Origin of the sequence: Pseudomonas sp. NPDC090208 (assembly GCF_044746785.1) — a bacterium.
Taxonomy (GTDB): Bacteria; Pseudomonadota; Gammaproteobacteria; order Pseudomonadales; family Pseudomonadaceae; genus Aquipseudomonas.
In genome coordinates this window covers 230,687-285,687 of the sequence record NZ_JBIVCU010000009.1, presented here as the reverse complement: position 1 = coordinate 285,687, position 55,001 = coordinate 230,687, and the positions used below count along the sequence as shown (strand labels likewise).

The following is a 55,001-nucleotide window of genomic DNA, read 5'->3' as shown; positions in this document are numbered from 1 at the left end:
TCCCGTCGCGAGAAGCATCGTCCGGGTCGTGGTATCGGTAGTGGTTTGGGCAAGACCGGTGGCCGTGGCCACAAAGGTCAAACCTCCCGCTCCGGTGGCACCATTGCTCCGGGCTTCGAAGGCGGTCAACAGCCGCTGCATCGTCGTCTGCCGAAGTTCGGCTTCGTCTCTCTGAAAGCTATGGATCGTGCAGAAGTTCGCACTTCCGAGCTGGCTAAAGTCGAAGGCGTCGTAACCGTGCAGTCCCTGAAGGATGCCAACGTGATCAACCAAAACGTACAGCGCGTGAAAATCATGCTGTCCGGTGAGGTTACTCGCGCGGTCACCCTCAAAGGTATCGCAGCCACCAAAGGTGCGCGTGCGGCTATCGAAGCAGCTGGCGGCAAGTTCGAGGAATAAATGGCTAAGCAAGGTGCTCTCTCAGCGCTCAGCAAAAGCGGCGGGTTGTCCGAGCTCTGGGCTCGACTGCGTTTCCTGTTCCTGGCGATTATCGTCTACCGGATCGGTGCGCATATCCCAGTTCCAGGTATCAACCCTGACCGGCTGGCGGACCTGTTTCGACAGAATGAGGGGACCATTCTTAGCTTGTTCAACATGTTTTCCGGTGGTGCGCTGGAGCGCATGAGCATTTTTGCACTGGGGATCATGCCGTACATCTCGGCATCGATCATCATGCAGCTCATGACCGCTGTCAGCCCACAGCTGGAGCAGTTGAAGAAGGAAGGTGAGGCTGGTCGTCGCAAGATCAGCCAATACACCCGCTATGGCACCGTCGTCCTGGCTCTGGTTCAAGCTATTGGCATGTCCATTGGCTTGGCCGGTCAGGGCGTTGCTTTCTCTGCAGGCCTGGGCTTCCACTTCGTTGCAGTCACCACCTTCGTGGCCGGTGCGCTGTTCATGATGTGGCTGGGTGAGCAGATCACGGAGCGCGGTGTCGGCAACGGTATCTCGATGTTGATTTTTTCGGGTATCGTCGCCGGTCTTCCGAGAGCGATCGGGCAGTCTTTCGAGTCTGCACGTCAGGGTGATATCAACATTTTCGCTTTGGTCGCCATCGGTTTGCTGGCAGTAGCGATCATCGGTTTCGTGGTGTTCATTGAGCGTGGTCAGCGTCGTATCGCTGTTCACTACGCCAAGCGTCAGCAGGGCCGTAAGGTTTTTGCTGCGCAGACCAGCCACCTGCCGTTGAAAGTGAACATGGCTGGCGTCATTCCAGCCATTTTCGCAAGCAGCATTCTGCTGTTTCCGGCTTCGCTGGGTGCCTGGTTCGGTCAGTCTGAAGGTATGGGCTGGTTGCAGGACATCTCGCAGTCGATCGCTCCTGGTCAGCCGTTGAATATTCTGCTGTTTAGTGCAGGGATTATTTTCTTCTGCTTCTTCTATACGGCGTTGATGTTCAATCCGAAAGACGTAGCGGAAAACCTGAAGAAGTCCGGTGCCTTTATTCCGGGCATTCGTCCTGGTGAGCAGTCTGCGCGCTACATTGACGGCGTTCTGACCCGGCTGACCATGTTCGGTGCTCTTTATATGATGGCCGTGTGCCTGCTGCCCCAGTTCCTGGTGGTTGCTGCAAACGTGCCGTTCTACCTTGGCGGGACTTCGCTGCTGATCGTGGTTGTGGTTGTGATGGACTTCATGTCCCAAGTGCAATCTCACCTCGTGTCGCACCAGTACGAATCCCTGATGAAGAAAGCCAACCTGAAGGGCTACGGCAGCGGAATGCTGCGCTGAAGCACCCATAAGGTTCGAGGAGTTGGTGATGAAAGTTCGTGCATCGGTGAAAAAGCTGTGCCGTAACTGCAAAATTATTCGCCGCGAAGGTGTTGTTCGAGTAATTTGCAGCGCGGAACCACGTCACAAGCAGCGCCAAGGCTGAGTGTGATCTGTGCTACAAAGCCCAGCAGCTAGTGCGCTGCTGGGTTGATTATTTGTTATTACAGCGATATTATCTCGCGCCCTATTTCTTGGCTTCCGGGGCGTAGGTAGCTGTCAATTGGAGTCCCACTGAATGGCCCGTATTGCAGGCGTTAACATTCCAGATAACAAGCATACTGTTATCTCGCTGACCTACATCTATGGTGTTGGTCGCACGACTGCACAGAAAATCTGTGCAACCACCGGGGTGAACCCGGCTGCGAAGATCAAAGATCTGAGCGACGAGCAGATTGAACAGCTGCGTGGCGAAGTCGCGAAGTTCACCACTGAAGGTGACCTGCGTCGCGAAATCAACATGAAAATCAAGCGCTTGATGGATTTGGGCTGCTACCGTGGCCTGCGCCATCGTCGTGGTCTGCCAGTACGCGGTCAGCGTACCAAGACTAACGCGCGTACCCGTAAAGGTCCGCGTAAGCCGATCCGCAAGTAATCGCACCAGCGAATCGACAGGAATTTAGACATGGCAAAACCTGCTGCTCGTCCTCGTAAAAAAGTCAAAAAGACAGTGGTTGATGGCATCGCCCACATCCACGCGTCTTTTAACAACACCATCGTAACCATTACCGATCGTCAAGGTAACGCTCTGTCCTGGGCAACCTCCGGCGGTTCGGGTTTCCGTGGTTCGCGTAAGTCCACCCCGTTCGCGGCTCAGGTAGCTGCAGAGCGTGCTGGTCAAGCTGCGCTGGAATACGGTCTGAAGAACCTCGACGTTAACGTCAAGGGTCCAGGCCCAGGTCGTGAATCCGCTGTCCGTGCTTTGAACGGCTGTGGCTATAAGATCGCCAGCATCACCGACGTGACGCCAATCCCGCACAACGGGTGCCGTCCGCCGAAGAAGCGCCGCGTGTAATCCAGGAGACTGTAGAAAATGGCTCGTTACATTGGTCCCAAGTGCAAACTGTCTCGTCGTGAAGGCACCGATCTCTTCCTGAAGAGTGGCGTCCGCGCTATCGAATCGAAGTGCAACATCGAAGCAGCCCCAGGTATCCACGGTCAGCGCCGTGGCCGTCAGTCCGACTACGGCACCCAGCTGCGTGAGAAACAAAAAGTCCGTCGTATCTACGGCGTTCTCGAGCGTCAATTCAGCGGTTACTACAAGCAAGCTGCCAGCAAGAAAGGCGCTACTGGTGAGAACCTGCTGCAACTGCTCGAATGCCGTCTGGACAACGTTGTATACCGCATGGGCTTCGGCTCTACTCGTGCCGAATCCCGTCAGCTGGTATCGCACAAGTCGGTTAGCGTAAACGGCAAAACCGTTAACGTTCCGTCCTACCAGGTTCGTGCTGGTGACGTCGTTGCTATTCGCGAAAAAGCGAAAAACCAACTGCGTATCGTCCAGGCTCTGGATCTGTGCGCCCAACGTGGCCGCGTAGAATGGGTAGAAGTAGACACTGAGAAGAAATCTGGCGTTTTCAAAAGCGTTCCAGCTCGCAGTGATCTGTCCGCCGACATCAACGAAAGCCTGATTGTCGAGCTCTACTCCAAGTAAGGGCTAGAAAATAGGTGCATCCATGCAGATTTCGGTAAATGAGTTTCTGACACCACGTCACATCGACGTTCAGGTTGTCAGTCCAACCCGCGCCAAAATCACTCTCGAGCCTCTCGAGCGTGGTTTCGGCCATACCCTGGGCAACGCGCTGCGCCGCATCCTGTTGTCCTCCATGCCCGGCTGTGCAGTAGTCGAGGCCGAGATTGACGGTGTGCTCCATGAGTACAGCGCAATCGAAGGTGTACAGGAAGACGTTATTGAAATCCTGTTGAACCTCAAAGGCCTGGCTATCAAGCTGCACGGTCGAGACGAAGTTACGCTGACCTTGTCGAAGAAGGGTTCGGGGGTGGTTACCGCTCACGATATTCAGCTGGATCATGATGTCGAGATCGTTAACCCCGATCACGTAATCGCTAACCTGGCGTCTAACGGCGCCCTGAACATGAAGCTCGTTGTAGCTCGTGGTCGCGGTTATGAACCAGCCGACTCGCGTCAAAGCGATGAAGATGAAAGCCGCAGCATTGGTCGCTTGCAGCTGGACTCTTCGTTCAGCCCGGTTCGCCGTATCGCATACGTGGTGGAAAACGCCCGTGTCGAACAGCGTACCAACCTGGACAAACTGGTTATCGATCTGGAAACCAACGGTACTCTGGATCCTGAAGAGGCTATCCGTCGTGCTGCAACCATCCTGCAACAGCAGTTGGCTGCGTTCGTCGACCTCAAAGGTGACAGTGAGCCGGTTGTAGTCGAACAGGAAGACGAGATCGATCCGATCCTGCTTCGTCCGGTTGACGATTTGGAACTGACCGTACGTTCGGCCAACTGCCTTAAGGCGGAGAACATTTACTACATCGGTGACCTGATTCAGCGCACCGAAGTAGAACTGTTGAAGACTCCGAACCTGGGCAAGAAGTCCCTGACGGAGATCAAGGACGTCCTGGCTTCTCGTGGTCTCTCCCTCGGCATGCGCCTGGATAACTGGCCGCCGGCAAGTCTTAAGAAGGACGACAAGGCTACAGCCTGATCGTCGTAATCACCGAACGTGAGTTTGGTAAGGAATGAACCATGCGTCATCGTAAAAGTGGTCGTCACCTGAGCCGCACCAGCGCGCACCGCAAGGCCATGTTTCAAAACATGGCGGTGTCGCTGTTCGAGCACGAGCTGATCAAAACTACCCTGCCGAAAGCCAAAGAACTGCGCCGCGTTGCCGAGCCGCTGATCACTCTGGCCAAGGAAGACAGTGTTGCTAACCGCCGTCTGGCCTTCGACCGTACTCGTTCGAAAGCCATCGTTGGTAAGCTGTTCAACGATCTGGGCAAACGCTACGCAACCCGTCAGGGTGGCTACCTGCGTATCCTGAAGTGCGGTTTCCGCGCTGGCGACAACGCGCCTATGGCGTACGTCGAGTTGGTTGATCGTCCTGTCGGTGGTTCTGTAGAAGCCGCTGAATAAGACATCAGTCTTTACAAGAAACCGGGCCCTGTGCCCGGTTTTTTGTTTTCAGCGTTCGCGACAGTTCTCGTCACGAACCCCACTTTTTGCGCAATTATTGCGCTGACTCTAAGTGATAAACGGAAACTTCCTCATTTAGCCGTGTTTTCGGCACCAAATATCAGGTTTTCGCCGTTTTTCTTCACTTTTTTACCCCTGCCCAAGTGACCTTCCAGTGATGTTGGTTCAAACTATTACCTTTCACGAGGAGAATCACGGCGATGCAAGGCCACCCGGATGTAATCGACTACCTCAACACGCTGCTGACTGGTGAGCTGGCTGCACGTGACCAATATTTCATCCACTCGCGGATGTATGAGGACTGGGGTTTCAGCAAGCTGTACGAGCGAATCAACCACGAGATGGAAGAAGAGGCTCAGCACGCTGATGCGTTGATGCGCCGGATTCTGATGCTCGAAGGCACGCCGCGTATGCGCCCTGATGACCTGGACGTCGGTACGACCGTACCGGAGATGCTCGCCAGCGATCTACGTCTGGAATACAAGGTCCGCGCTGCGCTGTGCAAAGGCATCGCCCTGTGTGAGCAGCACAAGGACTACATCAGCCGCGACATCCTCCGCCTGCAACTGGCAGATACCGAAGAAGATCACACCTACTGGCTGGAAAAGCAGATGGGTCTGATCAAGTCGATCGGTCTGGAAAACTACCTGCAATCGCAGTTCTGATTTTCCCGTATTCAATAAAAAGCCCCTGTCGTGACGCTCACGACAGGGGCTTTTTCGTTCTCGGCCCGCAGAATCAGGCGCGATCGCGTTCCAGCAGGGGTTTCAGGTAATGGCCGGTATACGACTGCTTCATCTCGGCCACTTGTTCCGGCGTGCCGGTCGCGATGATCTGGCCGCCTTTGGAACCACCTTCCGGCCCCAGGTCGACCAGCCAGTCGGCTGTCTTGATTACGTCCAGGTTGTGTTCGATCACCACCACGGTGTTGCCGTGGTCGCGCAGGCGGTGCAACACGTCCAGTAGTTGCTGAATGTCGGCAAAATGCAGGCCCGTAGTCGGCTCATCAAGGATGTACAGGGTTTTGCCGGTATCACGCTTGGACAGTTCCCGCGACAGCTTGACCCGTTGCGCCTCGCCGCCGGACAACGTTGTCGCCGACTGCCCCAGTTTGATGTAGGAAAGCCCGACATCCATCAGGGTCTGTAGCTTGCGTGCCAGAGCCGGAACGGCATCGAAGAACGCGCGGGCTTCTTCGATGGTCATCTCCAGCACTTCGTGAATGCTCTTGCCCTTGTACTTGATCTCCAGCGTCTCGCGGTTGTAGCGCTTGCTCTTGCAGACGTCGCACGGGACATAGATGTCCGGCAGGAAGTGCATCTCGACCTTGATCAGACCGTCGCCCTGACAGGCTTCGCAGCGCCCACCCTTGACGTTGAACGAGAAACGCCCTGGGCCGTAGCCGCGGGAGCGCGATTCCGGAACGCCGGCGAACAGCTCGCGGATAGGGGTGAACAGACCGGTGTAGGTCGCCGGGTTGGAGCGTGGCGTGCGGCCAATCGGGCTCTGGTCGATGTCCACGACCTTGTCCAGATGCTGCAACCCGTCGATGCTGTCGTGGGTCGCCGCTTCCAGAGTCGTCGCGCCATTCAGTGCAGTGGCGCTGAGGGGGAACAGCGTGTTGTTGATCAGTGTCGACTTGCCAGAGCCAGAAACGCCGGTCACGCACGTGAGCAGGCCAATCGGGATTTCCAGATCGACGTTGCGCAGGTTGTTGCCCCGCGCACCCTTGAGCTTGAGCGATAGCTTCTTGTTGCGTGGGGTGCGTTTGGCCGGCACTTCGATCTTCACCCGACCCGACAGGTACTTGCCGGTGAGCGAGTCAGGGTGGGCCATGACGTCCTGTGGAGTACCCTCGGCGACGATGGCTCCGCCGTGTACGCCAGCACCCGGCCCGATGTCGACGACGTAGTCGGCCAGGCGAATGGCGTCTTCGTCGTGCTCGACCACAATCACAGTGTTGCCGATGTCACGCAGATGCCGGAGCGTGTCCAGCAGGCGGTCGTTGTCCCGCTGGTGGAGGCCGATCGACGGCTCGTCGAGGATGTACATCACCCCGACCAGGCCGGCGCCGATCTGGCTGGCCAGGCGAATACGCTGGGCCTCGCCGCCGGACAGGGTGTCCGCGCTGCGGTCCAGTGTCAGGTAATCGAGGCCGACGTTGACCAGGAACTGCAGACGCTCACGGATCTCCTTGAGGATCTTGTCGGCGATCTCGCCGCGCCGACCGGTCATCTTCAGTTCGCCGAAGTAATCGGTGGCGTCGCCAATAGGCAGGCTGGTCACCGCCGGCAGGGTTTTCTCGCCGACCCATACATGGCGCGCTTCGCGACGCAGGCGGGTGCCACGGCAGTCCGGGCACGGCTGGGTGCTGAGGAACTTGGCCAGCTCTTCGCGTACGGTCGCCGACTCGGTTTCGCGGTAGCGACGCTCAAGGTTCGGCACGATACCCTCGAACGGGTGTGCGCGTTTGACGATATCGCCACGGTCATTCAGGTAACGGAAATCGACGTCCTGCGTGCCGCTGCCGCTGAGCAGGATCTTCTGATGTTCGGCGGACAGGTCCTTGAACGGCACTTCCAGACTGAAATCGTAGTGCTTGGACAGTGAGCCAAGCATCTGGAAGTAGTAGACGTTGCGCCGGTCCCAGCCGCGAATCGCGCCTTCGGCCAGTGTCAGCTCGCCATTGACCAGTCGCTTGGTGTCGAAGAACTGCTTCACGCCCAGGCCGTCGCATGTCGGACAGGCGCCGGCAGGGTTGTTGAAGGAGAACAGCTTGGGTTCCAGCTCGCTGATCGCGTGACCACAGATCGGACAGGCGAAACGGGCAGAGAAGATCATCTCTTCACCGGGTTCGTCGTCCATTGGCGCGACGAGAGCGATGCCATCGGCCAGCTTCAGTGCGGTCTCGAAGGATTCGGCCAGACGCTGCTGCAAGTCGTTGCGGACTTTGAAACGGTCGACCACCACATCAATGGAGTGCTTCTTCTGCTTGTCCAGCTTCGGCAACTCGTCCAGCTCACAGAGCTTGCCGTTGACCCGTGCGCGGACAAACCCTTGCGCTCGCAGCTCTTCGAAGATCGCCAGATGCTCGCCCTTGCGCTCGCGGACAACGGGGGCCAGCAGCATCAGCTTGCGACCTTCCGGCTCGGCCAGCACCAGATCGACCATCTGACTGACGGTCTGCGCTTCCAGCGGGATGTCGTGATCCGGGCAGCGCGGCGTGCCGACGCGAGCATAGAGCAGGCGCAGGTAGTCGTAGATTTCGGTGATGGTGCCCACGGTCGAGCGCGGGTTGTGCGACGTGGATTTCTGCTCGATGGAGATTGCCGGCGACAGGCCTTCGATGGTGTCGACGTCGGGTTTTTCCATCATCGACAGGAACTGCCGCGCGTAGGCCGACAGCGATTCGACATAGCGGCGCTGACCCTCGGCGTACAGGGTGTCGAACGCCAGTGACGACTTGCCCGAGCCGGAAAGTCCGGTGATGACGATCAGCTTGTCGCGTGGCAGGGTCAGGTCGATGTTCTTCAGGTTGTGGGTACGTGCCCCACGAATCAGGATCTTGTCCAAAATGGCCTCGCACGGCGGGCGTCGAAAACACAGGAGTATACGGTCAAATACTGGATGGATGCACACTATTGCGAACGACATCATTGCGTCACAAAAAAGAGCATTCCTGCGATGCGCGGCAAAGCGTCGTATGTGCTGTACATCGATGGGACTGGTAGAATCGCCGCCGGTTCATACGAGGTTCCTCCATGCACGATTCTCACAGCGAGCGCATGAGCGGCAGCGAAACCCGCGCGGCGGGCGGTCTGGCGCTGGTGTTCGCGTTCCGTATGCTTGGCATGTTCATGGTCTTGCCGGTCCTGGCCACCTACGGCATGGACCTGGCCGGCGCGAGCCCGGCACTCATCGGTCTGGCCATCGGCGCCTACGGCCTGACCCAGGCAGTATTGCAGATTCCATTCGGTATCATTTCCGACCGCATCGGCCGCCGGCCGGTGATCTATCTGGGCCTGATAGTGTTTGCCCTGGGCAGCGTGCTGGCTGCTCAGTCCACATCGATCTGGGGCGTGATCGCCGGCCGTGTCCTGCAGGGCGCCGGGGCGATTTCTGCGGCGGTCATGGCATTGCTGTCCGACCTGACCCGCGAACAGCATCGCACCAAGGCCATGGCGATGATCGGCATGACCATCGGCGTGTCGTTTGCCATCGCCATGGTGGTCGGTCCGATCCTCACCAGTGCATTCGGCCTGTCCGGTCTGTTTCTCGCTACAGGCGCCATGGCGCTGGTGGGTATCGTGATCATCGCCTTCGTGGTGCCAAAGTCCACTGTGACGCTGCAGCACCGTGAGTCAGGTCTGGCCCGTCAGGCGTTGGGCCCGACGCTGCGCCATCCGGATCTGTTGCGTCTGGACCTGGGCATCTTCGCGCTGCACGCCATGCTGATGTCCAGCTTCGTCGCCTTGCCATTGGCGCTGGTCGAGAAGGCGGGTCTGCCGAAAGAGCAGCACTGGTGGGTTTACCTGACTGCGCTGCTGATTTCCTTCTTCGCCATGATCCCGTTCATCATCTATGGCGAAAAGAAACGCCAGATGAAGCGCGTGTTGCTGGGCGCCGTTCTGGTGCTGCTGGTCACTGAGCTATTCTTCTGGGAGTTCGGCGATACGCTGCGGGCGCTGGTCATCGGCACCGTGGTGTTCTTCACCGCGTTCAACCTGTTGGAAGCGTCGTTGCCGTCGCTGATCAGCAAGGTGTCCCCGGCGGGCGGCAAGGGTACGGCGATGGGGATCTACTCCACCAGCCAGTTCCTCGGCTCGGCCGCTGGCGGCATTCTCGGCGGCTGGCTGTTTCAGCATGGTGGCCTTGATGTTGTGTTCCTGGGTGGTGCGGGTCTCGCCGCCATCTGGCTCGCTTTTGCTGTTACCATGCGCGAACCTCCCTACGTGACCAGCCTTCGCCTGCCGTTGTCGTCCGAGGCTCAACGCGACACCGGGCTGGCTGCACGCGTGCTGGCAGTACGTGGGGTAACAGATGCAGTAGTCGTGGCCGACGAGGCCGCGATCTATATCAAATTTGACAAAGAACAGTTGGATCGGGCGTCTTTCGACGAAGTGGTCAATCCAGCGTCGGAAACGTGTGAAGCCTAGGAGAACGTTATGGCCCGTGGGGTTAACAAAGTCATATTGGTCGGTACATGCGGCCAGGATCCCGAAGTTCGCTACCTGCCTAACGGTAACGCCGTGACCAACCTGAGTCTGGCAACCAGCGAACAGTGGACCGACAAGCAGACCGGTCAGAAAGTCGAAAAAACCGAATGGCACCGTGTGTCGATGTTCGGCAAGGTCGCCGAGATTGCCGGCGAATACCTGCGTAAAGGCTCGCAGGTCTACATCGAAGGCAAGCTGCAGACTCGCGAGTGGGAAAAAGACGGCATCAAGCGTTACACCACTGAAATCATCGTCGACATGCAGGGCACCATGCAGCTGCTGGGCGGCCGTCCACAGGGCGACGCTCAACAGGGTCAAGGTGGTGGCGGTTATCAGAACTCCGCTCCGCGCCCACAGCAGTCGCGTCCGCAGGCCGCTCCGCAGCCACAGCGCGAATCGCGTCCGGCTCCGCAGCAAGCGCCGCAACCGGCTCCTGATTTCGACAGCTTCGATGACGATATTCCGTTCTGATCCCCGCGGATCAAACGCAATAGCGCTTTGAACAAAAGCCCCCGGACAGTCTCACTGCCGGGGGCTTTTTGTTGCCGGTCATTGCAGCTGATCGATGCCGTCCACCAGTCGTCTCGCCAGATACGGCTGTTTGAGTTTCTCCAGCCACCATTTCAACGCGCGGCCCTCGTCCTCACCGCGCCAGCCGACGTAGAGAATGTTCGGTTCTCGCGGATCGGCCATGGCCTTTTCCAGCAGGGCGCCGCTTTCCAGCAGCGAAGTGATGCGTCGGCGTGGCAGCCAGCCGACGCCAAGACCGTCGCGCTGGGCGAGAATCTTGGCCTGCATGGTGGGCACGGCCAGTACCGGCTGGCCACCGGAGACGCCGTAGGTGCGCCCGGCGCTGATGCGTGATGAGTCGGCGACCACCACGGCGCGGTGTTGCAGGATGGTCGCGCGGTCGATGGGTTCTCTGGCTTTGGCCAGCGGGTGTTTCGGTGACACCGCAAAAATCCAGTCCATCTGCCCCAGTTGCATCCAGCGCAGCGAGGCGATGGCCGGCGGTTCGTTGGTGGCACCGATGACCAGATCGGCGCGACCATCCTGCAATGCTTCCCAGACGCCCTTGAGTACTTCGTGGGTAAAGCGCAGTGGTACGCCGGAATTGAGCCCATCGAATTCCTGGATGACCGGCAGCAGGGTTTCGAACTCCAGCAGTTCGTCGGTGACGATGTGCAGACGGCTCTCCCAGCCGTTGGCGACTTGCTGCACCCGTTGGGTGAGGCGGCTGAGGTCATGCATCAGGCGGGAGGCTTCCTGCACTAGCAATTCGCCGGCTGGCGTCAGTTGCAGGCGGTAGCGGCGACGGTCGAAGAGCAGGGCGTCGAAGCGTTCTTCCAGTTGCCGTGCGGCGTAGGACACGCTGGAGGGCGCCTTGCCCAGACGAGCAGCGGCGCGAGAAAGGCTGCCCGTTTCGCGGATCGCGTCGAGCAGGGCGAAATCATCGGTGGACAACATGTTCCAGACCTTCGAACGAGTGGCTGGCTGAGCATAGGCCAGCCAGCACGTTTTGCGCGATTACAGCGCTTCGTTCTGTGGGAACAGGGCGCGGCGGGTTTCCTCGTCGAATTCGGCCTTGAGCACCAGTTTTTCCTTGAGGCCCTGAGCACGTTGGGCAGCAGGACGGGCACTGATTTCGTCGACCAGGCGTTTGACGTTCGGGTAGCCGCTCAGACCGGCTTCACCGAGGATGTAGCCGGCGTAGTTGGCCCAGCCCCACAGCGCCATGTCGGCGATGCTGTATTCGTCACCGGCCAGATAGCGCGAGGTGGCGAGCTTGTTGTCGAGCACTTTGTAGTGGCGCTCGACTTCCTTGAGGTAGCGGTTGCGCGCATACGGCAGCGCTTCCGGCGCGTGGTGCAGGAAGTGCACGGCCTGACCGGAGAACGGCGACAGGCCGGTGGCGATGAACATCAGCCAGGACAGCAGCTCGGCATTGCCTGCGGCGGATTTTGCCAGGAAGCGCTCTTGTTTCTGCGCCAGGTACAACAGGATCGCGTGGGAATCGAACACGGTGGCGTCGCCGTCCTGCAGGGCTGGCACCTTGGCGTTCGGGTTGATCTTGAGGAAGGCAGGCTGATGTTGCTCGCCCTTGAAGGTGTCGACGCCAATCAGTTCGTAAGGCACTTGCAGCTCTTCGAGCAATAGGGCGACTTTCATCGGGTTGGGCGAAGGGTGGAAAAAGAATTTCATGGGATGGCCTCGGGCAATGGGCGTAAGGGTCAGCAGCAGGGTTGCGGCTGGATCTGGCGCCAATGTTGGGCGTTTCCCGTTCGAATGACTTACCAGTTATTGGCTGTAAACATTCGGAAATGTTGAATGTGTTTGAGCTGTCTTCGGCGAAAAAAGGCTTTGTAGGAGTGAGCTTGCTCGCGATGGGACCAGTCCAGTCAGTGTGATGCCGACTGATCCACCGCCATCGCGAGCAAGCTCACTCCTACAGGATTTGTGGGCTGTTACAGCCCCAGCTCGGACAGCCCCGGATGGTCATCCGGACGGCGGCCCAGCGGCCAGCGGAATTTGCGCTCGGATTCCTTGATCGGCATGTCGTTGATGCAGGCGAAACGATGAGCCATCAGGCCGTCTTCGTTGAATTCCCAGTTTTCGTTGCCGTAGGAGCGGAACCAGTTGCCCGAGTCGTCATGCCATTCGTAGGCGTAACGCACGGCGATGCGGTTATCGGTGAACGCCCACAGCTCCTTGATCAGGCGGTAGTCCAGTTCCTTTTTCCACTTGCGGGTCAGGAACGCCTTGGCTTCTTCGCGATTGGTGGCGAACTCGGCGCGGTTACGCCATTTGGTGTCGAGGGTGTAGGCCAGCGACACCTTTTCCGGATCGCGGCTGTTCCAGCCATCTTCGGCCAGGCGAATCTTTTCGATGGCCGATTCGCGGGTGAAAGGAGGAAGTGGCGGGCGAGTCTGGGCATTGGACGACATGATGAAGCCTCCAGGCGGATTGAGTTCAGCAGTGAGTGGAGCGTTATCTACGCGCAGGCCCCTGTTTCCCAGGGTTAGGGCGAGACCTGTTTCAGCAACAACTGCGCGACATTCCTTGCGCTGTCGGCGGCACGGAGGTCGCCCATGACCCGGGCGAGCGTGATGGCGCCATCCATCAGGATCAGCAACTGTTTGGCCAGCGCTGACGGTTGCTCGATATTCAACTGCTCGCACACTTCCAGCGTGTAATCGAACAGCTTCTGTTTGTGCAGCCTGGCGATCTGTCGTACCGGATCGTCCGGGTCGCCGACTTCCCCTGCGGTGTTGATGAACGCACAACCGCGAAACTCGTCGGACTCGAACCAGCCGGTGAGCACGTCAAACATATTGAGGATGCGTGCCTCTGGCGTATCGGCCTTGTCGGACTCGGTGCGAAACCAGTGCATCCAGCGCACATCGCGGGCGTTGAGCGCAGCCGCAGCCACTTCGTCCTTGGTTGCGAAGTAACGGTAGATGCTTTTTCTCGCCACGCCCGAAGTCTTCACCAGAAGGTCCATACCGGTGGCGTGGATACCGTTCTGGTAGATCAGCTGTTCGGCGGTGGCGAGGATTTTCTCGCGTGTTTCACTGGTCGGCGTATTCATGAGATTTAAGGTAGAACGATCGTTCTCCTTGGTCAAGCGGCGGATGAAAAATCGATGCGTCCGTTGGTCGGTTGCGATTCCGCGCAAATGAAGGTTCAACAACCGAGCGAACTTGCCGGACGAAATCCGATCAGTTTCTGTGGACCTTGCGTTCACCGTCCTTCATGGCTGAAAGGAGTGACCAGCGTTTGTCGAATCTCAAATCCGTTTTTATGTTGCTGGCGCTGTTGTGTGTCGGCAGCTTCAACGTTCAGGCCGCCGATGCGCCGGCAGCCAGTACGGCGCAGTCGGAAAAGGCCGCCGATCCTGAACCCGCCGCCGAGCCGGCCAAACCGGAAATCCTGGTCGAGGGCGGATTGCTCGGGGCGATCACCAGCAGCATCGACAGCGTGCAGGACAAGCTGGATCTGGACGGGCGCCTGCTCGACTCCTGGCGGCTGCGCGCCGACCGCGCGGCCGATGAACTCGATGCGCTGGTCAACAAACCGCTGGCGCGCTCGCCATGGAGCATCACCGCCGACTTCCTGATCCTTTCGGCGGTGTGGATCGGTGCGTTTGTCGTGCTCAACCGCATCGGCAGGTTCATCGTCGGGCGGGTGTCCCGGCATCGGCTGCTGAGCACACGTGAGCGGATTCAGGGCGTGCTCGGCTATGTACTGCCGTTCATGATCCCGGCGCTGGTCTGCCTGCCGCTGACGCTGTATGTCAGCCACTTCATGCAGACCTCCATCGGGCGGGCGCTGGCGTTGTGCCTGGCGTACTCCACCAGTAGCGGCATCTTTTCCACCTCGGTGCTGATGTCGGTGATCGTACTGTTCAACATCGGCCACAAGCGCATGGCGGTTCGCATCATTCGCGATTACGCGCCGCATCCGCTGTTCATCATCGGCTTCCTGGCCGCCTTGAGCGATGCCCTGACCAGCCCGCAGATCGCCCGCCAGTTTGGGGGTAACGTGACCACCAGCGTTGCCGCTTTTACCGGGCTGATGGCGTCGGTGATGTTCTGCATCGTGGTGATCCGCATGCGCCGGCCTGTGGCGCACCTGATCCGCAACCGGCCGTTGAGTGCGCGGCTGGCGCGGCCGGCGCTGCAACAGACCCTGAAGATTTTCTCCAGCCTCTGGCACCTGCCGATTCTGCTGATGATTCTGGTGTCGGCGGTCAACCTGATCGGTGCCGGCGAGGACAGTCAGCAAGCCTTGCGTTGCGCGCTGCTGACCACGGTGCTGCTGATTGCCACGGTGTTTCTCAGCACCTTGTTCCAGCATCTGTTCAAGCCGGCCGAGGCGCGCACCGAGCGGGTTTACAAGGAGCGCTTGCTGAGCCTGCTGCATGCCGTGTTGCGTATTGCCCTGGCCGTTGCGTTCATCGAGCTGCTGGGGCGCATCTGGGGTTTTTCGTTGTTCGAATTCGCCCAGCGCAATGCTTTGGGCAAGGTGATCAGCGACTCCCTGAGCAGCATTGGCCTGATTTTCCTCGTGACCTGGCTGCTGTGGGTGGTGATGGACACCGCCATTCAGGAAGCGCTCAAGCCGCCGACCAGTGCGCGTTCGAGTCGCCAGCCGAGTACGCGGGTCAAGACCATCCTGCCGCTGCTGCGCAACGCGATCAAAATCATCCTGGTGGTGATCTGCACCATCACCACCATGGCCAACCTGGGCATCAACGTCGCGCCGCTGCTGGCCGGTGCCGGAGTGGTCGGTCTGGCTATCGGCTTCGGTTCACAGCAACTGGTGCAGGACGTGATCACCGGTCTGTTCATCATCATCGAGGACACCATTTCCATCGGCGACTGGGTGGTGCTCGATTCCGGCCACGCCGGTACGGTGGAAAGTCTGACCATCCGCACCCTGCGTCTGCGCGACGGCAAGGGTTTCGTGCATTCGGTGCCGTTCGGCCAGATCAAGGCCGTGACCAACCAGTCCCGGCAGTTCGCCTATGCGTTCTTCTCGTTCCAGTTCACCTACGATTCCGACGTCGATGCGGCCACTTCACTGATCCGCGAAGCCGGGCAGGCGGTCAGTGAGGATTTTCTGCTGGCGAGCAAGCTGCAAGGGCCGCTGGAGGTGTTTGGGCTGGACCGCATGGACATGAACGGGATTGTCATCACCGCGCAGTTCCGCACCTCGTCGGGCGGGCAGTACGCGATCAGCCGCGCGTTCAACGACCGGCTCAAGCGCCTTGTGGATAAGTCGCCTGACGTACGCTTCGCGCAAACTTATCCACAACTGGTGATGAGCCCGCACAACGGACAGATGCCGCTGGATGAGGGCGACGAGCAACAGCCGTTGCCGGGCAAGACCACGGTGGTGAACAAGGATGGGTCGGAGAGTCCGGCGTGATGCAGATTCAAAGTGGTACGCCTTCAATTTGTAGGAGTGAGCTTGCTCGCGATAGCAATCTGTCTGAGGTCACGGGTTGCCTGATGCACCGCGATCGCGAGCAAGCTCACTCCTACAAGGGGTATATCTAACGAAACAACCGCTCCCGCACCTGCAACATCACCGCCGCCTCCAGCTCGCCCCAATATTGCGGTTTGCCGGCAATGACCGCCGCGATGGGCACGCCGTCGCGATAAACCAGCCGATTGCCCACCACGGCCGGGACTTTCGCGCCGGGCAGCAGGGTGCCGGCCAGGTTCAGCGGGTCGACTCCACTGACGCCAATCAAACTGCCATCCAGCGGCCGTTTGCGCACTTCGCGCAGCAGCGGAATGGCCTCGGGCAGGGCGAACTGCTCGCCGGCAAGCCCCGCGATAAAGCGCCCGCCGCGAATCTCGCCACGGGCTTCCAGGCGGTGAAAGGTGCGCAGCAGTTCCCGCCAGCTCGGCAGCCATTCGGCCTCGCGCTCCAGCAGGCGCCAGAACACCACGCCGTAGCGGCGCAACAGGGTCAAGGCGATGTGTTCCAGGGTGTCGGCGTCGAAGCGTTTTGCGCCGACGGTTTCAGGGGCTGGCGCACGACGCAGCAGCGCCCAGCGTCCGGCATCGTCCATGCCGCCGATGAACGCGCCACGATGACGTCGGCTGGTGTGCGCCGCACGCTTGCTGGCCGGCGTGATCAGCGCACGCAGGCCGGCGAAGCTGTCGGCGTTGACCAGCCCGGCGCCGACCAGCTCCTGCAAGGCGTTTTCCAGCTCGGTGCGCAGCAGACGGGCTTCGTCGCTCAGTTCGTCGAAAAACATCGCGCCATGGCTGGCGAGCACCTCGTGAACCTTCTGTGCGCGCAACGACAATTCGCCCGGCGCCGCCTGTTCGGTCAGTCCGCTCCACAAGCGCACCTGTGTGCGCGGCAGCAGCACGATCGGCGTGCTGCGCAAGGCTACGCTGCTGACCTTGTTGCGCGAGGTCAGGCGCATCCACACCACCTTGCCGGAGCGGCACAGCTCGTCCAGCCAGTGCGCTGAATAATCTTTCAGCCGCACCGGCAGCAGATCGCTGTCCCAGGCCCCGGCTGCGGCAGAATAGCCCTCCAGCTGCTCGACCACTTCCGGCAGCGCGGCTTTGCCCTGGCTCTGTGTGGCGGTGGATACGTGCTGCCAGTCGAACAGAAAACGCATGAAGTCCTGCAACGACACCGGTTCGATTTCCCGGCGCAGACGCTTGACCGTGTAACGATGGATGCGCGCCAGCAAGTGGCGCTCACACCATTGTTCGCTGCTGGCGCCGGGATCGAAACGCCCGCGTAGCACGTAACCCTGTTGTTCCAGTTGCGCCAGCGCCTGGGCTATTTCGCCGGGAGGCAAACCCAGCGGTTCGGCAATCGCCGGCAGCGTCAGCGGGCCGAAGCCACTCAGGCGGGCGCGGACGACTTCCACCCGGGCGTCGTCTTCGTTCCAGGTCTCGTCAAAGCCGGGCAGCGCAGTCAGCGGCGGATGCATTTCGGCAGCGGGATACAGCGCCTGCAGGCAGGTCAGCCGTTCCAGTGCGATCCACAGCGCCTGCTCGGGATTGATCTGCAGGCGTGTGGCGCGGCCCGAGCGGGCGAGGCTTTCCAGCCATTTCATCCAGTTCTGCTGCTGGCGCGCCTCGTCGCCGCTGATGGCGCCAAGTGTCATCAAGGCTTCGTGCATTTCGTCGAGGTTCTGCGGCTGCGGCCAGGCTTCCTCGACGACTGCGGCAATGGCGCCTGCGTCTAGCGCGCCGAGGTCATCGGCCGATTCCGGGTCGCTCCAGCGGCGGTTGAGCACCGCCTGGGTACGGCGTTCTTCCAGCGGCGCGTCGTCGAGAAAGCTGTAGGGTTTGGCGTTGAGAATTTCGGCAGCCAAGGGTGACGGCGCCGGCAGGTCGCGGCTGATCAGGCGCACCTCGCCATTTTCCATGCGCCGCAACAGCGCCAGCCAGCCGTCGGCATCCATGGCTTCGTGCAGGCAATCGTCCAGCGTCTGCTCGACCAGCGGATGCTCGGGGACTTCGCGCTCGCTGACCAGATTCTCCAGGCAAGCGATCTGGTCGGGAAAGACCGTGGCGATCAAATCCTCGCTCTTCATCCGCTGCAACTGGGGCGCGACCTTGCGCCCGCCGGCATAACGCGGCAGCGCCAGGGCCACCCCGGCATTCCAGCGCCAGCGCACGCCGAACAGCGGCGCGTCGAGCACTGCCTGAATCAGCAAATGCTCGGCGCTGGCCGAATGCAGGTAACGCCAGACTTCATCCAGGGCAAAACTGTGGCTGGTGGAGAGCGACAGCACGATGGCGTCTTCGCTGGCCGCCGCCTGCAACTCGAAATTGAACGTGCGGCAGAAGCGCTTGCGCAGGGCCAGGCCCCAGGCGCGATTGAGGCGGCTGCCGAACGGCGAGTGAATCACCAACTGTGTGCCGCCGGACTCGTCGAAGAAGCGCTCCATCACCAGCGTATTTTGCGAAGGCAGGGCGCCGAGAGCGGAGTGGGCGCGGGCCAGGTACTCGACGATCTGTTCGGCGCTGGCGCTGTTCAGACCCAAGGTGTTCATCAGCGCGTCGATGCACGGCCGCAGATTGCCGGGGTGGGCGCTGAGCTGACGGTCTGTTTCTGCGTGCAGACGGGCCACGGCGAACGACAATTCGTCGCTGCGCCCCGGTGCTTCGCCGAGCCAGAACGGAATGTTCGGCGCCGCGCCCTGAGCGTCTTCAACCCGCACCCGACCCGATTCGATGCGCAGGATGCGGTACGAAGTGTTGCCCAGTTGGAAGACATCGCCGGCGATGCTTTCCACGGCGAAGTCTTCGTTGACCGTGCCGATGTTCAGCGCCTGCGGTTCAAGGATCACGCTGTAGTCGGCGTTGTCCGGAATCGTGCCGCCGCTGGTGACGGCGGTCAGCTTGCTGCCACGGCGACCGCGCAAGGTGTGGCTTACGGCGTCGCGATGGAGATAGGCCGCACGTACGCCTTGGCGACCGCTATAGCCCTCGGCGAGCATCGCCAGCAGGGCCTGATAGTGGCGTTCGTCGAGATCGGCGTAGGGCGTGGCCTGGCGGAACAGCTCGAACAGCGCCTGCTCTGGCCACTCCTGGCAACTGACCTCGGCGATGATCTGCTGGGCCAGCACGTCCAGCGGCGCCTCGGGAATGATCAGGGTGTCGAGTTCGCCCCGGCGCACGCAGTCGAGCAGGGCAGCGCACTCGATCAGGTCGTCCCGCGAGACGGCGAACAGGCGGCCCTTGGGCGTGCCGCCGACCTGGTGACCAGAACGACCGACTCGTTGCAAAAAGGCGGCGATGGAGCGTGGCGAGCTGATCTGACAGACCAGATCGACTTCGCCGATATCGATGCCCAGTTCCAGCGATGCGGTGGCGATCAGCACTTGCAGCTCGCCGCGCTTGAGGCGCTGCTCAGCGTCCAGCCGTTGCTCCTTCGCCAGGCTGCCGTGGTGTGCCGCCACGGCGTGTCTGCCCAGCCGCTCGCTCAGATGCCGCGCCATGCGTTCGGCCAGGCGCCGGGTGTTGACGAAGATCAGCGTGGTGCGGTGTTCGCGCGCCAGTTCGGCGAGGCGGTCGTAGACCTGTTCCCAGACATCGTTGGCCATGACCGCAGTCAATGGCACTGGCGGCACTTCGATTGCCAGATCCCGTGGCCGGGCGTGGCCGATATCGACGATGGCGCAGGGGCGACTGGCCGGATCACCTCCGACCAGAAAGCGCGAGACCCGCTCGATGGGCTTTTGTGTCGCCGACAGGCCGATACGCAACAGCGGCTGGCCGCACAGGGCCTGCAAGCGCTCAAGGCTCAGCGCCAGATGGCTGCCGCGCTTGCTGGCAGCAATGGCGTGGATTTCGTCGACGATCACGGTCTGCGCGCCGGCCAGCATGCGTCGGCCAGAATCCGAGCCGAGCAGCACGTACAGCGATTCCGGCGTGGTCACCAGAATGTGCGGTGCGGTCTTGCGCATGGCCGTGCGTTCTTTTTGCTGCGTGTCGCCGGTGCGCACCGCGGTGCTGATGCGCAATTCAGGCAGGCCTTGGCGGGCCAGTTGTTCGGTGATACCGGCCAGTGGGGTTTGCAGGTTGATCTGAATGTCGTTGGACAGCGCCTTGAGCGGCGAAACGTAGACTACGAACGTGCGGTCCGGCAGCACGCCGCCGTTGTCCAGGCCTTGGCGGACCAGATCGTCGATGACCGCCAGAAACGCCGTCAGCGTCTTGCCGGAGCCGGTGGGCGCGGCGATCAGCGTCGACTGGCGCTGACGAATCAACGGCCACGCCTGGGCCTGAGCTGCCGTGACCGCCGGGAAGGTGCTGCGAAACCAGGCGCTGACGGCTGGGTGAAAGGCGTCGAGGACCGGGTCGTTGACGTGTGGAAGGTTCATAGGCTGATTTATGCGGGGTCCGGCCTGTGGATACAAGGGCCGGTGGTCGATGGCGCGTGTAACTGTAGGAGTGAGCTTGCTCGCGATGTGCCGTACCAGACACTACGGCGGTGGTCGATAGGCCGCTATCGCGAGCAAGCTCACTCCTACAGTGGGCTGACGACTTACCCCGGTATCCGGCGCCTGTTGGGACTTATCCACACGACGTGTTATGTTTGCGACCGTTTTTCACCTATTTTCTAATTGAATTCCAAGACCGAGCCTGCTGACTCTATGCGAATGCGCCTTATGCTGTTGGGCGGCGGGAATGCCCTTGGGCAGGCGTTGATTCGTCTGGGTGCCGAGGAGGACATTGGCTTCCTCGCACCGCGTCCACCGCAAGACGGCTGGGACGCGGCAAGCCTGACGCAACTGCTCGATGACACCCGCCCGGATGCCCTGATCAATCTGGCTTATTACTTCGACTGGTTCCAGGCGGAGAGCGTGAGCACGGAGCGCCTCGACGCGCAGGAACGTTCGGTCGAACGCCTCGCGGAACTGTGCCAGCACCACAACATCATGTTGGTCCAGCCGTCCAGCTACCGGGTGTTCGACGGCTCGCGGGCCACGGCCTACAGCGAGAAAGACGAACCGGTGCCGTTGGGCTCTCGCGGTCAGGCCTTGTGGCGGATCGAGCAGAGCGTGCGCGCCACCTGCCCGCAACATGTGCTGCTGCGTTTCGGCTGGCTGCTCGACGACAGCGCCGAGGGCGTGCTCGGGCGTTTCCTCAGCCGTGCGGAAAACGCTGGCGAACTGCCTATGGCCGATGACCGCCGGGGCAACCCGACGCCGGTCGACGACGCTGCGCGGGTGATCATCTCGGTCCTCAAGCAGCTGGACTGCGCTGCGCCGCTGTGGGGCACCTACCACTACGCCGGCCATGAGGCCACCACGCCGCTGGCGCTGGGGCAGGCCGTGCTCAGCGAAGCGCGCTTGCTGCGACCGTTGGCTATCGAAGCGCCGACCGCCCAGGCCCACGCCGCCCGTGCCGATGCCGGCGAAGAACCGCAGAACGCGGTGCTGGCCTGCAAGAAAATCCTTCACACTTTTGGTATCAAGCCCCGCGCATGGCGTGCCGGTTTGCCCAGCTTATTGGACCGCTACTACCGTCATGTCTGATGCTCCCGTTCTCATCACCGGCGGCGCCGGCTTCATTGGCTCTCATCTGGTCGACGCGCTGCTCGCCCGGGGCTACGCCGTGCGCGTCCTCGACGATCTGTCCAGCGGCAAGCGCAGCAACCTGCCACTGGATAATCCTCGCCTCGAACTGATCGTCGGCGACGTGGCCGATGCCGCGCTGGTTGCTCGCGCGGCGGCAGGCTGTCAGGCCGTGACCCATCTGGCGGCCGTGGCTTCGGTGCAGGCGTCGGTGGATGACCCGGTGAAAACCCACCAGAGCAATTTCATCGGCACGCTGAACGTCTGCGAAGCCATGCGCCAGGCCGGTATCAAGCGCGTGGTGTTCGCGTCCAGCGCGGCGGTGTACGGCAATAATGGCGAAGGTGAGGCCATCACCGAAGACACGCCCAAGGCGCCATTGACGCCCTACGCGTCGGACAAGCTGGCCAGCGAGCATTACTTCGATTTCTACCGTCGCCAGCATGGCCTGGAGCCGGTGCTGTTCCGTTTCTTCAACATCTTCGGACCACGTCAGGACCCGTCCTCGCCGTACTCCGGGGTGATCAGCATCTTTGCCGAGCGCGCCGAGAAGGATCTGCCGATTTCGGTGTTCGGTGACGGCGAGCAAACCCGCGATTTCTTCTACGTCGAAGACCTCGTCGATCTGGTGGTGCAGGGGCTGGAAATGCCGACGGTGGAAGAGGGCGCGATCAACGTCGGCCTGAACGCCACCACCTCGCTGAATGAATTGCTGGCGGCGCTGAAACAGGTGGTCGGCGATCTCCCGGCGGTGAGCTATCTGCCGGCGCGTTCGGGGGATATCAAGCATTCGCGCGCGAACAACCAGCGGCTGCTGGCGCGCTTTACCGTAGGCGAGCCGACGCCGTTGAATGTCGGGCTGGCGCGGTTGCTGGGGCGCTGAAATGATCCACAAAAAAGGCACCTTCGCGGTGCCTTTTTTGTTTGCTAACCCTGTAGGCGCCTGGCTTGTCTCGCGAGCGGACCGGGGTCGCGCACGACCGTAGCAGTCGTAAATCCGGTGAACGCGGTATGTCAGGCAAACCGCGTATACAGGTTTTACGACGGGTGCCCCGCCGGTCGCAGGACAAGCCAGCTCCTACAGGGGAATGATGAGGCTTTAAAACTTGTAACCAAACCCGACCATGTACACCCACGGGTCGACATCCACATTGACCTTGGTCCGTCCCACGCCCAGCGCGGTCGGGCCGTCGAGGCTGGCCTGGGTGTCGATGTCGATGTACCAGACCGCCGCGTTGACCATGATGTGGTCGGTCAGCATGTAGTCGGCGCCGACCTGTGCGGCCCAGCCCCACGAATTCTTCAGGCTCAGGTTGCTCATGCCCTGGCCCTTGCGGCTGCTGGCGAGGTTTTCGTCGTAGAACCAGGTGTAATTCACGCCCAGGCCGGCATAGGGCTGGAACTTCGAGTTCGCATCCATCGGGTAGTACTGCAGCGACAGGGTCGGCGGCAGTTGCTTGACGTCCGCCAGCTTGCCGTCGACGCCGACTCCCATGCCCTTGACCGCGACGGTGTGCTGGAACGGCGTGGCCGCCAGCAGCTCCAGGCCGACGTGGTCGGTGAGCATGTAGGCGAAAGTCAGGCCCAGTTGCGTGTCGCTGTCCAGCGTCGCTTTGGAGCCCGCCGCTTTGGCACCGTCCAGTTTCAGATTGCCGCTGTCTTCGTTGGGCGCGGTGGTCGCCGCACCGGCGCGGACAATGAAATCACCGGCCTGGTGGGCGTAGGCGGCAACAGGGGCGCCGAGTGCCAGCGCAAGCAACGATGCGCCGAGCAGGGACTTGTTCATAAGGGCTCCGTAAAGGCGTTGTAAAGGGATGCCTTTATGTTACGGAGCGTCTGGCACGCGGCTTTTGACACAGCTCAATGAAAAGCCGATCAGGGTCGGATCGCGTTTCCAGGTCGAACAGATCTTGTGGGAGGGAGCCCTGCTCGCGAAGACGTCAGGTCAGTCACTGCATCATTGTCTGGTATGGCGCTTTCGCGAGCAGGGCTCCCTCCCACTGAAAACTCATCCGCCTCACCAGCAGTGCCAGGGTGGAGAAACCTGAGGTCGGCTCACTGATCCGGCAGCTCATACACCAGGATCTTGTCCGCCTCCATCTGATACCCCGCATCGGCCAGTTCGCTGCTGGACGATTTGACCTGCATCGGCCCTTCGATCCAGTACGGCTGGTACAACTCGTCGACCTTCACCCCGAGCTCGCTGGTGACGTGGACGATCTGGTTCGGCGGGGGCGGCGGTACGTGGATGCAGGCGCCGAAATACGGCACCAGCAAGAAGTCGGTCACCCGGCCTTCCTCGCTCACATCCAGCGGCACGATGTAACCCGGCAGGCGCACCCGCTGGCCGTCCAGGGATTTGACCACCGGCGCATCAGGCGCCAGTTGATGCGCAGCAGGAGCGGACTCCACCGACAGCGTGTCGGCCATCTTCGACAGGTTGTGGATAGGCGTGGTGATCAGCTTCACCGGCGGCGCGTCGGGCGGGATCATCTCCTGCCAGGTCAGCACCCGCAGGTCTTCTGCCCACGACGGGCTGACGATCAACAACGACAACAGCAACCACCACACGCGCATCACGACATCCTCACAAGCGAATCGACAGGCCATCGGCCAGTGACTGGCGATAGGCGCGCCAGGCTGGCACGCTGCCCATCAGCAGGGCCGCCAGCAGAATGCCGGCCAACAGCGTCCATTCATACGAACTTGGCAGCGACAGCGGCAAGTACAGCCCGTAATTGGCCTGCACGTAACCCTGAGACGCAGCGATGCCGATGTACAGCAGCGCCAGACCGCTGACCGCACCGGCCAGCGCCAGGGCGAACGCTTCCAGAATCAGCAGGCTGGCGACATGCCAGGGGCGGGCTCCGACCGAGCGCAGGATAGCCATTTCCCGGCGCCGTTCGTTGAGGCTGGTGAGAATCGCCGTGAGCATGCCGATCAGACCGGTCAGCACCACGAACAGCGAAATCACGAACAGCGCCTTTTCGGCAGTGCCCATCAGGCTCCACAACTCCTGCAAGGCCACGCCGGGCAAGATTGCCAACATCGGCTCGCCACGGAATTCGTTGATCTCCCGTTGCAGGGCGAAGGTGGAAATCTTGCTGTTGAGGCCGAGCATGAACGCGGTGATAGCCGTGGGCGTGAGGTCCATGTTGCGCGCCTGATCGGCGCTGATGCGCCCGGCGCCTTGGGCGGGCACGCCGTTATGCCAGTCGATGTGAATCGCTTCCATGCCGCCGAGGCTGATGTGCAGCGTGCGGTCCACCGGCGTGCCGGTGCGCTTGAGAATGCCGACCACGGTGAACGGCTTGTCGTCATGCTTGACCAGGCTCACCGTCGCCACGCCGTGGGCCAGCACCAGCTTGTCGCCGAGCTTGTAGTGCAGGGCATCGGCCACTTCGGCGCCGAGCACGACTTCGAACGGATCGGTGGCGAACGGGCGGCCGTCGGCCAGTTCCAGATGCTGCTGGCGACCGTATTGGTAATGCTCGAAATACGCCTCGCTGGTGCCCATCACCCGATAGCCGCGATGGCTGTCGCCGAGGGAAATCGGAATCGCCCATTTCACCTGCTTGCTGTTGGCGAAATGTTCGAAGCTGTCCCAGCGGATGTTGTTGGTGGCGTTGCCGATGCGGAATACCGAATACAGCAGCAGATTGACCGAGCCAGAGCGTGCGCCGACGATCAGGTCGGTGCCGCTGATGGTGCTGGCGAAGCTGGCGCGGGCTTCGGTACGCACGCGCTCTACGGCCAGCAGCAGGCAGACTGACAGGGCGATGGCGAAAGCGGTGAGAAAGGCCGTGAAACGGCGGTTGGCAAGACTGGCCAGCGCCAGACGAAGAAGATACATCTCAAACCTCGGGAGCGGCGGCGGCGCGATTGAGTTCGGCCAGCGACAGGTGACGGTCGAACAGCGGCGCGAGGCTCTGGTCATGGCTGACGAACAACAGGCTGGCGCCGGCCTCGCGGCATTCGGCGAACAGCAATTGAATGAAGGCCTCGCGGGCATCGGCATCCAGCGCCGAGGTTGGCTCGTCGGCGATCACCAGTTCCGGCTGGCCGATCAGGGCGCGGGCGGCGGCGACCCGTTGTTGCTGGCCGATGGACAGCGAATCGGCACGACGCCCGAGCATCTGCGGATCTTTCAGGCCCAAGTGGGCCAGCAGCGTGGTGGCGGCCTGTTCGACGCTGCCGTGACGCTGGGTGGCCCGTTGCGCACGCAATTTCGAGAAGTGGCAGGGCAGCTCGACGTTTTCACGCACCGACAGAAACGGCAGCAGGTTGAACTGCTGAAAGATGTAGCCGGTGTGATCGACGCGAAAGCGGTCGCGGGCGCTGGACGACAGTTGCGTCAGCTCCTGGCCGAGCAGGCGGATGCTGCCGCTGTCCGGCTTCTGCACGCCGCCGAGCAGGCCGAGCAGGGTGGTTTTGCCGCTGCCGCTGGGGCCTTTGAGAAACAGCGTCTCTCCGGCCTCCAGACGAAATTGCGGGATATCCAGCAGCGGCGGGTGTCCGGGCCAGGCAAAGCCCAGGCCGGACAGCTCGATGAGCGCCTGGGTCATCAGAACTTGACCACCGGATTGCTCGGACGCACTTCCGCGCCCATCTGCCGTTTCGGCGTCACCAGTTGCACCTGGATGGTCTGGGTGGCCGGGAAGCTCTTGAACAGCTGCGTCAGGTCCAGCTTGTTGAGCACGGCCGGCACGCCGCAGGTGAACTGGTAGTGGCCATGGATTTCGCTGTGTTCGTGCTCATGGGCGTCGCCGTCTTCATCCTTGTCGCCGTATAGCGGGCTTTCCACGCGCGCCTTGACCACGCTGCACTGTGCGGCTTCCGGGATGTTGAACAGGCCATGGGGCTTGAGCAGGGTTTCCTTGGCCAGGGCCAGGGTCATCTTGTCGGCGTCAGTGGTGGCGGCGTGTTCGAAACCGGCGATGTTCATCGCCGGGGTGTCCAGTTCCAGCTCCAGGGTGCGGCCGTCCAGCGCCAGATCCAGTCGTGCCACACCGTGGACGTGGGCGCCGAGGCTACCGTGTTCATGGTCGTGATCGTGTTCGTCGGCGGCGTGGGCGAATGTCAGGGGCAGCAACGCGAGGGGCAAGGCGAGGAACAGACGACGCATGGGCAAGGGCTCCGGGGGAAAGGGTGTAAAAATTGTTATGTAATCTTATAACAATGTTTCGTGGCGTTTCTTAAATTTTTACACCGCGTTCTTTTTGTAGGGGCTGGCTTGTCCTGCGAGCGCGCCGGGGTCGCTCTCGACGGAACCCGTCGTAAATCCGGCCAGTGCGGTGTGTCAGGGTTGCATAGTCGTCAGGGTTTACTGCCGGTGCCCGGCAGGTCGCAGGGCAAGCCAGCTCCTACAGGTTGGGTGGCTGGTGGGCGACGCGTGCAGCCTGCCGGATCCTGTGGGACCATCCCCCGCAGCCAAACAGAGGACACACATCATGTTGCGAATTCGTGGAACCGTCGGTGACCTGCCGGTGGATCTGACTGTGGAAATGGACGAAAGCGACTGGGCCCGTCTGGGTGCGCAGTTCGAGGTGAGCAAGCCGGCGGCCGATGTGGTGGCAAAGCCTGCGGCGCCGCGCAACGATGCGGCGTGGGATATTGCTCAGGACCTGTTGCGCAAGGCCGGGCACATGAGCGGGCCGGATCTGCTCGGGCAACTGGAAGGTCTGGCCGGCAGCACTGCTGCGGGCAAGCGCCTGATGGTGCGCATGCGCCACAGTGCCAACGTCAAAGTCGAAAGCCATGGCGATGCGCCGGTGTATCACTGGGTGGAGTAGCGCGCGATCTTTGTAGGAGCTGGCTTGCCCTGCGAGCGGCTGCGAAGCAGTCGTAAGACCGGCAAACGCGTTGTGTCAGCGAGAACGCATTCTCAGGATTACGACGACTCCGTCGCCGGTCGCAGGACAAGCCAGCTCCTACAACAAAGCCGGCCTGTCCAATTCGAATCAATACAACGCAGCAAACAGCTTGCGGCGGTAGGTGGTGACCAGTGGGTGGTCATTGCCCAGCAGATCGAACACCTGCAACAACGTTTTGTGCGGCTGGCCTTCGTTATAGCTGCGGTTGCGGGTGAACAGCTTGAGCAGGCCGTCCAGCGCCGCTTCGTATTGCTGGCGGGACAGTTGCTGAATCGCCAGTTGATACGCCGCTTCATCGTCCTGCGGGTTTTGCGCCAGACGCGTCTTCAGGTCCGCGACATCCGGCAGTGCTGCCGCCTGAGCGAGAAAGGTCAGTTGCGCCTTGGCACCGGCCAGCGCCGCCTTGTGCTCGTCGCCCTTGACCGCGTCGAGCACGGTGCGCGCTTCGTTCAGCTCTCCGCGTTCAGCCAGGCAGCGCGCGTACAGAATCAGCGCGGCGGCGTTGGTGTTGTCTTCGGTCAGGATGGTCTGCAACACCGCTTCGGCTTCGGCGAAATGACTCTCGGCGAACATCGCCTGCGCGGTCTGCAACGGGTCGGCGGCGGCCGGTGGCGGCATCTGCACATGGGGTTCGAGCAGGGCGCGGATCTGCGACTCGGGCTGCGCACCGGCAAAACCGTCCACCGGCTGGCCGTCCTTGAACAGCACCACGGTCGGCAGGCTGCGAATGCCAAAACGACCGACGATGTCCTGCTCGGCATCGCAGTCGACCTTGGCCAGCAGCAGTTCGCCCTGATAATCCTCGGCGATCTTCTGCAGCAGCGGCATCAGCACCTTGCACGGCGCGCACCAGTCCGCCCAGAAATCCACCAGCACGGGTTTGTGAAACGAATTCTCGATGACCAACTGATCGAAAGTGGCAGTGGTCGCATCGAAGATGTACGGCGTGTCCTGGCTCATCGCAAGTCTCGAAAATAAAGGCTCAGTGGCGGCAACTATAAAGGGCGGCCGGGTGTTGTTGAAAGGTGAAGCCATCAAACCTGTAGGAGTGAGCTTGCTCGCGATGGCGTTATCTCTGTGAAATGGATGCTGTCTGCCCCGGCGTGATCGCGAGCAAGCTCACTCCTACAAAGATGTGTCGCTAGCGGGCAGCGTGATACAGACTCACCTTGCGAAACTCCCACGGCTCGGCCAGGTCCGGCAGGGTCAGGGCGTCGAGGATACCGAGGCGGGTATAGGCCGGGTGCTGGAAATCCTTCACCCGCGAATCCGCCACCAACGCCTGTTTTCCGCGACTGAGAAAGTGATCGAGCAACGGCAGGTTGGCGCGGTCGTAGAGCACGTCGGCGACCAGAATCAAATCGAAGCGGTCCTGCTCGGCAAAGAAATCTGCCGAGTAACCCAGCTGTACATCATTGAGTTCGGCGTTGGCGCGGCAGGCGGCGAGGGCCACCGGGTCGAGATCGCAGGCCACCACTTCCAGGGCGCCAGCCTTCTTCGCGGCAATACCGGCGACACCGGAACCTGCGCCGAAATCCAGCACGCGCTTGCCTTCGACCCAATGCGGCTGCTCGGCGAGAAAACGCGCCAAGGCCAGGCCGCTGGCCCAGCAGAAGCTCCAGTAGGGCGGCTCTTCCAGAATGCGCCGGGTTTCTTCCGCGTTGAAGGCGCGGTCCATATTCGCCGCGTCGATCAGCCACAAACCGAGATCGGTGCCCGGCAGCGTTTCGGCAACCAGCCGGGCATCGCCCAGCAATTCGCTCAACGCCGCCTGCAGGTGCTGCGGTGGGGTCATGGTGCGGTGACGAATTGCAGTTGGCCCAGCGACTGGGTGGCCGGTTGGGTGATCAATACCGCCGGCAGATGCAGAATCAACTGGCCGGACTGGCTGGCGCGGCCACGCAACTCGACGCGGGCGCCCACCGGGAAGGCTTCCGGATTGAACCGCAGCTGGAAGGGCAGCGACTGGTTATTGCCGGTCAGTTTGGTACTGCTCAGCAGTTTTTGCGGGCGGTTGCGCTCGTCGATCACCAGCAGCGCCAGTTCGACCTCTGCACCGGCCGGCACACCCAGCAGCTGGCCGCTGATCTCACGCTGATAGGCCGGCAGCGGCCCCGGGCTTTCCGGCAGTTTGATTGCGTTGGGTGCAGGTTTGGCCGGTGCAGCCTGTTTGGGCGGCTCGGGCGTACTGCAGGCGGCGAGCAGGCCGGCCAGGCTGAGGATGGCAAGCGGACGTAGCGTCATGGACAGCTCCGGCAAAAAAACGAAATACGGGCGCGACACAGGCGATACCACGCAGTATCGCCGAGGATGGCGGCTTTCGCCGCGCAGATGCGCGTCTATATACCGTAAAGCCGCGCACTTGTCTTGCCAGCGGGATGCGCTACCATGGCCCTCCCTTTTTTTGTTGCCTGCCACCATGCACTGTCCCTTCTGCGGTGCCAACGACACCAAAGTCATCGATTCCCGTCTGGTTGCCGAAGGCGATCAGGTCCGCCGTCGCCGCGAATGCGTGGCCTGCGGTGAGCGTTTCACCACCTTTGAAACCGCCGAACTGGTCCTGCCCCGGCTGATCAAGCAGGACGGCAGTCGCCAGCCCTTCGACGAAGAAAAGTTGCGTGCCGGCATGCAGCGGGCGCTGGAAAAGCGTCCGGTCAGCGTCGAGCGCCTGGAAGCCGCGCTGGCCCACATCAAGAGCAAGCTGCGCGCGACTGGCGAACGCGAGGTCAAGTCGCTGATCGTCGGCGAGCTGGTGATGGCCGAGCTGCAGAAACTCGACGAAGTCGCCTATATCCGCTTTGCTTCGGTGTACCGACGGTTCCAGGACCTCAACGAATTCCGCGAAGAAATCGACCGACTGGCCCGCGAGCCGGTTAAAGAGTAAGCATGTCCTCCACTGAGCAAAGCGTGCTCGACGCCTTTTATATGGCGCGAGCGCTGGAACTGGCGCGCAACGGTGTCTACTCGACACACCCCAACCCGCGGGTTGGTTGCGTCATCGTGCGTGACGGCGAAATCGTCGGCGAAGGCTGGCACGTGCGCGCCGGTGAGCCCCATGCCGAAGTCCATGCGCTGCGCCAGGCCGGTGACAAGGCCAAAAGCGCCACGGCCTACGTCACCCTCGAACCCTGCAGCCACCACGGACGCACGCCACCGTGTGCCGAAGCGCTGGTCAATGCCGGTGTCGGGCGGGTGGTCGCTGCGATGCAGGACCCGAATCCCGATGTCGCTGGTCGTGGGCTGCTGCGCCTGATGAGTGCCGGGATCGCCGTGCAGAGCGGTGTGCTGGAAGGCGAAGCTCGGGCGATCAACAAAGGTTTTCTGAAGCGCATGGAGCACGGCCTGCCGTACGTGCGGGTCAAGCTGGCAATGAGTCTTGATGGCCGCACCGCGATGGCCAGTGGCGAAAGCCAGTGGATCACCGGCCCCGAGGCGCGTTCGGCGGTGCAGCGGCTGCGCGCGCAATCGAGCGTAGTGCTGACAGGTGCCGATACCGTGCTGGCAGACAACGCGCGGCTGACCGTGCGCCCCGATGAGCTTGGCCTGAATGCCGAATTGACCGCGCTGGCCATGACCCGTCCACCCTTGCGTGTGCTGATCGACGGGCGCTTGCGGGTGTCGCTCGATGCGCCGTTCTTCAAGGCCGGCAGTGCGCTGGTCGCCACCTGCGCTGCTGCATCGGCCCGCGAGCGTTATCAGCAGGACGGCCATGAAATGCTGGCGCTGGCCAGCAGCGGCGGTCACGTCGACCTGCGTAAATTGCTGGTGGAATTGGCCGCCCGTGGCGTCAACGACGTGCTGGTCGAAGCCGGGCCGAAACTGGCCGGCGCTTTCACCCGGCTCGGCTTGGTCGATGAATTCCAGATTTTCATCGCCGGCAAGTTCATGGGTTCCTCGGCGCGTCCGTTGCTGGACCTGCCGCTGGCGCAAATGAACGAAGCGCTGGAGCTGAAAATCGTCGAAATGCGCGCAATCGGAAATGACTGGCGCGTCATCGCAATACCGGCTCCTGCCGCCAGCGTATAATCCCCGGCCATCGTCTTAACGCTGGCCCTGTTCTCCTGGAGGACCCATGTTTACCGGCATCATCGAATCCATCGGCAGCATCCGCGCCCTGACCCCAAAAGGCGGCGATGTCCGCGTTTATGTGGAAACCGGCAAACTCGACCTCTCCGACGTCAAACTGGGCGACAGCATCGCCGTCAACGGCGTGTGCTTGACCGCCGTTGAATTGCCAGGCGACGGCTTCTGGGCCGACGTCAGTCGCGAAACCCTCGACGTTACGGCTTTCGTCGACCTGAAAACCGGCAGCCGGGTCAACCTGGAAAAAGCCCTGACCCCGACCACCCGCCTGGGCGGCCATCTGGTCAGCGGCCACGTCGACGGTGTCGGCGAAGTGCTGTCTCGCGAAGAAAACGCCCGCGCCATCCAGTTCCGCATGCGCGCGCCGCGCGAGCTGGCCAAGTACATCTCGCACAAGGGCTCGATCACCGTCGACGGCACCAGCCTGACCGTCAACGCGGTCAACGGCGCCGAGTTCGAACTGACCATCGTCCCGCACACGCTGGCCGAGACCATCATGGGCGACTACCGTCCGGGCCGTAAGATCAACCTTGAGGTCGATCTGCTGGCGCGTTACCTGGAGCGTCTGCTGCTGGGCGACAAGGCCGCCGACCCGACGCCGGCCCAGGGCGGCACCATCACCGAAAGTTTTCTGGCCGCCAACGGCTACCTCAAATCCTGAATGAAGGGGGTGCCGCGTGGCGCTCAATAGCATCGAAGAACTGGTCGAAGACATCCGCCAAGGCAAGATGGTCATCCTCATGGATGACGAAGACCGCGAGAACGAAGGCGATCTGATCATGGCCTCCGAGTGCGTCAAGGCCGAGCACATCAACTTCATGGCGCGCTACGCCCGTGGCCTGATCTGCATGCCAATGACCCGCGAGCGCTGCGAGACCCTGAAGCTGCCGCTGATGGCGCCGCGCAACGGTTCTGGTTTCGGCACCAAGTTCACCGTCTCCATCGAAGCCGCCGAAGGCGTCACCACCGGCATCTCCGCCGCTGATCGTGCGCGCACCGTGCAGGCCGCTGCCGCGCGCGACGCCAAGGCCGAAGACATCGTCAGCCCAGGCCACATCTTCCCGCTGATGGCCCAGGCCGGCGGCACGCTGTCCCGTGCCGGGCACACCGAAGCCGCCTGCGACCTGGCGCGCATGGCCGGTTTCGAGCCGACCGGGGTGATCTGCGAAGTGATGAACGACGACGGCACCATGTCCCGTCGCGCCGAGCTGGAAGCGTTCGCGGCCGAGCACAACATCAAGATCGGCACCATCGCCGACCTGATCCACTACCGCATGATCCACGAACGTACCGTTCAGCGGATTGCCGAACAGCCGCTGGACAGTGAACTGGGCCAGTTCAACCTGGTGACCTACCGTGATTCGGTCGAGGGCGACGTTCACCTGGCGCTGACTCTGGGCAAGATCTGCGCGGAAGAGCCGACCCTGGTTCGCGTACACAACATGGACCCGCTGCGCGACCTGCTGATGGTCAAGCAACCGGGCCGCTGGAGCCTGCGCGCCGCGATGTCGGCGGTGGCCGAGGCCGGCAGCGGTGTGGTGCTGCTGCTCGGTCATCCACTGGATGGCGAAGCGGTGCTGGCCCATGTGCGGGAAACCGCAGGCGCTGCGCCCGCCAAGACGCCGACCACTTACAGCACCGTCGGTGCCGGCTCGCAGATCCTGCGCGACCTGGGTGTACGCAAAATGCGCCTGATGAGTTCGCCAATGAAGTTCAACGCGATATCCGGTTTCGATCTGGAAGTTGTAGAATACGTGCCCTCCGAATAAAGACCGGCAGGTCATGGGCGGTGAAAGCTTCGGGTTTTCACCGTTTTTGCCCCTGCGGTCGCCGATTCGTGGCCTAAAATCCCTGAAAGCGCGCGCCTGATGCGCGCTTGCTCTTTATATGAGACTCAGCCGAATGACCCTGAAGACCATCGAAGGTACCTTCATCGCCCCACAAGGTCGCTACGCCCTGGTGGTTGGCCGCTTCAACAGCTTCGTCGTGGAAAGCCTGGTGAGCGGTGCCGTTGATGCCCTGGTTCGCCATGGCGTGAGCGAAAGCGACATCACCATCATCCGCGCACCGGGCGCATTCGAAATCCCTCTGGTCGTGCAGAAAGTGGCCCAGCGCAGCGAATACGCCGCGATCATCGCCCTGGGCGCCGTGATCCGTGGTGGTACGCCACACTTCGAATACGTTGCCGGTGAATGCACCAAGGGCCTGGCTCAGGTTTCCATGGAATTCGGCGTACCGGTCGCCTTCGGCGTGCTAACCGTCGACTCCATCGAGCAAGCCATCGAACGTTCCGGCACCAAGGCCGGTAACAAAGGTGCCGAAGCTGCCCTGTCCGCCCTTGAGATGGTCAGCCTGTTGGCGCAGTTGGAGGCCAAGTGATTAACGACGAAAGCGATCAGTTCAACCCGCGTGAGCCTCGCCCGGCCGACGCCGGCAAGCCATCGAAAAGCGAAAAGCGTCGTGCAGCCCGCAAGCTGGCGACCCAGGCGCTGTATCAGTGGCACATGGCAGGTCACTCGCTGAACGAAATCGAAGCACAGTTCCGCGTCGACAACGACTTTACCGATGTTGACGGCGTGTACTTCCGCGAGCTGCTGCACGGTGTGGCCACCAGCAAGACCGAGATCGATGTCGCGCTCAAGCCTTGCCTGGACCTGACTCTGGAAGAACTCGACCCGGTCGAGCTGTCGATCCTGCGTCTGTCGACCTACGAGCTGCTCAAGCGCGTCGACGTGCCTTACCGCGTGGTGATCAACGAAGGTATCGAGCTGGCGAAAGTCTACGGCTCGACCGACGGCCACAAGTTCGTCAACGGCGTGCTCGACAAGCTGGCTCCGCGTCTGCGCGAAGCCGAAGTGAAGGCCAACAAGCGCTGAGGCGGTCGGGTTTTCCCGACACCTGAGTGTTTCACGCCATGGGCGAATTCGAGCTGATCCGCAACTTCTTCGCCGCTGCGCCCTGTGCGCAGCCCGGCGAAGGTGTGGCATTGGGGATCGGCGACGACTGCGCCCTGTTGTCGGTGGCGGCTGGCGAACAGCTGGCGATCTCCACCGACACGCTGGTCGCCGGGGTGCATTTTCCCGACGTCTGCGATCCTTTCCTGCTGGGCCAGCGTGCCCTTGGCGTTTCGGCCAGCGATCTCGCGGCCATGGGCGCCGCCCCCCTTGCATTTACCCTTGCCCTGACCCTGCCGGAAGTTTCCACCGACTGGCTGCAGGCGTTCGCCCGTGGCCTGAACCAGATGGCCGAGGGCTGCGCGCTGCGTCTGATCGGTGGCGACACCACCCGTGGCCCGTTGAGCATTACCGTGACCGTGTTCGGTCGTGTGCCTACAGGCCAGGCCCTGACCCGCAGCGGCGCGCGTCCCGGCGATCTGCTGTGTGTCGGCGGCCCGCTGGGCGACGGTGCCGGGGCGCTGCCATTGGTGTTGAACCCGCGCAGCGAGCAGACGTCTACCACTCAGGCTCTGTTGGCGCGCTACTGGTCACCGCAGCCGCAACTGGCGCTGGGCCAGGCGTTGCGCGGCAAGGCGACTTCCGCACTGGACATCTCCGACGGTCTGCTCGCCGATTGCGGGCATATCGCACTGGCATCAGGTGTGCGCTTGCTGGTCGAACGCGAGCGCGTGCCGATGTCCGAGGCGCTGCAGGCGTTTTTCGACCCTGAACAGGCGTTGCAGGCGGCGCTGGCCGGTGGCGATGACTACGTGCTGGCGTTCACCTTGCCACCTGCGCATCTGGCAGCGCTGCAGGCTGCGGGCTGGCCGGTGCGGGTGATCGGCCGGGTGGTCGAAGGGCAGGGCGTGGCGTTGATCGACGAGCAGGGGCAGGATGTCACTCCGCAAACGCGGGGCTATCAACATTTTCGGGAGACACGGTGACAGACCATCCTAATCAGGTCCCGGCGGAAAACGTTCCGCCGTCGGTGTGGACCAATCCCTGGCATTTCCTCGCCTTTGGCTTCGGCTCCGGCACGTTGCCCAAGGCACCCGGAACCTGGGGCTCGATGGTGGCCGTGCCGTTCATTCCGCTGTGGCAGATGCTGCCGGACTGGGGCTACTGGCTGATGCTCGGCATCACCATGCTGTTCGGCTTCTGGCTGTGCGGCAAAGTGGCCGACGATCTGCGCGTGCATGACCACGAAGGCATCGTCTGGGACGAAATGGTCGGCATGTGGATCACCCTGTGGCTGGTGCCCGAAGGCTGGGGCTGGCTGCTGATGGGCTTTCTGATGTTCCGCTTTTTCGACATTCTCAAGCCGTGGCCGATCCACTGGATCGACAAGCACGTGCATGGCGGCGTCGGCATCATGCTCGACGACGTGTTGGCCGGTGTTTTTGCCTGGTTGGCGATGCAGGGTCTAGTCTGGGTGTGGGGCGTTCTATAGGACACAACGCATGGGCCGTGTAGGGAAGAAGTGGTGGCTTGCCCTGTCGGTACTGCTGACGGTATTCGTGCTGACCGCGGCGTCGGGTTCGGCTGACTCGCCTGCGGGCAAGCCCCGCGACATCGTGCTGGTCAGCGAGCAGTGGAATGCCTACACCGAAGCCGACGGCACGGGCCTGGGTTGGGACTTGATGCGCGAGATCTTCGAGCCGGCCGGCGTTCGGGTCATCACCCGCATCGAGCCCTATACGCGGGCGGTCGGTCTGGTCCAGCGTGGCGAGGCCGATGCCTGGGTGGGTGCCTACGAGCATGAAGTCGAGGGCACGCTGTATCCCAAATGGCATTACGATACCGACGAAATCTACGCCCTGGGCCTGACCTCCAAGCCGACCCCGAACCTGCTGACCCTGGGCAACTTCCGCTTGGCCTGGGTGCGCGGCTACGAATTTCAGCATTACCTGCCTAACGCCGTTCACTTCAAGGAAGTGGCCCGGCGCGACCATATCCTGTCGATGCTCGAATACGGCCGCGCCGATCTGTATATCGATGCCAAGCCGGAGATCGATTTCATTCTGGGCCAGTCGGAAGATGCCGGGCGTTTTCGCATGACCTGGCTGAAAGCGATTCCGTTGTACCTGAGCTTTTCCAACAACGACCGTGGCCGGGCCCTGCGTGCGCTGTTCGATGAACGCATGGCGCTGCTGGTGCGTTCCGGCAAACTGAAAGCGATTTTTGCTCGCTGGAAACAGCCCTATCCCTTCGACTCCGACGACGATCGCGGCCGGTTGGGGGTGAGGGAATGATCGAACTTTCTGATCTGACTGGCCGAAAATTCAGCCTAAGCGTCAGTCGGAACCTACTGTTACAATGCCGCCTTGCTAATTTCCAGTCCTCATACTGATCAGGAGCACACGGTGCCCGTCGTATTTGTCGCGGCTTCCAAGCTGCCTACCCCTTTTGCCACTTTCAAAATGAACGGCTTCCTCGAAGAGGAAACCGGTCGTGAACACGTTGTACTCAGCCTGGGTGATGTGTCGGATGGCGCTCCGGTACTCGGTCGCGTGCACTCCGAATGCCTGACCGGCGACGCCCTGTTCAGCCAGCGCTGCGACTGCGGTTCGCAGCTGGAAGCCGCTCTGCGTGCCATCGCCGCCGAAGGTCGCGGTGTGCTGCTGTACCTGCGCCAGGAAGGTCGCGGTATCGGCCTGATGAACAAGATTCGCGCCTATGAGCTGCAGGACGGCGGTGCCGACACCGTGGAAGCCAACGAGCGTCTGGGCTTTGCCGCCGACCAGCGTGATTACGCGATCTGCCTGCCGATGCTGGAGCATCTGGGCGTGAAGTCCCTGCGTCTGATGACCAACAACCCGCGCAAGGTCAAAGCGCTGACCGACATGGGCATCAACGTGGCCGAGCGCGTGCCGCTGCACACCGGGCACAACCCGCACAACAAGCTGTATCTGGCGACCAAGGCCGGCAAGCTCGGGCACATGATGGGTAACGAGCACCAGAGTGAGGTCGACCCGGCGTGACACGGGGCAACGTGCGGCGCCGACTGGCACTGGCGTGGTGGCAGCAGTTGATGCTGACACTGGCGCCGTTGCTGGTGGTCTGCGTGTTCTTTGGCGGCGATGAGGCTGCCAGCCCGTCGGTATTCGCCATGCCGCTGTTCATTGCCGGCGTGGCGTCGATGTTCGTCAGCCTCAAGCCGTTCGGCGTGTACAAGCGTTCGCTGATTGCCACGCAAAAGGCTCTGGATACCCCTGAAGAGCCTGCCGCCTGGTTGCGTCTGGCGGCTGACCGGCGCATGGCATTTCTCGCTGCCGGCCTGCCTGCATGGATTGCCGCGGTGGCCGTGTTTGCCGACCTGGAAGCCGTACCGCTGTTGTTGCTGGCACTTTCCAGTGTGGTGCTGCTGGTCCTCTATCGCATTCCTCGCCAACTGGCCTGATGCGCCGGTTTATCACCTGTCTGCTGTTGCTGCTGGCCTTGCCGGTCGGCGCGGTCGAGCGCGTGGTCAGCCTGGCACCGTCACTGACGGAAATCGTCGTGGAACTGGACGCCGCCGATGTGCTGGTCGGCGTGCTCGACGGCGGCGAACGGCCCTCGACCCTCGCGGCATTGCCTTCGGTCGGCCAGTACGGCCAGTTGCAGATGGAGCGCCTGCTCAGTTTGCAGCCGGATCTGTTGCTGCTGTGGCCGGGCAGTGTCAGTGCCGCCCAGCGCGATCAGTTGCAACGTCTGCACATCCCCACCTTTACCGCCGAACCCCACACCCTGGATCAACTGGCCGCGCAGATCGAACAGATCGGTGAACGGCTGGGCCGGGGGGAGCGTGGTCGACAATTTGCTGCCGAATTCCGTCAGCAACTGGCCCAACTGCGCCAGCGCTATCACCGTGACGTGCCGCTGAGCGTGTTCTATCAGGTGTGGGACAAGCCGCTGTACACCGTGGGCGGCGGGCAGATCATCAGCGACGCCTTGAGCGTTTGCGGTGCCCGCAACGTCTTCGCCGACCTGACCCTGCCGGCTCCGCAGGTCAGCCTGGAAGCCGTATTGCAGCGTGACCCTGACCTGATTCTGGCCAGCAGCCCTTCGCTGCTGTCAGCCTGGAACGCCTGGCCGCAACTCAAGGCCGTCAGCAACAAACACCTGCTGGCGGTCCCGGACAAAGGCCTGGAGCGCGCCAGTGGGCAGATGCTGGGGGCGGTAGCAAAACTGTGCGCTGAGTTGTCTGAGAAGGCGGCAGGGCTGGATTCCAGCCGCTAAACCAGCTTCCTCAAGAGGCGTTTCTCGCGCATGAGAGCCGGTCCAGGACGACTTCTATTTTGGTTATCGCCGCCAGCGATTCCTTAAATAGAACGGTGTCAGTTGAGCCGGTGTTGTGGGCCAGGTTTGCGTATTTGAAGGATTCGCGTTTTAGAGCGAGTTTCACCAGTGCAGAAGGTATCGGGTCTTCTAGTCCTTCAAAATATGAGAATGTTGCAGTTAAATCACGGATCGATGAGCTGATGTTGTTTTTTATATGAGTTCGAGTCGCGAGATATGCAGCGCCTCGCACTTCTAACTCTCTGGACTTCTTGCCAAGGCCGTTTATCGTGTCCGCATCTTCACAATCTATGGCTTGGTACAGTCGCATATCATCGGCATTCTTTGGGAAAGTAATGCGTGATTTCGTGAATGCGTATATGCACTTCAGCTTACGGTGGCAGGCCAACTCGGTAACGGCCGCTGAGCTATTTTGCGGGATCGCAGGGTTTTGGGCAGGGCGGGAGAGCGAAGTGGTACCCGGGCCGTTGGTAGCCGATAATACGTGCTGTCGCAGTGTGCTGGGACTGCTAGTTCCGTTGTTTGGAGCGTGAGGCCCTGAAGTGGGTACCAAGTGCAGGCGGATAGAATTTATAGGCAATGGAAACGCTCCTTCTGAAAGCGCCGAAGCATCCCATCACAAATCGAATCACGCTTTTACATTCCGCCCATCAAAGCTCCGGGGTCCACGTCACCCCGAACATCCACGTCCGGCCCTCTTCGCGGTAGCCGTAGTTGCTGCCATCAAAGCTGTACAGCGTGCGGCTGTAGCGTTTGTCCAGGGCGTTATCCAGTTTGAATTCCAGCTTCACTTCGTCGCTGGCTTTCCAACTGCTGCGCAGGCCGAACAGCGCATAGCCGCCGATGTGCTGGGTGTTGGCTTCGTCGTTGTAGCTGTCGCTGACGGCTTGCCAGCTGGCGCCGAGGCCGAGGCGGTCAAACTGGCGATCCAGGTCGAGGTTGACCGTGCGCCGTGCGCGGCGGTTGAGGGTGTGGCCGGTGTCGCGGTCGCGCGGGTCGATGATCGAGGCGCCGAGTTTGCCGGTCCAGCCGAACAGTTGCTGTTCCAGCGAGGCCTCGAAACCGTTGATGCGTGCTGCGCTGATGTTCTGCGGGCGGAAGTCGCTGTCCAGGGCAATCGCGTCTTTCAGATCGGTGCGGTACAGCGAGGCTTCCAGTTTGCTGGTGTCGCTCAGGCGGCTGCGCCATTGCAGTTCGTAGCTTTTCGAGTGCTCGGGCTTGAGATTCGGGTTGCTGAAGCCGGGGTAATACAGGTCGTTGAACGTCGGGGCGCGGAAGCCTTCGCTGTAGGACAGCAGCACATCGTTGCTGTCGTTGAGCGGCACGGTCAGGCTACCGCTCCAGGTGTTTTCGCTGCCGAACTGCTGGTTGCGGTCGTGGCGCAGACCGATTTCGGTGGAGAAACCGTCGCCCTTGTAGCGATGCTGGATGAACGCGGCGCGGTTCCAGCGGCTGTCCTCGTCGAACGGCGTGCTGCTGTTGACCCGGTCCTCGTAGCTGTCCAGCCCCAGCATCAGGCTGTTGCGCTCGTCGAGGGTCAGGTCGTTCTGCCAGTTGAGCGAATCGCGGTAGGTGTTGAACACGTAGCGGTCGCTGCTGAGCTTGTCGAAGGTCTTCTCGCGGTTTTCGCTGTGGCCCAGTTCCAGCCGGGCTTTCCAGCGCTGATTGATCCGTGCGTCGAGATACGTGCCCAGGCTGCTCAGCTCGAAATCGCTGTATTGCTGCTGGCCGACACTGTTGAAGGTGACCGGGTCGAACAGGCCGAACGGGTTGTCGAATTCGGTCTTGCCACGGTTATCCAGAGCGTTGAAGCCGATTTCCACGTCATCGTTCAGGCGGTGGCTGAGGTTCAGGCTCAGCGATTTGTTGCGGTAGGCGTCGTGGTCGGCATCGCTGGCAAAGGACGGCCCGGTGCGGTCGATGCCGGCGGTTTCGTCGAGGCTGGTGCCCAGATTGAAGCGGGTCTGCTGATCGCCGCCAGACAATCCCAGGCTGTGTTGCCAGGTGTCGCGATTGCCAAAGCCGCTGTGCAGGCGCGCTTGTAAACCCTGTTCGGCTCCGCGCCGGGTGAAGATCTGAATCACCCCACCGATGGCATCCGCGCCATAGACCACCGAACGCGCGCCGCGCAGCACTTCCACGCGCTCGATCTGCTCGACATTGAGGTACTGCAGCGCGCTGTCGGCAGACGTGGCGTTGGCGATGCGTTGGCCGTCGACCAGCACCAGGCTCTGCGCTGCCTTGGTCCCGCGAATGTAGATCCCAGGCAGGCTGCCACGACCACCGCTGGGCGCCACCTGGACACCGGGCACGCGGTTGAGCAGGTCGGTGACGCTGGTCGGTTGCAGGCGCTCGATGTCGTCGCGGGTGAACACGGTGTTGGCGGCCGTGCTGTCGTCCCGCTGCTCGACCTGACGGTTGGCGCTGATCAGCACGTCCGGCAGTTTCAGCGCGCTTTCGCGGTCAGGCAGGTCGGCGAGGGCTTGGGTGGCGGGGAGCAGAGAAAGGGTCAGGGCGAGGCGAGAAAGCGTCATGATGTTCCGGGGAGTCGCAAACTTGTAGGAGTGAGCTTGCTCGCGATCAGCGTCCTGACAGTCCACCGTTTGGTGTCTGACACTCAGCAATCGCGAGCAAGCTCACTCCTACAGGGGCAAGGCTTAGATGATTTTCAGACGCTCACGGATCGACGCTTCGATTCCGTCTGCATCCAGTCCGCATTCGGCCAGCATCTGCGCCGGCTTGGCGTGTTCGACGTAGCTGTCCGGCAGGCCCAGGTGCAGCACCGACTTGAGAATGTTTTCCCGAGCCAGGAATTCACTGACCGCTGCACCGGCGCCGCCCATGATGGCGTTTTCTTCGATGGTCACCAGCAGGTCGTGGCTGGCGGCCATTTCGCGCACCAGTTCGTCGTCCAGCGGTTTGACGAAGCGCATGTCGACCACGGTGGCGTCGAGGGTTTCAGCGACTTTCAGCGCATCGGCCAGTTGCACGCCGAACACCAGCATCGCCACCTTGCTGCCTTGACGACGAACGATGCCCTTGCCGATTTCCAGCGGTTGCAGGTCGTTATCGATCACCGCGTTCGGGCCGGTACCGCGCGGGTAACGTACGGCCGCGGGGCCGTTGAACAGGTGGCCGGTGGTGAGCATCTTGCGCAGCTCGTTCTCGTCGCTCGGCGTCATCACCAGCATGCCGGGGATGCAGCGCAGGTACGACAGGTCGAAGCTGCCCGCGTGGGTCGGGCCGTCTTCGCCGACCAGACCGGCGCGGTCGATGGCGAACAGTACGTCGAGGTTCTGCACCGCAACGTCGTGAATCAGTTGGTCGTAGCCGCGCTGCAGGAAGGTCGAGTAGATCGCGACCACCGGCTTGGCGCCTTCGCAGGCCATGCCGGCGGCGAGGGTCACGGCGTGCTGTTCAGCGATGGCAACGTCGAAATAGCGCTCCGGGTAACGCTCGCTGAACGCCACCAGATCCGAACCTTCTTTCATCGCCGGGGTGATGCCGAGCAAACGCTCGTCGGCGGCGGCCATGTCGCACAGCCACTGGCCGAACACGGCGGAATACTTCGGCCCGCCGGCTTTTTTCGGTGCAGCCGCAGGGGCGTTCACCGGGTCGAGCTTGGTGATCGCGTGGTAGCCGATCGGGTCGACTTCCGCCGGGGCGAAGCCTTTGCCCTTTTTCGTCACCACGTGCAGGAACTGCGGGCCCTTGAGGTCACGCATGTTGCGCAGGGTGGCGACCAGGGTCGGCAGGTCGTGGCCGTCGATCGGGCCGATGTAGTTCCAGCCCAGTTCTTCGAACAGGGTGCCGGGAACCAGCATGCCCTTGGCGTATTCCTCGGTGCGACGGGCGATTTCCCAGGCTCCGGGCAGGCGCGACAGCACCTTCTTGCTGCCTTCGCGCATGCTCGCGTAGGTGCGGCTGGAGAGAATCTTGGCCAGATAGTTGGACAGGCCGCCGACGTTGCGCGAGATCGACATGTCGTTGTCGTTGAGAATCACCAGCATGTCGGCGTTGACTTCCGGCGCGTGGTTCAACGCCTCGAAAGCCATGCCGGCAGTCAGCGCACCGTCACCGATCACGGCAATGGCCTTGCGGTCGTTGCCTTGCAGACGGTTGGCGACGGCCATGCCCAGCGCGGCGCTGATCGAGGTGCTGGAGTGGCCGACGCCAAAGGTGTCGTACTCGCTCTCGCTGCGCCGTGGAAACGCCGCCACGCCGCCTTTCTGGCGCAGGGTGGACATCTGCTGGCGACGACCGGTGAGGATCTTGTGCGGATACGCCTGATGTCCGACGTCCCAGACCAGCCGGTCATCGGGAGTATCGAAGACGTAATGCAGGGCCACGGTCAGTTCGATGACGCCGAGGCCGGCACCGAAATGTCCGCCGGTCTGGCCAACGGTATAGAGCAGCTCCAGGCGCAGTTCGTCAGCCAGGGCTTCGAGCTCGGCGTCACCTAACCGGCGCAGGCCGTCCGGCGTCGCTGCCTTGTCGAGCAGGGGCGTGGACGGGCGCTCGCGGGGAATCTCTTTGAACGTCGTGGGCATCAGGCGAATCGTTATGAGTAAAAGACGCGGCAGTTTACCTGATGCATCGCACGCTGCCCACGCGGGACAGCAATGCGGTGTTCAGGAGGGGCGGGTCGACGGGCTCATTCTCTTGTAGGAGCGCGCTTGCCCGCGATTGTTGTCGGCCTGCACCACTTGCCTGGACTGACTAAACGCAATCGCGGGCAAGCGCGCTCCTACAGAGGAAAAGTGGATCAGTGGCGGCGTTCGACGATATACCGTGCCAGCGCACGCAACGGCTCGGCCGCCGCGTCGAAAGGCCGCAGGGCGACCAGCGCCTGATCGCGCAGCTCCAGCGCGTAACGCTTGGCTTCGTCCAGCCCCAGCAGCGCCGGGTAGGTCGGCTTGTCGCGGGCGATGTCGGCGCCCTGGCGTTTGCCCAGGGTCGCGGTATCGCTTTCGACGTCGAGAATGTCGTCCTGCACCTGAAATGCCAGGCCGATGGCGCGGGCGTAGATCTGCAATGCATCGAGACGCACCTGGTTGGCGTTGCCGCTGGCCAGGGCGCCGAGCCTGACGCTGGCTTCGATCAGCGCGCCGGTCTTGTGCCGGTGCATGAATTCCAGCGCAGTCTGGTCGAGCTTGAGACCCACCGAGCCCAGGTCGATGGCCTGGCCGCCGACCATTCCGGCAGGACCGGCGGCGTGGGCGAGGGTGGCGACCATTTTCAGGCGGGTGTCGGCGTCCTGCGAGGTCAGCTTGCCGTCCATCAGCACGCTGAAGGCCAGACTCTGCAGGCCGTCACCGGCGAGGATCGCGCAGGCTTCGTCGAAGGCTTTATGGGTGGTCGGCAGGCCGCGACGCAGATCGTCGTCGTCCATGGCCGGCAAATCGTCGTGGACCAGCGAGTAAGCGTGGATCAACTCCACCGCACAGGCCGCGCCATTGGCCTGCTCGGCATTGCCGCCGAGGGCTTCGCAGGCGGCGTAGACCAACAGCGGGCGCACGCGCTTGCCACCATTGGTGACGCTGTAGCGCATGGCTTCATAAAGACGGGTCAGTTCAGGGGCGGGTGCTTCGAACAGGCTGTCCAGCGCCGCATTGACGCGAGCCTGACTGAGGGCCTGATATTCAGCGATCATTCCGGCTGTTCCGCATCGAAGGGTTCCTCGGCCAGTTCGCCATCGCGCTCCAGCAGCACCTGCACCTTCTGCTCGGCCTGGGCCAGTGCGCTCTGGCATTCGCGGGTCAGGCGGATGCCCTGCTCAAAGGCGGTCAACGAATCCTCCAGCGACAGCTCGCCGTTCTCCAGACGCTCGACCAGCGTTTGCAGATCGGTGAGGGACTGTTCGAAATCCAGTGCAGCTTTCTTGCGGGCCATGGCGGCTATCCCGGTAGACGTTAAACCGGCGCGACACTAGCAGAGCGAGGGGTTTGGGGCAAATGAGAGGTGTTGGACGGGCAGGTATTCCGTTGGTCTGGCGTGCCCCACGCAACCTGTAGGAGTGAGCTTGCTCGCGATAGCGGCCATTCAGTCGCCGCGTGGATGTCTGACACTCAGCCATCGCGAGCAAGCTCACTCCTACACGTTTTCGGTGAGGCATCCATAGCGGGGTCGTTACGGACGAATCACCCGCGTTTACCAGTCATAGGTCACCGTCGCGATCACGTTGCGGCGCGGGCCGTAGTAGCAGGCTGTCGGGTTGGTGCAGGCGGTCACGTAGTCCTTGTCGAACAGGTTGGCGGCGTTGACCGACACCCGCGTGCCCTGCAGGTCATGGGCGAGCTTGCCGAGGTCGTAATGCAGCGCGGCGTCGGCCACGGTGACGTTGCCGGTCTTGATGCGATTGAGCGACGCGCTCGGCGAGCTGCCGCTGCTGCCCCACACCGCGCCGGTATACCGTGCGCCCACTCCGACGCCGAAGCCGTCCAGCGGGCCTTCGCGGAAGGTGTAATCCAGCCAGGTCGATGCCTGATGCCGTGGCGTGAACGGCAGCTCATTGCCTTTGTCGGTGTACGCCGAGGTGATGTAACCGGACTTGGTCACTTCGCTGTCGGTGTAGGTGTACGACGCCAGTATGTCCAGATTCGGCGTCAGCGCTGCCTTGCCTTCCAGCTCGAAACCGCGGCTTTCGGCCTCGCCGATCTGCACCGTGTTGCGCGTGTCCGCCGGGTCGACGGTGGTCAGGTTTTTCTGGGTCAGTTTATACACCGACGCGGTGATGTAGCTGTCCTGGCCCGGCGGCTGGTACTTCACGCCCGCTTCATACTGCTCGCCCTCGGTGGGCTTGAAGATCGGCGTGGTCGAACTGACGCTGGTGTTGAGCGTCGGGTCGAACGACTGCGAATAGCTGAAATACGGCATCACACCGTTATCGAACAGGTATCCCAGGCCTGCGCGCCAGGTACCTTTCTCGTCGTCCTGCTTGATATCGCGGTTACTCGGGTTGGCCCGGTCCGGGCGGAACGCGCTGTCGGCCTTGGCCCAGTCATAGCGGCCGCCGAGGGTCAGAATCCAGTGGTCCAGCTTGATCTGGTCCTGGAGGTAGATGCCGGTCTGCTTCTGCACCTGATACATGTCACGGCCGACGTACTGGTTGCTGACGCTGCCGCCGTACGTCGGGTTGTACGGATTGATCGAGGTGAAGGTGCCGTTGACCACGTCGTTATCCAGCGCGCTGCGGCGGAAATCCACGCCCATCAGCAGCGTGTGCTCCAACTCGCCGGTGTTGAAGCTGGCCTGGGCCTGGTTGTCGACGTTGAAGATCTGGATGTTGCGCTTGATGTCCGAGGCCAGGCGCGCGAGCACCGGGCTGGTGGCGCTGACGTAGCCGTTGTTGAACGCCGAACGGTTCTGCACGTTGACCTTGCTCCAGCGCAGGTTCTGGCGGACGGTCCAGGTGTCGTTGAAGCGGTGCTCGAACAGATAGCCGAGCTGGAAGCTCTCACGGCGCATCTGGTCGTAGTCCGGGTCGCCCAGCAGGGTATCGCTGCCGATGTGGCCCCATGGCGAGCCGTTCAGCGAACCCTTCTGCGGGTAGTACTGCTCGGTGGTGCCGCCCCAGTCGCGCTGGTATTGCGCAAGCAGGGTCAGCGAGGTGTCGTCGTCCGGGCGCCAGGTCAGGGCCGGTGCGATGAAGTTGCGATTGTTGTTGACGTGATCGACCTGAGTGCCGCTGTCCTTGACCAGACCGGTCAGGCGATAGCTCCAGACACCCTGATCATCCAGCGGGCCGGCGAAATCGAAGGCGCCCTGTTTCATGTCGTGGCTACCGCCCTGAATCTGCACCTCATGCAGCGGCGTTGTGGTCGGCAGTTTGCTGGTCAGGTTGATCAGGCCGCCCGGGCGGCTCTGGCCGTACAGCATGGAACTCGGGCCGCGCAGCACCTCGATGCTTTGTAGGCCGTACGGTTCGGACATGCCGCCCTGGCCGCTTTCGCCGTAGGGCAGCATCAGGCCGTCCTGAAACACATAGGGCGAAAAACCGCGCACGCGGAACTGTTCGCGGGAGTTGTTGGCGCCGGTGTATTCGCCGTAGATGCCTGGCGTGTAACGCACCGCCTGGCTGACGTCCTGCACCGCCTGGTCGTTCATCTGCTTGCGGCTGACCACCGAGATCGACTGCGGCACTTCGACCAGCGGCGTGTCGGTCTTGGTCGCGCCGACGCTGCGTTTGACGACGTAGCTGTGGTCGCCGTTTTCGCTGTCGCTGCTTGAGGCACCGTTGATGTCGGTCGCGCCCAGGTTGATCGCGCCGGCAGGCAGACGTTTGAGCGTCAGTGCGCCGCCGGGGGTGACTTCAAGCCCCAGGCCAGAGCCGGACAGCGCCTGGCTGATCGCCTGTTCGGTGCTCATGTCGCCGTGTACCGCCGGCGCCTGATGACCGGCCACCAGCGACGGGTCATAAACGATCTCGCGACCGCTTTGCTGGGCGATGCGCCCCAGAGTTGAACTGAGGCTGGCGGCGGGCAGATCGAAGCTGGCGGCCAGCAGCATCTGGCTGCTCAAGGCCAGCGGGCTCAGCAGCAGGACGGCGCGCAGCGGGTTCAGGCGCAAAACATTACGGGTACGGCGGGACATGACGGGCTCCATTGACGGTCGCATGAATGAGCGGTTCATGGGGTATGTCCAACGAGATGGAAAAAGCGATACAGGCGATGTGAAAAAAATTGCGCGGCCGACTCACGCCAATTCGATGCTGACCCACCAATCGCCAAAACGGTTGATGCGCAGGGGCATGGTCTGCTCCAGCGCGCTGAGGGCCCGGTTGCTGTGGTCTAGCGAGAAACCACCGGACACCCTCAGGCGTGCCGCCTGTGGGCTGACCCGCAATACCCCGGTGCGATAGGGGCGAAACGCATCGATCACCTCGCCGAGGGACCAGTCCACCACGTTCAGCCAGCCATCCTGCCAGCTGGCCTCGCCGCTACGATTGGCGTCGAGCAGCTCGATGCGGTCGTTGAACAGCGCGCCGTGGCCGGCCTGGAGTTGCGTGTTCGCGCCGCTGCGGCTGATGACCCTGGCGCTGGACTGGCTGACCCACACGCGGCTCGACGCCTCGCCGCAGGCGACCATGAAGCGCGCACCCGCGGTCTGTACGCAGCCGAATGCGGTGAACACTTCGAAGGGGCGGTTTTCCTGAGTCGCGTCGACGATGATCTTGCCCGCCCGCAGATGCACCTTGCGTTCGCTGGCGGTGAAATCCAGGTCCACGGCGCTTTGCGCATCCAGCACGATGCGGCTGCCATCGACCAGCGTGCGGTTCAGGCGCTCGCCTGTGCCTGTGCGCAAGTCCGCGCCAAATTCGGCCAATGGCATGCCCGGCTGACTCAGCAGGCGACCACCCAGACCGATGCCTGCAATCGCCAGTGCGCCACGCAACAAATGCCGGCGGCTGGGGCGCGGTGCCTGGAGCGTGCGCCGGGTCAAGTTATCCACAGGCGACAAGGTACGTTGCACGTGGCCCTGGACCTTCTGCCAGGCCTGAGCGTTGGCCGGATCGGCCTGCAGCCAGCGTTCAAATGCGCGGCGCTCATCCGGCAAGGCCGATTCGTCCCGCAGGCAGGCGGTCCATTCGATGGCCTGTTCGAGTGCGGTGCGCGGCAGGCTCATTCGTCGAACAGCTCGCTGCAGCACAGGCGCAGGCCCTTGGCGACGTATTGCCGAACGCGAATGGTCGAAACGCCAAGCATCTGCGCGATGTCGGCGTATTTCATGCCGTCGAGCTGGCTGCACAGAAAAGCCGTGCGGGCACGGGGAGACAGACCGTCGAGCAGCGTGTCGATGGCCATCAGGGTTTCCATGGTCAGTGCGCGCTCTTCGGGAGAAGGCTCGACGGCTTCCGGTTGCGCGGCGAGGGCGTCGAGGTAGGCGCGCTCAAGATCGCGGCGGCGCCAGGTGTCGTACATCAGCCGTTTGGCGATGGTGGTCAGCAGCGCGCGCGGTTCGCGGATCGTTTGTGGCGCAGGCATCGCCACCACCTGCACGAAGGTTTCCGCCGCCATGTCGGCGGCATCATGCCGACAACCCAGCCGCGCCCGCAGACGGTCGAGCAACCAGCCATGATGATCGCCGAACAACTGCTGAAGAATGTGCTGACGCAGGGCGGTGTTGCCGGGAAGCGGAGGGGCGAGGAGGTCGGCGGACGGCATGACGAAAATAATCGCAACGGTTAATGAGAGCGATTATCAATTGTTCGGAGTGCCAGCACAACTGCCGAGACGGTGGATGGGCGCAGATCCCGTAGGAGCCGGCTTGCTGGCGAACCGCGGTGTGTCGGAACAATTGATGTCGATTGACACGCCGCCTTCGCCAGCAAGCCGGCTCCTACAGGTTGGCATTGCCTGTCCGTAGCAGTCCGGCTTGCCGGCGGCAGCGATCTTGAGGATGTCACCGCCGGCAAGCCGGACTGCTACGGGGTGTCTGCCGTGATTTACAGATAGGTGAATACGGCTTCGGCCGGCAGGCGCGATTTCGGCAGTTTGGCGTTGAAGTCACTGTCGCTGCGGTAACCGAGGGCGACCACGACCAGGCTGGTGAAACCCTTGTCGCGCAGGCCCAGTTCGGCGTCGAGTTTCTTGAAGTCGAAACCTTCCATCGGCGTGGCGTCCAGACCCAGCGACGCCGCGCCCAGCAACAGAGTGCCGAGGGCCAGATAGGTCTGCTTTTCCATCCAGTGCTGCAGGTCCTTCTGATCGTGCTTGTGCAGGTTCACGTAGCCACGGCGAATGGTGTCCTGACCGACGCGGGCTTCGGGGTTGTGGAAGCGGCCGTCTTTCTCTTCCTGGGCCAACACGCCCTGCAGGTGCTCGTCGGTCATGTCGATGCGGCTGCACAGCACGATGACGTGGGAAGCGTTGCGGATCTTGCTCTCGTTGTAGACGAACGCGCCTTCCGCGCCGACGGCCACGCGAGCCTTGCCTTGCTCATCGGCAGCGACGACGAAATGCCACGGCTGCGAGTTCACCGAAGACGGGCTGTGGCGCAGTTGATCGAGCAGGGTGTCGACCGTCTCCTGCGGGATGGTGCGCGTGGCATCGTAGGCCTTGGTGGTGTAACGCGACTTGGCGAGTGCGGTGAGTTGCATGAATGGGCTCCTGGAGCAAAAACGCTGATTTATAGGCAAAAAGAGACCGCTCGCTACGGATGGCGATGGCTTGTGTGCGGCGTTCTACAGGCTTTTTCGGGCGAACGAAACCCGTCAAAAGCCTTCGAGGACGATCTTGCCTTTGGCCTTGCCGCTCTCGATCACGGCGTGGGCGCGGCGCAGGTTGGCAGCGTTGATGGTGCCGAAGTGCTCGCCCAGGGTGGTTTTCAGCACGCCCTGATCAATCAGCTCGGCGACGCGGTCGAGCAGTTGATGCTGGGCGATCATGTCCGGCGTTTCATACAGCGAGCGGGTGAACATCAGCTCCCAGTGCAGCGACAGCGCCTTGCGTTTCATCGGTACCACGTCGAGGCTTTTCGGGTCGTCGATCAGCGCCAGGCGGCCTTGCGGGCGCAGCGCTTCGATCAATTGCGGGAAGTAGCTGTCGGTGTGGGTCAGGCTGGCGACATGGCTGACCTGGCCGACGCCAATTTCTTCCAGCTGTGCCACCAGCGGCTGGCTGTGGTCGATGACGTGGTGGGCGCCAAGGCTTTTCACCCAGTCGCGGGTTTCCGCGCGAGAGGCGGTGCCGATCACGGTCAGCTTGGTCAACTGACGAGCGAGTTGCACCAGGATCGACCCGACACCGCCACCCGCGCCAATGATCAGCAGGCTGTCACCTTCGCCGCCGCCTTGCGCCACGCCGAGGCGGTCGAACAGCAGCTCCCAGGCGGTGATCGAGGTCAGCGGCAGCGCGGCGGCGTGGGCGTTGTCGATGGACTTGGGCTTGTGGCCGACGATGCGTTCATCGACCAGGTGGAATTCGCTGTAGTTGCCGGGGCGGGCGATGGAACCGGCGTAGAACACCGCGTCACCGGCCTTGAACAGGCTGACCTCGCTGCCGGTTTCGCGAACGATGCCGACGGCATCCCAGCCCACTACTTTCGGTTCGGTGGCGGCAGAGCCGGCGCGGATCTTGGTGTCCACCGGGTTGACCGAAATAGCCTGCACTTCCACCAGCAAATCACGCGGGCCTGGGGTCGGTTTGGGCAGGTCCATGTCGATCAGGGCACGGGGATCTTCAATCGGCAGACCGTGTTGGGTAAAGGCGATGGCTTTCATGGGGTGTCGCTCCTAAGGGTCGAGGGTGAAGGTTGCGTCGTTGGGTCTAGGATGTTCTTCTTCGTCAGCAAGAAAAACCGGCAGAATTCGTCAACACTTTCACAGTTGGAGTGAAAATGATCCGCATCGATGACCTGGCGCTGTTCGTACGCACCGCGGCGCTGGGCAGTTTTTCCAATGCCGCACGTGAGGTGGACCTGCTGCCGGGCCAGGTGGCGGCGGCGATCAAGCGCCTGGAGCGCGAGCTGGATATCCGTCTGTTTGCCCGTTCGACCCGCAGCCTGCGCCTGACCGCCGAGGGCGAGCAGTACCTGCCCACCGCGCAGAGCGTGCTCGACACGCTGAAGGAAGGTCGGGAAAAACTCCGTCGTGAAAGTGCGGAATTGCAGGGCACCTTGCAGGTGGCGGCGCCGTCCGACCTCGGGCGCAATGTGCTGCTGGACTGGCTGACCGGGTTTCGCCGACAGCATCCGGCACTGAACCTGCGCCTGTTCGTTTCTGACCAGGTAGCCGATCTGTTTCGTGACCCGGTGGATGTGGCGCTGCGTTACGGCGTGATCGAAGACGCCAACTACATCGCGATGCCGCTGGCGCCGTGGAACCGTCGGGTGCTGGTGGCGTCGCCTGACTATCTGGCGCGACGCGGCCGGCCGCAGGTGCCGGAAGATCTGCTGCGCCACGATTGTCTGCTGTACACCCTGAGCGGGCGCGTCTACGACAAATGGCGCATCGGTGCGCGGGTGCTGACCGTGTCGGGGCCGCTGTATTGCGATGACGCCGATGTGGCGCGGCGCTGGGCGGTGACGGGTGAGGGCATCACCTACAAGTCGTGGCTGGACGTGCGCGACGACGTGATGGCCGGGCGGCTGGAGATGCTGCTGCAGGACTACGCCGGCGAGCCGACGCCGCTGAATCTGGTCTGCCCGCACCGCAAGCAATTCTCGCCAGCGGTGCAGCAGTTGCATTCGATGTTGAAGCAGCGGGTTGCACAGATGCAGCAGGGGTTGCCGACGTTGTTGTGAGCGGTGCTGTATCTGCAGGCGCTGACTTGCCCGAGACCCCTTGCAGGCGCTGACTTGCCTGAGACCCCTTGTAGGAGCTGGCTTGTCCTGCGACCGGCGACGCAGTCGTCGTAGAATCTGACGACTATGCAGTTCTGACACACCGCATTCGTCGGGTTTACGACTGCTTCGCAGCCGGTCGCAGGACAAGTCAGCTCCTACATCGCTCGCAGGACAAGCCAGCTCCTACAGGGGAGCGCGGTCAACTCAATGCGAATGCCGCGGCTCACCATTGCGGGCGATCACCCGCAGGTGCAGCGTCGCCGGTTCCAGGCAGCCACCTGTGGATAACTGCCCGACCAACTGGCGATACAACTCCTGCCACGGCGTTTGCGAGGCTGGCATTTTCGGCTCGAAGGCGGCACGGCGTTCGGCCATTTCTTCGTCGCTGACCAGCACGTTGACGCTGCGGTTGTTCAGGTCGACGCGCAGGCGGTCGTTGGTTTTCAACAGCGCAAGACCACCGCCCACCGCCGCTTCCGGCGACATGTTGAGGATCGACGGGCTGGCCGAGGTGCCGCTCTGGCGACCGTCGCCCAGGCACGGCAGCGAATCGATGCCGCGTTTGATCAGCTCTGCCGGCGGCGCCATGTTGACCACCTCGGCGCTGCCCGGATAACCCACGGTGCCGGCGCCACGAATCACCAGAATGCAGCGCTCGTCGATGTCCAGCGCCGGGTCGTTGATCCGCGCGTGGTAGTCCTCCGGCCCTTCGAAAACGATGGCCCGCGCTTCAAAGCTGTTCTCGGCGCCCGGCTCGGACAGGTAGGTCTTGCGGAAGGCCTCGCCAACCACCGACATCTTCATGATCGCGCTGTCGAAGAAATTGCCGCTGAGCACGATAAAACCGGCGCGGTGCTTGAGCGGATCTTCGTAGGGGCGAATCACGTCCGCGTCGTGGGCGACCGTATCACGCACGATCTCGCCGATGGTCTTGCCAGCCACCGACGCGCAGTCTTCGTGAAGCTTGCCGGCCTTGTGCAGCTCGTGCATCACCGCCGGCACGCCACCGGCGCGGTGGAAACCTTCGCCGAGGTATTTGCCCGCCGGCATGCAGTTGACCAGCAGCGGCACGTCTTCGCCGACCCGTTGCCAGTCGTCCAGGCTCAGTTCGATGCCCATGTGCCGGGCGATGGCGATCAGGTGCGGCGGGCAGTTGCTCGATGCGCCCAGGGCCGAGGCCACGGCAATGGCGTTTTCAAAGGATTCGCGGGTCATGATCTGCGACGGCCGCACGTCTTCGCGCACCAGGTCGCAGATGCGCCGACCGGTCAGATAGGCCATTTGGCCGCGCTCGCGATAGGGCGCCGGAATGCTCGCGCAGCCGGGCAGCGACATGCCCAGCGCTTCAGCCAGCGCGTTCATCGACAGCGCCGTGCCCATGGTGTTGCAGTGGCCCACCGACGGCGACGCCGCGGTGGTCATTTCCATGAAGCCTTCGTAATTGATCTCGCCGGCAGAGAGCAGATTGCGCGCGTGCCAGAGCACGGTGCCGGAGCCGATCAGTTCGCCCTTGTGGCGCCCGTCGAGCATCGGCCCGCCCGACAGCACGATGGCCGGCAGGTCGGTGGTGGCGGCGGCCATCAGGCAGGCCGGGGTGGTCTTGTCGCAACCGGTGGTCAGCACCACGCCGTCCAGCGGGTAGCCGTGAAGGATTTCCACCAGCCCGAGATACGCCAGGTTGCGGTCCAGCGCCGCCGTCGGGCGACGGGTCTGCTCGGCGATCGGGTGCACCGGAAATTCCATGGGAATGCCGCCCGCGTCACGAATCCCCGCCTTGACCCGCTGCGCCAGTTCCAGGTGATGACGGTTGCACGGGGTCAGGTCGCTACCGGTCTGGGCAATGCCGATGATCGGCCGGCCCGACTGCAATTCTTCGCGGGTCAGGCCGTAGTTCATGTAGCGCTCGACGTACAGCGCGGTCATGTCGGCGTGGGTCGGATCGTCGAACCATTGCTGGCTGCGCAGGCGGCGGGTAGGGGTATCAGACATGGTTCGGAGACTCTCTTGGAATTGTTTGTTATCGGTAACAATGAGCGGCGAAGCGGGATTTGTAAACCTGGAATACAGACCTGTAGGAGCCGGCTTGCTGGCGAACGGGGCTCACGTGCGGCATTTATGTCGCTGACCCACCGCTTTCGCCAGCAAGCCGGCTCCCACGAAAGACAATGCAGCGTTAGCGGGAGAGCAGGTTACGCGCTGCCAGATTGCGCAACAGCGCGCCGACGCCAAAGGTCCACGGTGTCGCTTCGCTGCTGTGGGTCACCTGGTTGTGCAGGCTGCCGAGCAGGCGGCTGCTGATGCTGACGCGGTCGCCGAGCTTGTGGGTAAAGCCGCCGCCGACGTGGTCGCGATCTTCGGTGGGGGCGAACAGAGTGCCGAGGAACAGCAGGAAACCGTCCGGGTACTGGTGGTTGGCGTTGAGCGTCTGCGCGGCGATGTCGGCCGGGTCGCGGCTGATCTGCGCCATGGAGCTGGAGCCCTTCATCACGTAACCGTCTTCACCTTCGACGCGCAGATCGACCACGCAATTACGCGCGTCATCCAGCGAGAAGGTCTCGTCGAACAGGCGAATGAACGGGCCGATGGCGCAGGAGGCGTTGTTGTCCTTGGCCTTGCTCAGCAGCAACGCGCTGCGGCCCTCGAAGTCGCGCAGGTTGACGTCGTTGCCCAGGGTCGCGCCGTGGATCTGACCGCGGCTGTTGACCGCCAACACCACCTCCGGCTCGGGGTTGTTCCATTCCGATTTCGGGTGAATGCCGATCTGGCTGCCACTGCCGACCGCCGCCAGCACCGGGGCCTTGGTGAAAATTTCAGCGTCCGGGCCGA

General features: G+C 62.3%; 54 protein-coding genes (2 of these 54 running past the window's edge). 28 read left to right on the top strand and 26 right to left on the bottom strand.

From position 1 onward, the window contains the following. From rplO to bfr, 9 genes are all read left to right on the top strand, one after another. On the top strand, positions 1 to 399 hold the 3' portion of the coding sequence (rplO, locus tag ACIPL0_RS17195) for a 50S ribosomal protein L15 (RefSeq protein ID WP_037017733.1). The gene continues 33 nt to the left of window position 1, outside the view; 399 of the gene's 432 nt are visible here — the last part of the coding sequence; its start codon lies beyond the left edge, outside the window; it ends in the stop codon at positions 397 to 399. Next, positions 400 to 1,731, top strand: a complete 1,332-nt coding sequence (gene secY / locus ACIPL0_RS17190) for a preprotein translocase subunit SecY (RefSeq protein ID WP_400731559.1) — start codon at positions 400 to 402, stop codon at positions 1,729 to 1,731. Positions 1,732 to 1,759: 28 nt separating this feature from the next. Beyond that, positions 1,760 to 1,876 carry a 50S ribosomal protein L36 gene (gene rpmJ, locus ACIPL0_RS17185; protein ID WP_002555468.1) on the top strand — a complete coding sequence of 39 codons (117 nt, stop codon included), beginning with the start codon at positions 1,760 to 1,762 and terminating at the stop codon, positions 1,874 to 1,876. 132 nt (positions 1,877 to 2,008) lie between these two features. Continuing rightward, positions 2,009 to 2,365 (top strand): 30S ribosomal protein S13, encoded by a 357-nt coding sequence (rpsM, locus tag ACIPL0_RS17180; protein ID WP_004883692.1) that lies wholly within the window; start codon positions 2,009 to 2,011, stop codon positions 2,363 to 2,365. 30 nt (positions 2,366 to 2,395) lie between these two features. Beyond that, complete coding sequence (gene rpsK / locus ACIPL0_RS17175) at positions 2,396 to 2,785, top strand: 30S ribosomal protein S11 (protein WP_002555466.1); 390 nt, start codon at positions 2,396 to 2,398, stop codon at positions 2,783 to 2,785. An 18-nt stretch (positions 2,786 to 2,803) separates the two neighbouring features. Further along, complete coding sequence (rpsD, locus tag ACIPL0_RS17170) at positions 2,804 to 3,424, top strand: 30S ribosomal protein S4 (RefSeq protein WP_400597429.1); 621 nt, start codon at positions 2,804 to 2,806, stop codon at positions 3,422 to 3,424. A gap of 22 nt (positions 3,425 to 3,446) precedes the next feature. Then, positions 3,447 to 4,448, top strand: coding sequence for a DNA-directed RNA polymerase subunit alpha (locus ACIPL0_RS17165; RefSeq protein ID WP_400731558.1), 1,002 nt, complete (start codon positions 3,447 to 3,449; stop codon positions 4,446 to 4,448). A gap of 41 nt (positions 4,449 to 4,489) precedes the next feature. Next, entirely contained in the window at positions 4,490 to 4,876 is a 387-nt protein-coding gene (rplQ, locus tag ACIPL0_RS17160) for a 50S ribosomal protein L17 (protein WP_069901967.1), read from the top strand. 260 nt (positions 4,877 to 5,136) lie between these two features. Next, on the top strand, positions 5,137 to 5,601 hold the full coding sequence (gene bfr, locus ACIPL0_RS17155) for a bacterioferritin (protein ID WP_400597431.1): 465 nt from the start codon (positions 5,137 to 5,139) through the stop codon (positions 5,599 to 5,601). Between the two features lie 73 nt (positions 5,602 to 5,674). Here the strand turns inward: bfr and uvrA are convergent, their stop codons facing one another. Continuing rightward, a complete protein-coding gene (gene uvrA / locus ACIPL0_RS17150; protein WP_400597432.1) occupies positions 5,675 to 8,509 on the bottom strand; it encodes an excinuclease ABC subunit UvrA in 2,835 nt (944 codons plus the stop codon). 188 nt (positions 8,510 to 8,697) lie between these two features. On the opposite strand from uvrA, the gene ACIPL0_RS17145 reads away from it, so the two are divergent. Both ACIPL0_RS17145 and ACIPL0_RS17140 read left to right on the top strand, forming a co-directional pair. Next, positions 8,698 to 10,092: an MFS transporter gene (locus tag ACIPL0_RS17145; protein WP_400597433.1), complete on the top strand. Its 1,395-nt coding sequence runs from the start codon at positions 8,698 to 8,700 to the stop codon at positions 10,090 to 10,092. A gap of 9 nt (positions 10,093 to 10,101) precedes the next feature. Further along, positions 10,102 to 10,623, top strand: a complete 522-nt coding sequence (locus ACIPL0_RS17140; protein WP_400597435.1) for a single-stranded DNA-binding protein — start codon at positions 10,102 to 10,104, stop codon at positions 10,621 to 10,623. A 78-nt stretch (positions 10,624 to 10,701) separates the two neighbouring features. Here the strand turns inward: ACIPL0_RS17140 and ACIPL0_RS17135 are convergent, their stop codons facing one another. The 4 genes from ACIPL0_RS17135 to ACIPL0_RS17120 all read right to left on the bottom strand — a co-directional run bounded on the left by ACIPL0_RS17135 (position 10,702) and on the right by ACIPL0_RS17120 (position 13,741). Further along, a complete protein-coding gene (locus ACIPL0_RS17135; RefSeq protein ID WP_400597436.1) occupies positions 10,702 to 11,619 on the bottom strand; it encodes a LysR family transcriptional regulator in 918 nt (305 codons plus the stop codon). Positions 11,620 to 11,679: 60 nt separating this feature from the next. Beyond that, on the bottom strand, positions 11,680 to 12,354 hold the full coding sequence (locus ACIPL0_RS17130; protein WP_400597437.1) for a glutathione S-transferase family protein: 675 nt from the start codon (positions 12,352 to 12,354) through the stop codon (positions 11,680 to 11,682). Between the two features lie 263 nt (positions 12,355 to 12,617). Further along, on the bottom strand, positions 12,618 to 13,097 hold the full coding sequence (locus tag ACIPL0_RS17125; protein ID WP_400597438.1) for a DUF1348 family protein: 480 nt from the start codon (positions 13,095 to 13,097) through the stop codon (positions 12,618 to 12,620). Between the two features lie 74 nt (positions 13,098 to 13,171). Then, a complete protein-coding gene (locus ACIPL0_RS17120) occupies positions 13,172 to 13,741 on the bottom strand; it encodes a TetR/AcrR family transcriptional regulator (RefSeq protein WP_400597748.1) in 570 nt (189 codons plus the stop codon). Between the two features lie 164 nt (positions 13,742 to 13,905). On the opposite strand from ACIPL0_RS17120, the gene ACIPL0_RS17115 reads away from it, so the two are divergent. Next, positions 13,906 to 16,083 (top strand): mechanosensitive ion channel family protein, encoded by a 2,178-nt coding sequence (locus ACIPL0_RS17115; protein WP_400597439.1) that lies wholly within the window; start codon positions 13,906 to 13,908, stop codon positions 16,081 to 16,083. 127 nt (positions 16,084 to 16,210) lie between these two features. Here ACIPL0_RS17115 and ACIPL0_RS17110 read toward each other — a convergent pair whose 3' ends face one another. Then, on the bottom strand, positions 16,211 to 20,524 hold the full coding sequence (locus ACIPL0_RS17110; protein WP_400597440.1) for a DNA glycosylase AlkZ-like family protein: 4,314 nt from the start codon (positions 20,522 to 20,524) through the stop codon (positions 16,211 to 16,213). A 273-nt stretch (positions 20,525 to 20,797) separates the two neighbouring features. Between ACIPL0_RS17110 and ACIPL0_RS17105 the strand changes: the two genes are divergently transcribed. Both ACIPL0_RS17105 and ACIPL0_RS17100 read left to right on the top strand, forming a co-directional pair. After that, positions 20,798 to 21,682: a sugar nucleotide-binding protein gene (locus ACIPL0_RS17105; protein WP_400597441.1), complete on the top strand. Its 885-nt coding sequence runs from the start codon at positions 20,798 to 20,800 to the stop codon at positions 21,680 to 21,682. Beyond that, complete coding sequence (locus tag ACIPL0_RS17100; RefSeq protein ID WP_400597442.1) at positions 21,675 to 22,604, top strand: NAD-dependent epimerase/dehydratase family protein; 930 nt, start codon at positions 21,675 to 21,677, stop codon at positions 22,602 to 22,604. The genes ACIPL0_RS17105 and ACIPL0_RS17100 overlap by 8 nt, the downstream gene beginning before the upstream one ends. Before the next feature lie 216 nt (positions 22,605 to 22,820). Here ACIPL0_RS17100 and ACIPL0_RS17095 read toward each other — a convergent pair whose 3' ends face one another. From ACIPL0_RS17095 to ACIPL0_RS17075, 5 genes are all read right to left on the bottom strand, one after another. Continuing rightward, a complete protein-coding gene (locus ACIPL0_RS17095) occupies positions 22,821 to 23,507 on the bottom strand; it encodes an OmpW family protein (RefSeq protein ID WP_400597443.1) in 687 nt (228 codons plus the stop codon). A 269-nt stretch (positions 23,508 to 23,776) separates the two neighbouring features. Then, positions 23,777 to 24,298: a DUF3299 domain-containing protein gene (locus ACIPL0_RS17090; RefSeq protein WP_400597444.1), complete on the bottom strand. Its 522-nt coding sequence runs from the start codon at positions 24,296 to 24,298 to the stop codon at positions 23,777 to 23,779. Positions 24,299 to 24,308: 10 nt separating this feature from the next. Next, positions 24,309 to 25,574 (bottom strand): ABC transporter permease, encoded by a 1,266-nt coding sequence (locus tag ACIPL0_RS17085; RefSeq protein WP_400597446.1) that lies wholly within the window; start codon positions 25,572 to 25,574, stop codon positions 24,309 to 24,311. A 1-nt stretch (position 25,575) separates the two neighbouring features. Beyond that, a complete protein-coding gene (locus ACIPL0_RS17080) occupies positions 25,576 to 26,286 on the bottom strand; it encodes an ABC transporter ATP-binding protein (protein ID WP_400597447.1) in 711 nt (236 codons plus the stop codon). Continuing rightward, positions 26,286 to 26,846 carry a DUF2796 domain-containing protein gene (locus ACIPL0_RS17075; protein WP_400731557.1) on the bottom strand — a complete coding sequence of 187 codons (561 nt, stop codon included), beginning with the start codon at positions 26,844 to 26,846 and terminating at the stop codon, positions 26,286 to 26,288. The genes ACIPL0_RS17080 and ACIPL0_RS17075 overlap by 1 nt, the downstream gene beginning before the upstream one ends. A 325-nt stretch (positions 26,847 to 27,171) precedes the next feature. On the opposite strand from ACIPL0_RS17075, the gene ACIPL0_RS17070 reads away from it, so the two are divergent. Further along, positions 27,172 to 27,513 (top strand): hypothetical protein, encoded by a 342-nt coding sequence (locus tag ACIPL0_RS17070; protein ID WP_400597450.1) that lies wholly within the window; start codon positions 27,172 to 27,174, stop codon positions 27,511 to 27,513. A 168-nt stretch (positions 27,514 to 27,681) separates the two neighbouring features. On the opposite strand, the gene trxA is transcribed toward ACIPL0_RS17070, so the two are convergent. The 3 genes from trxA to ACIPL0_RS17055 form a co-directional block, all read right to left on the bottom strand. Next, positions 27,682 to 28,554 (bottom strand): thioredoxin, encoded by an 873-nt coding sequence (trxA, locus tag ACIPL0_RS17065; protein WP_400597452.1) that lies wholly within the window; start codon positions 28,552 to 28,554, stop codon positions 27,682 to 27,684. Between the two features lie 181 nt (positions 28,555 to 28,735). Next, positions 28,736 to 29,389, bottom strand: a complete 654-nt coding sequence (locus ACIPL0_RS17060; protein WP_400597453.1) for a class I SAM-dependent methyltransferase — start codon at positions 29,387 to 29,389, stop codon at positions 28,736 to 28,738. Beyond that, positions 29,386 to 29,838: a YbaY family lipoprotein gene (locus ACIPL0_RS17055; protein WP_400597454.1), complete on the bottom strand. Its 453-nt coding sequence runs from the start codon at positions 29,836 to 29,838 to the stop codon at positions 29,386 to 29,388. The genes ACIPL0_RS17060 and ACIPL0_RS17055 overlap by 4 nt, the downstream gene beginning before the upstream one ends. Positions 29,839 to 30,013: 175 nt before the next feature. On the opposite strand from ACIPL0_RS17055, the gene nrdR reads away from it, so the two are divergent. The 12 genes from nrdR to ACIPL0_RS16995 all read left to right on the top strand — a co-directional run bounded on the left by nrdR (position 30,014) and on the right by ACIPL0_RS16995 (position 38,831). Next, positions 30,014 to 30,478: a transcriptional regulator NrdR gene (nrdR, locus tag ACIPL0_RS17050; RefSeq protein ID WP_167362104.1), complete on the top strand. Its 465-nt coding sequence runs from the start codon at positions 30,014 to 30,016 to the stop codon at positions 30,476 to 30,478. Positions 30,479 to 30,480: 2 nt separating this feature from the next. Beyond that, positions 30,481 to 31,620 carry a bifunctional diaminohydroxyphosphoribosylaminopyrimidine deaminase/5-amino-6-(5-phosphoribosylamino)uracil reductase RibD gene (ribD, locus tag ACIPL0_RS17045; protein ID WP_400597456.1) on the top strand — a complete coding sequence of 380 codons (1,140 nt, stop codon included), beginning with the start codon at positions 30,481 to 30,483 and terminating at the stop codon, positions 31,618 to 31,620. A 46-nt stretch (positions 31,621 to 31,666) separates the two neighbouring features. Further along, positions 31,667 to 32,338: a riboflavin synthase gene (locus tag ACIPL0_RS17040; RefSeq protein ID WP_400597457.1), complete on the top strand. Its 672-nt coding sequence runs from the start codon at positions 31,667 to 31,669 to the stop codon at positions 32,336 to 32,338. Between the two features lie 16 nt (positions 32,339 to 32,354). Beyond that, positions 32,355 to 33,446, top strand: a complete 1,092-nt coding sequence (ribBA, locus tag ACIPL0_RS17035; RefSeq protein ID WP_400597458.1) for a bifunctional 3,4-dihydroxy-2-butanone-4-phosphate synthase/GTP cyclohydrolase II — start codon at positions 32,355 to 32,357, stop codon at positions 33,444 to 33,446. A 133-nt stretch (positions 33,447 to 33,579) separates the two neighbouring features. After that, the gene (ribE, locus tag ACIPL0_RS17030; RefSeq protein ID WP_108239524.1) at positions 33,580 to 34,056 is read left to right on the top strand and encodes a 6,7-dimethyl-8-ribityllumazine synthase; all 477 of its coding nucleotides are present in this window, start codon (positions 33,580 to 33,582) and stop codon (positions 34,054 to 34,056) included. Beyond that, positions 34,053 to 34,553, top strand: a complete 501-nt coding sequence (gene nusB / locus ACIPL0_RS17025) for a transcription antitermination factor NusB (RefSeq protein ID WP_400597460.1) — start codon at positions 34,053 to 34,055, stop codon at positions 34,551 to 34,553. The genes ribE and nusB overlap by 4 nt, the downstream gene beginning before the upstream one ends. Positions 34,554 to 34,591: 38 nt before the next feature. Next, positions 34,592 to 35,557, top strand: a complete 966-nt coding sequence (gene thiL, locus ACIPL0_RS17020) for a thiamine-phosphate kinase (protein WP_400597461.1) — start codon at positions 34,592 to 34,594, stop codon at positions 35,555 to 35,557. After that, positions 35,554 to 36,063: a phosphatidylglycerophosphatase A gene (locus tag ACIPL0_RS17015; protein ID WP_400597462.1), complete on the top strand. Its 510-nt coding sequence runs from the start codon at positions 35,554 to 35,556 to the stop codon at positions 36,061 to 36,063. Before thiL ends, ACIPL0_RS17015 begins: the two co-directional genes overlap by 4 nt. Positions 36,064 to 36,073: 10 nt before the next feature. Continuing rightward, positions 36,074 to 36,865, top strand: coding sequence for a substrate-binding periplasmic protein (locus ACIPL0_RS17010; protein WP_400597463.1), 792 nt, complete (start codon positions 36,074 to 36,076; stop codon positions 36,863 to 36,865). Positions 36,866 to 36,976: 111 nt separating this feature from the next. Next, a complete protein-coding gene (ribA, locus tag ACIPL0_RS17005) occupies positions 36,977 to 37,594 on the top strand; it encodes a GTP cyclohydrolase II (RefSeq protein WP_274135997.1) in 618 nt (205 codons plus the stop codon). Next, a complete protein-coding gene (locus tag ACIPL0_RS17000) occupies positions 37,591 to 38,013 on the top strand; it encodes an MFS transporter (RefSeq protein WP_400597464.1) in 423 nt (140 codons plus the stop codon). The genes ribA and ACIPL0_RS17000 overlap by 4 nt, the downstream gene beginning before the upstream one ends. Beyond that, complete coding sequence (locus ACIPL0_RS16995) at positions 38,013 to 38,831, top strand: cobalamin-binding protein (RefSeq protein WP_400597465.1); 819 nt, start codon at positions 38,013 to 38,015, stop codon at positions 38,829 to 38,831. Before ACIPL0_RS17000 ends, ACIPL0_RS16995 begins: the two co-directional genes overlap by 1 nt. Before the next feature lie 10 nt (positions 38,832 to 38,841). Here the strand turns inward: ACIPL0_RS16995 and ACIPL0_RS16990 are convergent, their stop codons facing one another. From ACIPL0_RS16990 to ACIPL0_RS16945, 10 genes are all read right to left on the bottom strand, one after another. Beyond that, positions 38,842 to 39,201: a hypothetical protein gene (locus tag ACIPL0_RS16990; RefSeq protein ID WP_400597466.1), complete on the bottom strand. Its 360-nt coding sequence runs from the start codon at positions 39,199 to 39,201 to the stop codon at positions 38,842 to 38,844. A gap of 340 nt (positions 39,202 to 39,541) precedes the next feature. Then, positions 39,542 to 41,425 (bottom strand): TonB-dependent receptor domain-containing protein, encoded by a 1,884-nt coding sequence (locus ACIPL0_RS16985; RefSeq protein ID WP_400597467.1) that lies wholly within the window; start codon positions 41,423 to 41,425, stop codon positions 39,542 to 39,544. A gap of 123 nt (positions 41,426 to 41,548) precedes the next feature. After that, on the bottom strand, positions 41,549 to 43,441 hold the full coding sequence (gene dxs, locus ACIPL0_RS16980; RefSeq protein ID WP_400597468.1) for a 1-deoxy-D-xylulose-5-phosphate synthase: 1,893 nt from the start codon (positions 43,439 to 43,441) through the stop codon (positions 41,549 to 41,551). Between the two features lie 215 nt (positions 43,442 to 43,656). Next, positions 43,657 to 44,544 (bottom strand): (2E,6E)-farnesyl diphosphate synthase, encoded by an 888-nt coding sequence (ispA, locus tag ACIPL0_RS16975; RefSeq protein WP_400597469.1) that lies wholly within the window; start codon positions 44,542 to 44,544, stop codon positions 43,657 to 43,659. After that, positions 44,541 to 44,783, bottom strand: coding sequence for an exodeoxyribonuclease VII small subunit (locus ACIPL0_RS16970; RefSeq protein WP_062384761.1), 243 nt, complete (start codon positions 44,781 to 44,783; stop codon positions 44,541 to 44,543). Before ACIPL0_RS16970 ends, ispA begins: the two co-directional genes overlap by 4 nt. 258 nt (positions 44,784 to 45,041) lie before the next feature. Next, positions 45,042 to 47,483 carry a TonB-dependent siderophore receptor gene (locus tag ACIPL0_RS16965; protein WP_400597470.1) on the bottom strand — a complete coding sequence of 814 codons (2,442 nt, stop codon included), beginning with the start codon at positions 47,481 to 47,483 and terminating at the stop codon, positions 45,042 to 45,044. 102 nt (positions 47,484 to 47,585) lie between these two features. Continuing rightward, positions 47,586 to 48,515 carry a FecR domain-containing protein gene (locus ACIPL0_RS16960; protein ID WP_400597471.1) on the bottom strand — a complete coding sequence of 310 codons (930 nt, stop codon included), beginning with the start codon at positions 48,513 to 48,515 and terminating at the stop codon, positions 47,586 to 47,588. Then, positions 48,512 to 49,054: a sigma-70 family RNA polymerase sigma factor gene (locus ACIPL0_RS16955; protein WP_400597472.1), complete on the bottom strand. Its 543-nt coding sequence runs from the start codon at positions 49,052 to 49,054 to the stop codon at positions 48,512 to 48,514. The genes ACIPL0_RS16960 and ACIPL0_RS16955 overlap by 4 nt, the downstream gene beginning before the upstream one ends. 281 nt (positions 49,055 to 49,335) lie before the next feature. Beyond that, positions 49,336 to 49,989, bottom strand: a complete 654-nt coding sequence (gene nfsB / locus ACIPL0_RS16950; protein ID WP_400597473.1) for an oxygen-insensitive NAD(P)H nitroreductase — start codon at positions 49,987 to 49,989, stop codon at positions 49,336 to 49,338. Between the two features lie 114 nt (positions 49,990 to 50,103). Further along, the gene (locus tag ACIPL0_RS16945) at positions 50,104 to 51,111 is read right to left on the bottom strand and encodes a zinc-binding alcohol dehydrogenase family protein (RefSeq protein ID WP_400597474.1); all 1,008 of its coding nucleotides are present in this window, start codon (positions 51,109 to 51,111) and stop codon (positions 50,104 to 50,106) included. 116 nt (positions 51,112 to 51,227) lie between these two features. Between ACIPL0_RS16945 and ACIPL0_RS16940 the strand changes: the two genes are divergently transcribed. After that, a complete protein-coding gene (locus tag ACIPL0_RS16940) occupies positions 51,228 to 52,133 on the top strand; it encodes a LysR family transcriptional regulator (protein WP_400597475.1) in 906 nt (301 codons plus the stop codon). A 246-nt stretch (positions 52,134 to 52,379) separates the two neighbouring features. Here ACIPL0_RS16940 and ACIPL0_RS16935 read toward each other — a convergent pair whose 3' ends face one another. Then, positions 52,380 to 54,164, bottom strand: a complete 1,785-nt coding sequence (locus ACIPL0_RS16935) for an IlvD/Edd family dehydratase (RefSeq protein WP_400597476.1) — start codon at positions 54,162 to 54,164, stop codon at positions 52,380 to 52,382. A gap of 184 nt (positions 54,165 to 54,348) precedes the next feature. Continuing rightward, positions 54,349 to 55,001: the 3' portion of a fumarylacetoacetate hydrolase family protein gene (locus tag ACIPL0_RS16930; RefSeq protein WP_400597477.1), read on the bottom strand. The gene runs 529 nt beyond the window's last position; the window shows 653 of its 1,182 coding nt (coding positions 530-1,182); its start codon lies off the right edge, out of view; it ends in the stop codon at positions 54,349 to 54,351.

Bases quoted from the DNA above. Each gene is read 5' to 3' on its own strand.
- secY (WP_400731559.1), top strand. From the start codon at position 400: ATGGCTAAGCAAGGTGCTCTCTCAGCGCTCAGCAAAAGCGGCGGGTTG.
- rpmJ (WP_002555468.1), top strand. From the start codon at position 1,760: ATGAAAGTTCGTGCATCGGTGAAAAAGCTGTGCCGTAACTGCAAAATT.
- rpsM (WP_004883692.1), top strand. From the start codon at position 2,009: ATGGCCCGTATTGCAGGCGTTAACATTCCAGATAACAAGCATACTGTT.
- rpsK (WP_002555466.1), top strand. From the start codon at position 2,396: ATGGCAAAACCTGCTGCTCGTCCTCGTAAAAAAGTCAAAAAGACAGTG.
- rpsD (WP_400597429.1), top strand. From the start codon at position 2,804: ATGGCTCGTTACATTGGTCCCAAGTGCAAACTGTCTCGTCGTGAAGGC.
- ACIPL0_RS17165 (WP_400731558.1), top strand. From the start codon at position 3,447: ATGCAGATTTCGGTAAATGAGTTTCTGACACCACGTCACATCGACGTT.
- rplQ (WP_069901967.1), top strand. From the start codon at position 4,490: ATGCGTCATCGTAAAAGTGGTCGTCACCTGAGCCGCACCAGCGCGCAC.
- bfr (WP_400597431.1), top strand. From the start codon at position 5,137: ATGCAAGGCCACCCGGATGTAATCGACTACCTCAACACGCTGCTGACT.
- ACIPL0_RS17145 (WP_400597433.1), top strand. From the start codon at position 8,698: ATGCACGATTCTCACAGCGAGCGCATGAGCGGCAGCGAAACCCGCGCG.
- ACIPL0_RS17140 (WP_400597435.1), top strand. From the start codon at position 10,102: ATGGCCCGTGGGGTTAACAAAGTCATATTGGTCGGTACATGCGGCCAG.
- ACIPL0_RS17135 (WP_400597436.1), bottom strand. From the start codon at position 11,619: ATGTTGTCCACCGATGATTTCGCCCTGCTCGACGCGATCCGCGAAACG.
- ACIPL0_RS17130 (WP_400597437.1), bottom strand. From the start codon at position 12,354: ATGAAATTCTTTTTCCACCCTTCGCCCAACCCGATGAAAGTCGCCCTA.
- ACIPL0_RS17125 (WP_400597438.1), bottom strand. From the start codon at position 13,097: ATGTCGTCCAATGCCCAGACTCGCCCGCCACTTCCTCCTTTCACCCGC.
- ACIPL0_RS17120 (WP_400597748.1), bottom strand. From the start codon at position 13,741: ATGAATACGCCGACCAGTGAAACACGCGAGAAAATCCTCGCCACCGCC.
- ACIPL0_RS17115 (WP_400597439.1), top strand. From the start codon at position 13,906: ATGGCTGAAAGGAGTGACCAGCGTTTGTCGAATCTCAAATCCGTTTTT.
- ACIPL0_RS17110 (WP_400597440.1), bottom strand. From the start codon at position 20,524: ATGAACCTTCCACACGTCAACGACCCGGTCCTCGACGCCTTTCACCCA.
- ACIPL0_RS17105 (WP_400597441.1), top strand. From the start codon at position 20,798: ATGCGAATGCGCCTTATGCTGTTGGGCGGCGGGAATGCCCTTGGGCAG.
- ACIPL0_RS17100 (WP_400597442.1), top strand. From the start codon at position 21,675: ATGTCTGATGCTCCCGTTCTCATCACCGGCGGCGCCGGCTTCATTGGC.
- ACIPL0_RS17095 (WP_400597443.1), bottom strand. From the start codon at position 23,507: ATGAACAAGTCCCTGCTCGGCGCATCGTTGCTTGCGCTGGCACTCGGC.
- ACIPL0_RS17090 (WP_400597444.1), bottom strand. From the start codon at position 24,298: ATGCGCGTGTGGTGGTTGCTGTTGTCGTTGTTGATCGTCAGCCCGTCG.
- ACIPL0_RS17085 (WP_400597446.1), bottom strand. From the start codon at position 25,574: ATGTATCTTCTTCGTCTGGCGCTGGCCAGTCTTGCCAACCGCCGTTTC.
- ACIPL0_RS17080 (WP_400597447.1), bottom strand. From the start codon at position 26,286: ATGACCCAGGCGCTCATCGAGCTGTCCGGCCTGGGCTTTGCCTGGCCC.
- ACIPL0_RS17075 (WP_400731557.1), bottom strand. From the start codon at position 26,846: ATGCGTCGTCTGTTCCTCGCCTTGCCCCTCGCGTTGCTGCCCCTGACA.
- ACIPL0_RS17070 (WP_400597450.1), top strand. From the start codon at position 27,172: ATGTTGCGAATTCGTGGAACCGTCGGTGACCTGCCGGTGGATCTGACT.
- trxA (WP_400597452.1), bottom strand. From the start codon at position 28,554: ATGAGCCAGGACACGCCGTACATCTTCGATGCGACCACTGCCACTTTC.
- ACIPL0_RS17060 (WP_400597453.1), bottom strand. From the start codon at position 29,389: ATGACCCCACCGCAGCACCTGCAGGCGGCGTTGAGCGAATTGCTGGGC.
- ACIPL0_RS17055 (WP_400597454.1), bottom strand. From the start codon at position 29,838: ATGACGCTACGTCCGCTTGCCATCCTCAGCCTGGCCGGCCTGCTCGCC.
- nrdR (WP_167362104.1), top strand. From the start codon at position 30,014: ATGCACTGTCCCTTCTGCGGTGCCAACGACACCAAAGTCATCGATTCC.
- ribD (WP_400597456.1), top strand. From the start codon at position 30,481: ATGTCCTCCACTGAGCAAAGCGTGCTCGACGCCTTTTATATGGCGCGA.
- ACIPL0_RS17040 (WP_400597457.1), top strand. From the start codon at position 31,667: ATGTTTACCGGCATCATCGAATCCATCGGCAGCATCCGCGCCCTGACC.
- ribE (WP_108239524.1), top strand. From the start codon at position 33,580: ATGACCCTGAAGACCATCGAAGGTACCTTCATCGCCCCACAAGGTCGC.
- thiL (WP_400597461.1), top strand. From the start codon at position 34,592: ATGGGCGAATTCGAGCTGATCCGCAACTTCTTCGCCGCTGCGCCCTGT.
- ACIPL0_RS17010 (WP_400597463.1), top strand. From the start codon at position 36,074: ATGGGCCGTGTAGGGAAGAAGTGGTGGCTTGCCCTGTCGGTACTGCTG.
- ACIPL0_RS16995 (WP_400597465.1), top strand. From the start codon at position 38,013: ATGCGCCGGTTTATCACCTGTCTGCTGTTGCTGCTGGCCTTGCCGGTC.
- ACIPL0_RS16990 (WP_400597466.1), bottom strand. From the start codon at position 39,201: ATGCGACTGTACCAAGCCATAGATTGTGAAGATGCGGACACGATAAAC.
- ACIPL0_RS16985 (WP_400597467.1), bottom strand. From the start codon at position 41,425: ATGACGCTTTCTCGCCTCGCCCTGACCCTTTCTCTGCTCCCCGCCACC.
- dxs (WP_400597468.1), bottom strand. From the start codon at position 43,441: ATGCCCACGACGTTCAAAGAGATTCCCCGCGAGCGCCCGTCCACGCCC.
- ispA (WP_400597469.1), bottom strand. From the start codon at position 44,544: ATGATCGCTGAATATCAGGCCCTCAGTCAGGCTCGCGTCAATGCGGCG.
- ACIPL0_RS16970 (WP_062384761.1), bottom strand. From the start codon at position 44,783: ATGGCCCGCAAGAAAGCTGCACTGGATTTCGAACAGTCCCTCACCGAT.
- ACIPL0_RS16965 (WP_400597470.1), bottom strand. From the start codon at position 47,483: ATGTCCCGCCGTACCCGTAATGTTTTGCGCCTGAACCCGCTGCGCGCC.
- ACIPL0_RS16960 (WP_400597471.1), bottom strand. From the start codon at position 48,515: ATGAGCCTGCCGCGCACCGCACTCGAACAGGCCATCGAATGGACCGCC.
- ACIPL0_RS16955 (WP_400597472.1), bottom strand. From the start codon at position 49,054: ATGCCGTCCGCCGACCTCCTCGCCCCTCCGCTTCCCGGCAACACCGCC.
- nfsB (WP_400597473.1), bottom strand. From the start codon at position 49,989: ATGCAACTCACCGCACTCGCCAAGTCGCGTTACACCACCAAGGCCTAC.
- ACIPL0_RS16945 (WP_400597474.1), bottom strand. From the start codon at position 51,111: ATGAAAGCCATCGCCTTTACCCAACACGGTCTGCCGATTGAAGATCCC.
- ACIPL0_RS16940 (WP_400597475.1), top strand. From the start codon at position 51,228: ATGATCCGCATCGATGACCTGGCGCTGTTCGTACGCACCGCGGCGCTG.
- ACIPL0_RS16935 (WP_400597476.1), bottom strand. From the start codon at position 54,164: ATGTCTGATACCCCTACCCGCCGCCTGCGCAGCCAGCAATGGTTCGAC.